The organism is Catellatospora aurea, from assembly GCF_042663325.1.
Classification (GTDB): domain Bacteria; phylum Actinomycetota; class Actinomycetes; order Mycobacteriales; family Micromonosporaceae; genus Catellatospora; species Catellatospora aurea.
On record NZ_JBHTAC010000030.1, the window covers coordinates 1 to 55973 of the forward strand.

The window sequence follows — 55973 nt, forward strand, 5'->3', positions numbered from 1 at the left end:
GCGGCTGGTTCAACGGCTACGTGATCAACAAGGAGTCGTTCGAGGACCTCAACGAGACGTCGAAGCTGATGTTCAAGGCGGCGTCGGTCGACAAGCTCGGCGAGTTCGTCCTTATCCACCCGGAGATCGTGAACAAGAAGCCCTAGCGGTATCCGGTGACGTCGGCCGGCTTGCCCGGGTCCTGGACCTCCACCAGGTACCGCCAGCAGTCCGGCCGGCTGCCGTCGAGGTCGGTGAACCCGTACTCCCGCGCGAGCTGCCCGCTGGAGACCGACTGGCCGTTCCACCGTGCCACCTGCGGGTCGGCGGCCAGGGCCGCGACGGCACGGCCGGTGTACGCCGGGGACTCCGAGATCGCGAAGTGGGGCTGCGCGGCGACGGCGTCGCGCCAGGTGGCCTCGGTCACGCCGTAGTTCTCCAGCATGATCTCGGAGCGCATCCAGCCGGGGGTCAACGCGACCGCTGTGGCGCCGTACGGCGCGAGTTCCTTGCCCTGGGCGAACGCCATCCGCAGCACGGACATCTTGGCCAGGTCGTAGTAGAAGCCGACCCGGTAGTTGGCGCGGTTGTACTCCTCGGTGCCGTCGGTCATCCCCACCACCAGGCCGCCGGGCTGCCTGATCAGCAGCGGCAGCGCGTGGTGGCTGGTGATGATGTGGGTGTCGACGGCCAGCCGCAGGATGCGCAGGCCGGTCTCCAGGTCGTCCTCCCACAGCTTCTTGTCCCAGCTGAACAGCTTCTCGGCACCCCAGATGGCGTTGACCAGGACGTCGAGGCGGCCCTGCTCGGCGTCGATCCGCTGGACGAGCCGTTCGACCTGCTCCGGCACCAGATGGTCCACCTGCACCGGGATCGCGGTCCCACCGGCGGCGCGGACCAGCTCCGCCGTCTCCTCGATCGTCTCCGGGCGGTCCATCTCCGAGCGGTGCATACCGGTGCTGCGCCCGGTGAGATAAACCGTGGCGCGCTGCGCACCCAACTGCACGGCGACCTGCCGCCCCGCGCTCCGCGTAGCACCCGCGACCAGGGCGATCTTTCCTGCCAACGTGTCGTTCATGGGTCGATCCTGACAGCGAACCCTGACAGGTCCTGTCATGTTTACTGCGACAGTTCGCACAAGCGTGTCAGGTCACCGAGGATCAGTCGGGTCCTCGGCCGCCCGTCCGGCCGCACGACGGGCCTCGTGCTCGGCTATGCGCACCCGCATTCGCTCTATGCCGTCGGTGGTCAGCTCGTGGCCGCTGTCGGCGAGCAGTCGCCGGGTCGCGGCAAGCCGTTCCTGATGGCTCCATTGGTCCTGAGCATCGGTTGTCCCGGCTTGCGAGACGTAGGTTTCCTGTCCGGTCAGCTGTGCAAGCCAGGGCAGGTGGGCTGAGCCGAAGGGTTCGTGTCCGGCGCTGACCGAGGCGAGCAGGTCGTCGGCGGTGCGCCGGGCTTCGGCGATCAGGTCGGCGGGGTAGGCGTACAGGACCTGGTGTTCGGCGAACTCGTCCTCGTCGAGCAGGAGCACCTGGCCGGTGTCGCGGCGGCGGAGCACGTCCAGGTCCAGGTCGACGGCGGTGACCTGATCCGGTGCGGTCCAGGCGGGGCGGTCGGTGACGTCGACGTAGAGCGCGGTCCGGCGCGGTGCGGCGTGGAAGTTCGCGATCCAGCGGCCCTCGTGCGGCACGAGCATCACGTGCGGGTGCTGCGGGAAGCTCGCGGCCCGGCCGGCGCGCCGCCACGGGGTGTGCCGGGTGCCGCCCAGCCACACGCCGTGCTCGTCCTCGCCGAGGCGGCGCAGGGTGGTGTGCCAGTGCACACGGCCGTCGTACTTGCGGAAGGTCACGCGAACGTCGTCGGGCCGCGGGCGCAGGTCCTTCTCCAGCCGGTGCGGGGTGGGCACGCCGTCCTCGACGGGTCGGTAGCCCGCGGAGACGTACAAGCCCAGCGCCTCGGGCTGCCGGTCGCCGGTGCTCAGCCGCAGCCGCGTGTAGCCGAATTCGCGCGCGGCGTCCTCCAGCTCGACCAGCAGCGAACGCCCCACCTGGCGGCCCCGGGCGGCCTCGCGCAGGTACACCCATTTGATCTCACCCGTGTGCTCGTCGAGCCCGCGCAGGCCGCCGCAGCCGACCGGCTCGCCACCGTCGTACACCACTAACCACGCCGCCCCGGGCGCATCCAGCACCGGCAGCTCGTCGGTCACCGCATCCGCGCCGAAGTCCTGCTCGGGGTAGCGGCGGGCCAGTTCGGCCACGAACTCCCGGCGCAGGTCGCGGGAGGCGGCGTCGCCGGTGTGGCGTCGCTCGATCCGGATCTCTCCCGGCATGGTCCCTCGCCTCCTCAGGCGCGAAACGCGCCGTCCCGCCCGTGTCGCAGCTGCGGCATGAACGGTACGGCGCGGTTCGGCGCGTGGTCACTCGGTGGCGCGCACCGCTGCGGTGACGTGGGCGATCGCGCCGGCCAGCGGGATGCGCTCGGTGTGGCCGGTGGCCCGGTCGGTGAACTCGACGGTGCCTTCGGCCAGGCCGCGGGCGGCGACCGTGATCCGGTACGGCACGCCGATCAGCTCGATGTCGCTGAACTTCACCCCGGGCCGCTCCGCCCGGTCGTCGAGCAGCACGTCCATGCGCTGCCCGCGCAGCCCGGCGTACAGCGACTCGGCTGCCGCGACGACGTCGTCGGCGTTGCCGAGCACCGCGATCGCGACCTCGAACGGCGCGACCGGCACCGGCCAGACGATGCCCTTGTCGTCGTGGTGCGTCTCGACGATCGCGGCCAGCGCGCGCTCGACGCCGATGCCGTAGCAGCCCATGACCGGGTTGACCCGCTCGCCGTCGGTGCCGAGCACGGTGACGCCGAGGGTCTCGGTGTAGCGGCCGCCGAGCTTGAAGATGTGCCCGATCTCGACGGTGCGCAGCACGTCCAGGGGCTGCTCGCACCGGGCGCAGGGTTCGCCGGCGACGACTTCGCGCAGGTCGGCCCAGCGGCCCACGGGGATGTCGCGTTCGACGTCGACGCCGCGCAGGTGCACGCCGTCGCGGTTGGCGCCCGTGGTCATGTCGCGGCGGCCGCGCAGGGCGAGGTCGGCCAGGATCGGCAGGCCGGTGACGCCGACGCCGCCGAGGCTGCCCGGCAGCGCACCGAGCGCCTCGCGGATCTCCTCGGGGTGCGCGGGGCGCACGTTCACCGCGGCCAGGGTGTCGATCAGCTTCTGCTCGACCAGGGCGTGGTCACCGCGCATCAGCACGAGGGTGAGCTGGTCGTCGACGACGTACACCAGGGTCTTGACCTGGCGGTCGGCGGTGACGCCGAAGCCGGTGACCAGGTCCTCGATGGTGCGCACGTCCGGGGTGTCGAACGGCTCGGGTGCGCTCGGGCCGTCGCCGTCGGCGACCTGGGGCAGGTGCGAGGTGGCCTTCTCCACGTTCGCGGCGTACCCGCAGGCGCAGTGCACGACGATGTCCTCGCCGGCGGCGGTCGGGCACATGAACTCGATCGAGTCGCTGCCGCCCATGATGCCGCTGGACGCCTCGACCGGGATGGCGGGGATGCCGAGCCGGGCGAAGATCCGCGTGTACGCCTCGTGGTGCAGGTCGAAGGAGCGGTCGAGCCCGGCGTCGTCGACGTCGAAGCTGTAGGAGTCCTTCATGGTGAACTCGCGGACCCGGATCAGGCCGCTCTTGGGCCGGGGCTCGTCGCGGAACTTCGTCTGGAACTGGTACCAGCGCTGGGGCAGGTCGCGGTAGGAGCGCAGCTCCTGGGCGACGGTGGTGAAGATCTCCTCGTGGGTCATGCCCATCGCGACGTCGGCGCCCTTGCGGTCGGTCAGCCGGAACATCTCCGCGCCGATCTTGTCCCAGCGGCCGCTCTTCTGCCAGACCTCGGCCGGCTGCATGGTGGGCAGCAGGAACTCCTGCGCGCCGATGCGCGACATCTCCTCGCGGATCACCTCGATGATCTTCGCGCGGACCCGGACCGCCAGCGGGAGCAGCGAGTAGTGGCCCGCCATCAGCTGCCGGATGTAGCCCGCGCGCAGGAGCAGCCGGTGGCTGACGGCGTCTGCCCCCGCCGGGTCCTGGCGGAGGGTCGGGACGTAGAGCTCTGACCAGCGCATGACACGTACACCTGCACTCTCTGCCTGTCGGACCGGCGGCGTGCCCGCCGGGCGATCCGCCGATCCTATGAGCAGGGGGTACGCCGCACGAGCCGTTTACGGCGTGGCGCGGTCCTGCATCTCCCAGGCGTGGTCGAGCACGTGCCAGGCGATCCGGCGCGCCGCGTAGGCGTGCGGCCAGCCGCCGCGCGGCGGAGCGGTGCCGTCGGTCGGGCTGCCCAGCACCTCCAGGACCTCGGCGCGCAGCGCCGCAGTGTCGCCGGGCGCGAGCTGCCGGACCCCGATCCGGCGGGCGTACGACACCTCCGCGGCGAGCACGTGCTCGACCATCCGGTCCCGGTCCCGCCCGCCGCCGCGTGGACCTTTGCGCAGCTCGGCGGGGGTGGCGGCGACGACGTCGGCGAAGACGTCCCAGGCGGCCCGCACGAGGGCGGCCTGCCGCTGCGCGGTGTCGTGGTCGCGTGGGGCGAAGTCGGCGGTCGCCGGCCGCTCCGGTGCGCCGAAGTCGGTGGTCGAGCCGCCGCGCACGCGTTCCACGACGCGTACGTCACCGGGCTCGAAAGGGATCTTCGCCCGCTCGGCGACCACCGCGTAGCGCTCGGCGTAGGAGGTCAGCGCCGCGAGGGCGCGTTCCGCGTCGCGCCCGGAGCGGCACCAGCCGGGCCACTCCAGGGCGCACGCGAAGATCCGTTTTGAGCCGAGTTCCAGGTATATGGAGGCCACATGGACATACTGACATGCCTGAACGGCTAGGCCAGGATGTCGTACCGTACGGTCGTCACTCCGCTGCTCAGATTGGCGATTTCGGCGAAGGCGGCCCGGGACAGGTCCAGGCAGCGCCCGGTGATGTAGGGGCCGCGGTCGTTGATGCGCACCACGACGGATTTGCCGTTGGCGGTGTTGGTGACCCGGACCCGGGTGTTGAACTTCAGCGACTTGTGCGCCGCGGTCAGCGCGTCCGGGTCGAAGGTCTCGCCGTTGGCGGTGCCCTGCGGTTCGTCGTAGTAGGACGCCTTGCAGGTGCCGGAGTCGAGCACCGTGGCGGTCTCGGTCGGCGAGGCGGGAGCGTTGCGGTTGCCGCGGGACGGGCGCTGCGGGGCTTCGCGGCGGGCGTCGGTGACCTTCGGTGACGGCGACGGTGTCGCGGCGGTCTCTCCGGCGGCGGCGGTGGGATCGTTCTGCTGGGGTTCGGCGGCCACTTCGGCGGCGATCAGACCGCCTCCGACCAGGACGGCCGTGGCGACGGTGGCGGTGGCGAACGGGGCGAGCCTGCGGCGGGGCTTTCGGGGCAGTGAATGTCGGCCGGGCAAGGTGCTGACCTTCCGTAGGCAACAGGACGGGCGCCGGTCGCCACGTTCACGCGAACCGGGGCCGAAGCCGACCGTATCGAGGCGTACGCATGGCATGTCAAAAGGATCGAGCATATTGGGCGCTTTTGCCCCACAAGGTTCGCCCGATCGAACGACACCGCCCCCGTTGCCCGGAGGCCGCGGGGGCGGTGTCGCCGAGCGACGGTCACGACCGGATCGGCCGCTCCGTCCACTTGCTCTCATCCCCGTGCGCGCCGTCGACGATCCGCACCGCCCTGGCGTAGGCCAGCAGCGTGTCCCGCCCCACCGGCGCGCTGACCTCCACCATGAATCCATTCAGGCCGTGCAGCAACACCGTGCCGTCGCCGACCACCGCGGGATGCCCATCCACCTGTTCGTTCACCGAACCCGGCTTGTCCGCGGGGGTCTCCGCCGAGTCCACGATCACGGTCGTCTCCACGTCCGGCGGGAACAGCAGCGGGTCGGTGTTGTCCGCCCGGCCGAACACCAGACCGGGCCGGACGAACGGGGTGCCGTCGCCGCGGGTGCCCCGGTAGACGGTGGTCCCGGTCAGCCGCGAGCACTCCGGGATGCCCGGGACCGTGAACGGCATGGTGACCGCCGTCCCGTGGCCGATCACGAGCTGCTCGGCAGCCTGCGCCGCCATGACGCGCAGCGCGGCCATGGCCTCGGCCGACGGCTGCCGGCTGGACTCCTGCGCACCGTCGGCGGCCGCCACGAAAGCCCAGCCGCCGTCGGCCCACTGCCAGCCCAGCCGCGCCGCGTCCCGGCCGTACATGCCCTGCCGTCCGGGCAGCCACGACGCAGGCCTGCCGCCGACCTGGCCGGCGCTCTCGGCCCCGGTCAGGTCGACCGGTTCGAACGCGGTGGCGTCGTGGTTGCCGAACACGGGCTTGCCGCCCGCGGCGTACACGGTCACCTCAACGGTGAACCGCTCGGCCGCGTCGTACATGAGGACGGACTGCCAGTACCGAGCCGTCCGGAAAAGCTGCGGGTACAGGCCGGACACGCCGCTGACGTCAACCCAGTGCCGCAGGACGTCGAACTCGGCCGGTGCCGTCCCGGCCGGGCGCGGCGAGGTCGAGACCGACGGCGACGGCTCGGGGCTCGGGCACGGCGGCGGGGGAGGTCCGATCGTGACCTCCGGGCTCGCCCCCAGGTTCGCCGGGCCGTTCGCGGCGGAGAACCAGAACGGCACCGCCGCTCCGCCCGCCAGCAGCAGCGCCAGCGCGCCGGCCAGGCCCGCGCTCCGCATCCGGCGCTGGCGCCGACCCGTGCGCACGGCCCGCGCCACGTCCACGCCCGAGGGCGGCAGCGGGTCCTCCCGGAACGCGCCCAGCACTTCCTCGTCCCTCAACGGTCTGCTCCCTTCGCTGTGGTCGCCGTGGCGGGATGCTCGCCGAGCAGCCGCCGCAGGGTGGCCAGGCCGTCGGAGGTCTGGCTCTTCACCGTCCCCGGCGAGACCTGGAGGATCTCCGCGACCTCCTCGACCGAGCGGTCGGCGAGGAAGCGGAGCACCACCGCGGCACGTTGCCGCGGCGGCATCTGGCCGAGTGCCACCCGCAGCACCATCCGGGTGTCCACGTCCGTGGGGGAGGCGACCTGCTCGCTGCCCGCGTCGGAGGACAGGCTCACCCGGCTCCAGGCGAGCCTGCGGTCGTCGAGGAAGGTCCGCACCAGGATCGTGTGCAGGTACGCGTCGAGGTTGCGGGCCTGGCTCGCCTGCCGCCATTTCACGTAGAGCCTGGTGATGGCCTGCTGCACCAGGTCGTCGCCCCGATGCGGGTCGCCTGCCAGTTGCGCGGCGATCCGCCGCAACGCGGGCAGCCGGGCGGTCACGTACGCGACGTACTCCCGTTCTTGTTCCCCGTTCATCTAACCTCCGGTTGTCGCACTCACCCGGTCGACGGGCACGGCGACGGCTCCGGTTGGGCGGAGGGTGAGACTAAGCGAAGGGGCCGGGTCAGCCGCCGCGGCGCTCGCGGGCGCGGGCGGCGATCTGCTTGGACAGCACGGACAGGCCGGTGGCGATGACGACGGTGTTGAACAGCATCTGCACGGTCACCAGACCGCGAGCGACCTGGCCCTGCGCGTGCACGTCGCCGAAACCGACCGTGGCCAGCGTGGACACCGCGAAGTACAGCGCGTCGAGGCGGGTCGCCAAGTCCACGAACTGGCCTGGCGCGTGGGCCGCGACGAGGTAGTCGGCGAGCGCGAAGAACAGCACCCCGCCGACCAGGGCGGTGAGCAGGCCGGTCAGCGGGGCCTCGGCGACGTCGAGCTGGCGGCGGACCTGGTGCAGGATGAGCAGCACGGCGAGGATCAGCCCGGCGAACGTCAGCAGGACGCGGATGGCCAGTCTCGCGGGGCTGTCACCCATGTCGGTCGGTACGACGAAGTACAGGACCAGCAGCAGCACACTGTTGATCAGCGCCCGGAGAATCGGGCGTCGCCGTATAGCCGACATGCCGGTATTGTCGCCCATGGCGTGCCACGGTCCGGCCCGCCCCGCCAGGCGCGGGCGGTCAGCCTGCGGCGACCCGGAAGCCGATGTTGCCCGCCGAGCTGTCGGGTGTGTTGGAGGAGCGGGCCGCGATGCGGTAGCGGTTGCAGTACGACTCGTGGCACATGTGCGAGCCGCCGCGCATCACCCGCGCCGCGCCGTCGGCCGGTCCGGTCGGGTCGACCCGTGGGCCGGTGACGTGGAAGTCGACGCTGAACCAGTCCGCGCACCACTCCCACACGTTGCCCGCGACGTTGTACAGGCCGTATCCGTTGGGCCGATAAGACTTCACCGGCGCGGTGCCCAGGTGCCCGTCGGCGGCGGTGTTGCGGGCCGGGAACTCGCCCTGCCAGATGTTGCACAGGTGCCGCCCGCCCGGGGGTCAGCATTTCGTGATTGTGGAACTTGTGAACGCCCCGTCACGCGCGGGTCGCGGTCAGCGCTGCCGGGCGGAGGCGTCGATCTCCGCGTTGGCCTGCGCGACCTTGTCCGCGATCACCGCGCCGACGACGCCGAGCACGACGAGGTAGGCGCCGTGCAGCAGCGGGCTGGGCAGCGACAGCGCGGACAGGACGCTCCCGCCGGTTTCGAACGGCTGGCGGTCGAGGTGGAGCACGCCCTCGTCGTCGGTCATCGCGCTGGTCACGTACCAGCGCAGGGCCAGGTTCATGGCGATGTTGACGACCAGGCCGAGCACGGGGACCAGCACCGGCTGGCGCAGTTTCAGCAGCCAGGCCGCGACTCCCGCGGCGACCAGCGCGACGACGGGCACCACCAGGTCGTGCGCGGCGTCGAAGCCGGCCGCGTCGTCGCCGAGCAGGATGCCCACCAGGCCGGCGGCCAGGAAGGCGGCCAGACCGACGAGCGCACCGCGGCCAAGGACCCGAAGCATGGCGTACGCACCTTCCTGATGATCAACGACGGGGGTCATCATCCGCCCGGTCGGCCGGTTCGGCAAGGGCGTGCGGCTCACTCGGACTGGGTGGCCATTCGGGCCCGGAGGAACACGAGTTCGGCCTCGGTGCCGATGGCTTTGCGGTCCTGCGGATGGTCGACGTACCAGCGGATGGCGTCGGCGACGAACCAAGGGTCGGCGTCCCAGCCGAGGGGGATCTGCGGGTTCTTGGCGAACACCGGTGGCACGAGGTCGGGCTGGTCGACGGGCAGGGCGAGGTTCTGCTCGTTGCGGCGGGGGCGCAGCGGGGTGCCGCGCCGCAGCGCGGCCCAGGGCGTGACCGCGGAGCGCAGCCGGCGCACCCGCACACCGTCGGGCCACAGTTCCAGGCGGGGCAGGTCGCACCAGGACAGCAACGCGCCGCCGACCGCGACCAGCGCGATCGGGATGTCAACGAGGATGTCGAACAGGCTCAGCTCGGCCCAGGTCTCGCCGGGACCTGGACCCACCAGGACCCCGGCGATCATGACCCAGGCGAGGTGGATGCCGAGCCACTGCCGCGACGAGGCGGTGAACGCGCCCGCCCGGACGTCGAAGGTGGTCCGCTCCCCGCTCGGCCGCAGCACCAGGAGCAGTAGCAACGCGATCGCCGCCGCGAACTCGGCCCCTTGGATCAGGATGCCGATCGACACCAGCCGGTCCGGGAAGTGGTGGGCGGCCGCCTGCCAGCCGGCCGTGAGCACGACGGTCAGCGCGATCAGGCCACGGGTGCGGGCGAGCCGGGAGGCGAACATGGCTCGGCATCGTACGTGCCGGACGCACCACCCGGGGAACCCGTGTGCTCCGGGCTCACACCTGGGCGTTCGTGTGCCCGGCCGCACGGGCCAGGGTGAGCACCTCCTCGACGCTCCACTGGTCGTCGGCGTGCTCGCCGTACTTGGCGGCCAGCACGGTGCCGTCCGGCCCGATGAGGAAGTCCCCGGGTAGGCCGAGGCGGCCGCCGGTCGGGCTGGTCGCGGGCAGGTGGGCTTTGCGCTGCGGCAGGAGCCAGAGGGCGACCGCGATGCCGCGCACGATTCCCGGCCAGGCGCGCGGGTTGAGCAGCGAGCGTGCCCCGGCTTCGACGCCGAAGGCCCGGTACCAGTGCTTCTCGCCGTCGGCGATGCAGGGGAAGGGCAGGTCGGTGACGTGTTCGAGTAGTTCGTCGGCTCCGGAGTGGAAGAACACGATCTCGCGGACGCCCGCTTCGGCGAGCCGGTCCGTGGCGCGGACGAACGAGCGCAGGTGCAGGTGGCAGATCGGGCAGCCGGCGAAGCGCCGGAACTGCAGGTGCACGATGCGGCCGGGGTGGGGGAAGCGGATCGGTTCGCCGGTGACGGCGGTGAGCTCGGCGGAGGGTGCCCGATCGCCGGGTACGAGCTTGGCCATGAGTACGCCTTTCGTAGGAGTACAACGTACGCCTACGACGCTATAAGCGTATCTTGTACGCTGTCAAGCCGTGCCCCGCAAGCGATCGCTGACCACCGACCAGCTCGCCGCCGCCGCCCTGGCCGTGGTCGACCGCGACGGCCTCGCCGTGCTGACGATGCGCACCGTGGCGCAGGAACTGAACATGGGCACGATGTCGCTCTACCGGTACGTCACCGACCGGGAGCAGCTCGAACGGCTGGTCGTGGAGCTGGTGCTCGGCGGCGTCGACTTCACCGTGCCCGACCTGCCCACCTGGCAGGAACGTATCGCCGAGCTGTGCGAGCGCATCCGGCTGGCGGTGCAGGCGCACCCGGCCATGGTGCCGCTGCTGCTGGTGCACCGGCACGCCTCCCCGGGCGTACGCCGCAGCGGAGAAGCCATGCTGAGCGTTCTGGCCGGGGCGGGCTTCGCCGGCGAGCGGCGCGTCATCGCGTTCCGCGCGCTGGTGAGCTACCTGATCGGCGCGCTGCAGGCCGAAGGGCTGGGGCCGCTGTCCGGGGCCGGCACCGACGTGCTGGCCACACTCGGCGAGCAGTACCCGTACCTGGCGGAGACGGCAGTGTCGGCGCGCGGCGTGACTCCGCAGCGCGAGTTCGGCGAAGGGCTGGCGCTGCTGCTACGCGGCCTCACGCCCTGATCCCGCGGTCGCGACGAGCGTCTTCCCGGTGGCGCGCTGGACCTGTCAGGCGGCTGCGCCGCCGTCGGCGAGCAGGCCGTCCAGCAGCAGATGCAGTCCGCCGTCGAGGGCGTCCTTGCCCTGGCGGACCGGGTCGTAGTCGGCCGTGGACGATGATCCGGCCAGGGCCGTCGAGCGCGGGAAGCGCTGGGCGAAGTCGGGTGCCAGGCGGCTGAGCACGGCGGAGCGTTCAGTCCACCAATCCTGGTCGGAGGTTCCGGTGGCGGCCGCGGCGGCCCGTGCCTCGGTGGCCGTCTGTGCGGCGCCCCGCACGAGGTGGAACAGCGCGCTGACGGCGGGGCGCAGCCTGTCCGAGGGCAGGTCGGCGGCGTGCAGGACCTCCAGCAGCGATTCGAGGACCGCCTGCTCGTGCGGGCCGAGCACCGGCCGGGCGTAGGACACCTGCAGCAGCCACGGGTGGCGCAGGTAGCGGTCCCACAGGTCGTCGGCCCAGGCCCGCACCGCGGCTCGCGGGCCGCCGTCGAGCGGGTACCGCTGCGGCCAGTCGGCGTGGGCGTGGTCGTACATGAGGTCGACGAGTTCGCGCTTGCTCGGCACGTAGGTGTAGAGCGCCATCGCCGAGGTGCCCAGCCGCTCGCCGACGGCGCGCATGGACAGCCGGTCCATGCCGTCGGTGTCGGCGATCGCGATGGCGGCGTCGAGGATCGCGTCGACGGTGAGGCCCTGCTTCGGGCCGGGGGCGGCACGGCGTACGCGGGGCACGTCGGAGCCGGTGGGGGAGTGCGCCCGCCACAGCAGCGCCATGGTCCGCGCAGGGTCGCCCTGGCCGCCGTACAACGTCATGTGGCATCTCCGTACACCGTAAGCTAATGTCTTCGCCAAAGAATACTTTACGGCATAAGGAGATGCTGATGGCGAGCGTACGACTGCACGACGGCAGCATGATCGGGTTCGAGGCGCACGGCGACGGGCCCGTCCTGCTGCTGCCCGTCGACCCGGTCCCGCTGAAGGGCCCGAAGGCCGAGGCCATGCGCGCCTGGGGCGCCGACCCCGCGCTCGGCCAGTCGCTGATCAACGGACTGCGCGACCGCTTCCGGGTCGTCGCCTTCGACTACGAAGGCCACGTCATGGCACACCCGAAACCCGAGACGCTCACCCCGGCCAACGCCGCCCGCGACCTGCTGGCCGTCGCCGACGCGGCCGGCGCCGACCGGTTCGCCTTCTACGGCTACTCCTGGCTCGGGCTGCTCGGCCAGCAGCTCGCACTGCACACCGACCGGCTTTCCGCCCTGGTCATGGGCGGCTACCCACCGGTCGGCGGCCCGTACGCGGCGATGCTCGCGGTGACCACCGCCGCGCACGCGGCGTCCCTGGCGGCCGTGCAGCACCCGCCGACGCCGACCGAGACCGTGCCCGGCGACTGGTCGACCGTCTCGGTCGTCACCACCGTCGACCAGACCCGCCAGTTCGTGACGCTGTACGAGTCGCTGCGCGACTTCGACGACCGCGCCGCCCAGCCGTTGTTGACCTGCCCGCGGCTGTGCGTCGTCGGCTCCGCCGACACCATGGAGTACGGCGAGCAGTGGGGCGGCGTCACCGTCGACATCGCCGGACCCGTGCGACGCGAGCGGGCCGCACTCGAAGCGCTCGGCTGGGACGTCGCCGTCCTCGACGGACTGGACCACATGCAGGCCATGCAGGCCGCAGCCGTGCTGCCGGTGCTGCGCCCCTGGCTGGAGTCCCGCCGGTGACCCGGATCAGCTCGCCTTCGCCCGCCGCGGCCGCCCCGCCAGCAGGCACAGCACCGCGGTCGCCAGATACAGCACGGTGACCGCGAGCCAGCTCTGCCGGTGCTCGGTCAGCTCGCTGGGCAGCATCGGATGTGCCAGCCCGTCCGGCTCCTCGACCACGGTCACCGACTCGCCCATCCGGTAGGCCGCCTCGTCGACGGTGAGCTCGCCGCCGAGGGCCCGACCGGAGTGGGCGGCCAGCGCATAGTGGTAGCGGCCGGTCGGCCCGCTGCTCTCCCGCAACGACACGACCTGCGCGTCCACCAGGCCGCCGCGCAGCTGAAGCAGGCTCGGCCCGGTCTCGCGCAACATGATCACGACGAACAGGAAACCGATCACCGCGGCCACCGCCGTCCACACGGGACGGAAGCCGGTCACCGTGAACCAGCCCGCGGCCAGACCCGCGGCCAGGATCAGCCCGACGGCCAGCCCCCGGTGCTCGGCGGGCAGCAGCGCCGTGCCCGCCAGGCCTGCCACCAGCGCGGCCACGGTGATGACGAGGAACAGCCGCAGGCCGCGGAGCTGCCGAGGGTGCAGCGCGCGGAAGGGGTTTCGCATGGCGTAGAGAGTAAGGCCCTTCGTGACGGACTCTGCCCTGGCCGGACGTGCAGTCTTCGACCTGCCGATACGCGAAAGAGGGCTCCCCGTGGACGGGGAGCCCTCTTTCAGCAGGCGGTCACAGCTCAGGCGATGTGCTCGCGGCGGCGGCGCGTCATCACCAGCACCACCGCACCCAGGCCGACCAGCGCGACACCGGCCAGCGCGATGCCCGCCAGCGGTGCGCCGGTGCGCGGCAGGGTGCCGGTCTCCGCAGACGGGCTCGCCGAGACCGAAGGCGTGTCACTGTGCGACGTGCCGGGCTGCGGCGATTCGCTGACCTGCGGCGACGGCGAGGTGCCGGTCTCGGCCGAGGGCGACGTGCCGACCTCCGGCGAGGAGCTCGGCTCGGGGGACTGCTCGGGCTCCGGGCTCGTCTCCGGGGAGGCCGACGCCTCCGGCGACGGGCTGGTCTCGGGCGACGGCGACTCCTCCGGCTGCGGCGTGACGTCGGCCGACGGGCTGGCCTCCGGCGACGCCGAAGCGCTCACCTCAGGCGACGGCGACAGGCTCACCTCGGGCGAGGCCGACGGGGAGACGCTCGCCTCGGGCGACGCCGACGGCGAGACGCTCGGCTCCGGCCTCGGGGAGGCGGACGGGCTCGGCGCGGGCGGCGGGGTGTCCTTGCCGGCGCAGGTGTGCGTCACGACCAGTTTGAGCTTGTCGGCGTCCTTGTCCTTGCCGTTCGTCTTGACGGTCAGCTTGGCCTGCGCGGTCACCAGCTCCCAGCCGTGCGGCACGACGACCCAGGCCAGGTGCGGGTTCGCGGCGTTGGCGAAGCCGTCCGGGTAGGCGTCGGCGTCGCCGGTGCGGATGAAGGTCTCGATCTCGGAGTCGCCGTCGTCGAACGTCGCCTTCACACCGACGACCTTGTCGAACTCGTTCGACGGCGCGTTGAAGACCCAGCCGTCCTTGCTGTCACCGATGTCACCGACCTCGGCGCAGTTGCGGGTGAAGTCCTCGGCCTCGCTGCCCTGGTGCGACTCCTGCAACACGACGTTGTACGGAGCGTCTGGCTTGTCATCGGCCAGCGCCGGGATGGCGGCGAAACCGATGGTGCCGGTGGCGAGCACCGCGCCCGCGATGATCGCGATGCGCCCGCGCTTGTTCATTGTCGCTCCGATTCTGATCAGCAGTGTGCACGGTGATCCTGCCCGGTGGGCGGTCCCGGCAGATCACGTCCGCGGTCCGTCCTGGCGGCCCGTCGAGACGCCATGTCCGACCGTTCGGCCAGCTCAGGTGACATTCGGATCAACCGCCGGTTGACCCGGGCTCGTACTATCCGCGCATGCGGCGGGAGGAGATCGACACCGTACGGGTGCTCTGGCAGGAAATGCCCGGCGAATTCACGGCCACGCTGGCGTTCGCGGTGGGCGCCCGCGACGAGGACGTCGATCAGCTGGGCATCACCCACCTGGTCACCCGGCACCTGCTGGTGAGCCTGCTCGCGGAGCCCGATGAGACGGCGGGACTGCTGGAGACGTCGTTCACCCTGTCCGGTGAGCCGACCCGGGTCGCCGAAGACCTCACCGACCTCGCCGCGCTCGTCGCGAACCCCGATCTCGGCGGCCTCGTGTTGACCGCACGGCAGCTCGACGCCGCCGACCGGGCGATCGAGCTCGACCTCGACGTCGACGACGCTGTGCGCGACCCGTGGGCGTCGCTGCTGGCGCGCCGGCTCGGCCCGACCGGCCCCGGCCTGCTGCGCTGGCCCGCCGTCGACGCGCACCGGTTCACCGCCGACGAGGTCCGCGCCCACCTGGCCCGCTGGTTCTCCGCGGGCAACGCCGTGCTCACCTGCACCGGCCCGCCCCCGGCCGGGCTGCGCCTGCGGCTGCCGGCCGGGCCGCGCGCCGCCCATACGACGAGCCCGTCGGGCGGCCCGGCCGGACCGGCCTGGTACGCCGACGAGGTCGTCGCGCCCGCCATCGCCGTGACCGCCACCTCGGGCCCGCAGGCGTTCCTGCTGCTGCGGGTGCTCGGCACCCGAGCCGAGGCGCTGCTGGAACGGGCCGTGGTGAAGGCCTGGTCCACCGAATGGTCGACCCCTGCCGGCGGCGACCGGCTGGAACTGGGCCTGAGCCTGCACCTGCGCGGCAAGAACCGGCAGCGCGACAGCGCCGTGGCCGCCCGCGTCCTGTGGCAGGAGCTGCTGCGGCTGGCCGCCGAGGAACCCGCGCTCGCCGAGCTGGCAGCGGTCGTCACCCGCTACACCCGGTCCCCGGCCGAGGACCCGCGACTGCGAGCCGGGCTGGAACGCCTCGGCGTGCTCGCCGCCGCCGAGCAGGCGCACGCCCAGGCTCCGCTGGCCGACGCCGGGCACCGGGAGCTGTTCGCCGTGTACGACGAGTTCGGCGAGGCCGAGGCGGCCGCCGCGGCCCGGCTCGGCCCGGCGGACGTACGGGCGGCCGCCGCGTCGTGGCTGTCCTCGGCGCTGCTGGTCGTCCCGGTCGGGGTCGACATCGCGCTCGACGGGATGACCCGGACCGGCTGCCCGGCCGGCTCGTTCACCCCGCAGGGTGAGCTGCTGCGACCGTCGCTGGCCCGGCGGCTGCGCGGGGCCAAGGACTCACTCGTGCTGGGCGACGACGGGTGCCACCACGTCGCCGCCGACGGCACGGTGCACAGCTTCCCGATGGGCGACGTCATGCTCGTGCAGCGGCGGGGCGAGACCCTGCTCGGCAACATCCGGCACGGCTGCCTGGTCGACGTCAGCGGCTTCACCGGCGTCGACAAGCTGGTCACCCGGGTGCCGCCGCGCCGCCACCGGATCGCGCACGACTGAGCGAAGCCGCAGGTCAGAGGCCGTACATGATTTGACACCGCTCGTACGATCATGCCCGTGACCTCGACGAACATCACCTGGCTGCACCGTGCCTCGGTGGCGGTGGCCGCAGCGTGCGCCGCGCTGGCGGTCTGGAGCTGGCTGCCCGCGAACACGGGCGACGACACGTTGGCCCACGTGTCGTTCCTGCTCGTCTTCCCGGTCGTCCTGCCGGGCATGATCGTGTCGATGCGCCGTATGCCGAACCGGAACAGCCCGCTCGCCATGTGGCATTACCTTCGGTGGTTCCTGAGCGGGGCACCGCGCTGGGCGGTGGCGCTGTGGGCGCTGGCGCTTGCCGGTGCGCTTCTCACCCCGCTGACAGTTGTCGGCCAGAGCATCCATCCGGCCGCTTTCGCCCGCGCCTTCACCATGATGGCCCTCTACTTCGCCGTCACCGCGGTGCTCATCTACCGCGCGCTCGCCCGGGAACAGCGCGCCTGACGATGCCCCCGTGCCGGTGCCGCGGCGTGGTCCGGGACAGCGCGACGGCCCGCCGCATGGCAGCCTGGCGCGATGACGCCGGACGGGGTGACGCCGCGCCGCAGCAGAATGCGGGCCGCGGCGGGTGGTGTGATGTGGCTTCTCGCCGTGCTCGCGGTGGGCGCGGCCTTGGCGATCACCCGTGATCCGGGGCTGTGGGTCGTCCTGCTCGATCACGGCAGCACGATCTCCTTCGTGCTCATCTGCCTTTCGGGGCTGCTGCTGGCCGTGGCCGGGCCGGTGTTCGGCGTCCGCTCGGTCCGGGCGCGAGGGCTCGGTTACGTGGCGGCCGCCGTCGTGACCCTGTGCGCCACCGGCACCTGGGTCGTCAGCGGGGAACTCGACACCTTGAGCTTGCGCGGCGTGCCCGCGCGGACCGTCGCGGTCTCCGCGGACGGCAGGTTCGAGGTGGTCAGCCGAGATGCCTTCTCCGGCCGCCCCTATCTGTGGCTGCGGTCGCGAGCGGGCCTGTTCAGCCGGGAGGCGCGGGAGGACATCGACTGCTTCGTCGAGTCCGACGGCAGTTCCTACGACTTCGTTGATCTGGTCGAGTTCACCGGCCCGCATCAGTTGAGGCTCCGGTGGCGGGACGGCCAGACCGGCACCGTCGACTTCGACGGCCCGACACTCATCGTCACGGGCAGGCAGGGCAACTGTGCGGGACCGGGGCCGGCTCCAGGGCGGTGACGGCGCCGCGACCTGCGCGGGCTCACCGTGGGTCCACAGTGTTCACCCGTGAGTCATCGAGGCGGGTTTACCTCTTCGTGACCGGCCAGTAGGGTCATCCTCCTAACCCCGGGAGGATATCGATGCGTCGCACTATGCGCGCCGCTGTTGTGCTTGCCGTGCTGGCCGGATTCACCGCGGCGTCACCCGCCGCCCTGGCCGCGCCGAGCGACCTGCTCATCTCCGAGTACGTCGAGGGCAGCTCCAACAACAAGGCATTGGAGTTCTACAACGGCACCGGCTCGGCCGTGGACCTGGCCGCCGGGCAGTACGTCGTGCAGTTCTACTTCAACGGCGCCACCACCGCCGGCGGCACCATCGCACTGACCGGCACGGTCGCCGACGGTGACGTGTTCGTGCTGGCCCACGCCAGCGCCAACGCCGCGATCCTGGCGCAGGCCGACCAGACCAGCTCCGCCAGCTTCTACAACGGCGACGACGCGATCGTGCTGCGCAAGGGCGGCGCGAGCGGAACGGTCGTGGACTCGCTCGGCCAGGTCGGCACCGACCCCGGCACCGAGTGGGGCACCGGCCTTGCCAGCACGGCCGACAACACGATCCGCCGCGACGCGGCCGTGTCGCTCGGCGACACCGAGCCCGGCGACGCGTTCGACCCGGCGACCGGCTGGGTCGGCTACGCGACCGACACCGTCGACGGCCTCGGCGCGCACAGCGCAGGCGGCGGACCCGTCGACGCCCCCGCGACCCTGACCTGCGGCGGCGCGCTCACCGTGGCCCAGGGGCAGGCGGGTGTCCGCGCGGTCACCGCGACCGACGCCGACGACACGATCGTCGACCTCGCCGTCACGAACATCGTCCCCGCCCCGGCGGCGGGCACGATCACGCGCACCGCGTTCACCCCGGCCGACGCCGTCGGCGGCACCGCGAGCGCGTCCGTCACCGCCGACGCGGACCTGCCGTTCGGGTCGTACGCCGTGACGATGACCGCGACCGACACCGACGGCACCACCTCGACCTGCGGGTTCACCGTCACCGTGAACCGGGTGCTGAGCGTCGGCGAGGTGCAGGGCCCGACCACCGACGCCGAGAACGGCGTGCAGGACCGCTCGCCGCTGGCCCCGGCTTCCGGCACGGGCACCAGCAGCGCGCTGTACGACGTGCGCGGCGTGATCACCCAGCGCACCCTGGCCCGCACCTCGGCCGGAGCCGCGCAGTACGGTTTCTACCTGCAGTCGCGCACCGGCGCGACCGACGGCGACCCGACCAGCTCCGACGGCATCTTCGTGTTCATGGGCGGCTTCACGTCGCTGATCGGCGGCTACGTGCCGACCGTCGGCGACGAGGTCGTGGTGCGCGCGCGGGTCTCGGAGTACTTCTTCATGACCCAGCTGTCCTCGGCGTCGCTGGTCCGCGTGATCGAGTCCGGGGTCACCGACACCGCCGTCACCGACGCCACCCCGCCGCAGGACCTCGCCGCGGCGAACCGGTTCTGGGAGCGCCACGAGGGCGAGCAGCTGCGGGTGCGTGCGGGCAGTGTCGCGGCCAGCGGCCGGGACGTGTTCGCCTCGACCGCCGACTCCGAGGTGTACGTCCTCGACGTCGACGACCCGCTGCTGGACCGCACCGACCCGCTGACGCGGCGGGTGTACCGCGACGCGCACCCGATGGACAACGACACCGCGCACGTCTTCGACGACGGCAACGGCACCCGGATCATGCTGGGCACCACCGGCGTCAAGTGGACCGCGCAGGACACGGCGGCGCTGCTGCCGCCCGCGCACACGTTCGACGTGCTGGCCGCGGACGCGGTCGGCGGTCTGAACTTCTCCTTCGACAAGTACGGCATCCAGGTCGCCTCCGCCGACTTCGGCGCGGGCGCGGACCCGTCGGCCAACAACGCTCCCGCCCCGATCAACCGGGACCGTGAGCTGGCCGTGGCGACGTACAACGTGGAGAACCTGTACGACTTCCGCGACGACCCGTTTGACGGCTGCGACTACCTGGGCAACTCCGGCTGCCCGGGGGTGTCGCCGCCGTTCGACTACGTGCCGCTCAACGAGGCCGACTACCAGGCGCACCTGGGCGCGTTGGCGTCGCAGATCGCGAACGACCTGCACGGCCCCGACCTGCTGCTCGTGCAGGAGGCCGAGGACCAGGACATCTGCACCGTCACCGGCGGCGCGCTGGTCTGCGGCGACGTGAACAACGCCGACGGCAAGCCGGACACGCTGCAGGAGCTGGCTCTCGCCGGCGCGGCGGCGGGCGGCCCGGCCTACGACGCGGCGTACGACCGTGACGGCGCGGACGCCCGGGGCATCGTCGCCGGGTTCCTGTACCGCACGGACCGGCTCACCTTGGCGGCCCCGTCGGCGGTGCTGACGGCGACGCCGGGCGTGCAGTTCCGGTCGGCGGCGCTGGGCTACAACGCCGACGTGCAGAACCCGAAGTCGCTCAACGCGGTGCTGCCGTCGGATGCGGACACGTCCACCGGTGTGGACGGGTCGAACGTGTTCACCCGTGCCCCGCAGGTGGCCCGGTTCACCGTCGCGGCGCAGCCGGGCGGCGCGGACGTCTACGAGCTGTGGGCGGTGTCGAACCACTACTCCTCGACCCCGCAGGCGCGGGTCGGACAGCGCACCGAGCAGGCCCGTTACGGCGCGGCGATCGTCGCCGCGATCGAGGCGGCGTCCCCGCACGCCCGGGTGGTGTACGGCGGCGACCTGAACGTGTTCCCGCGGCCGGACGACCCGATCGCCATGTCCGACAGCGACACCCCGTCGGACCAGCTCAAGCCGCTGTACGACCTGGGTCTGCACAACCTGTGGGCCGACCTGGCCGCGCAGGTCCCCGGCAGCGCCTACTCGTACGTGTTCCAGGGCCAGGCGCAGACGCTGGACCACCTGTTCGTCAACGACGAGCTCTACGGTGACCTGGTGAAGATCCGGGCGGCGCACATCAACGCCGACTGGGCCGCCGACCACGACGGCGACGGCGCACGCGGGGCCAGCGACCACGACCCGCAGGTGGCCGTGTTCCGCACCCGCGCCTCGCTGCGGGTCTCGGACGCGACCGCCGCCGAGGGCCAGCCGCTGGCGTTCACGGTGACGCTGTCCCGGCCGCTGTCCCAGGATCTGAGCGTATGCGCCGCGACGGTGCCCGACACTGCCAAACTCCTGCTGGACTTCACGCCGTACCTGGGTTGCCGAACCATCCCGGCCGGCCAGGTGTCGGTGGTGTTCCCGGTCGAGACCAGGACGGACAAGGTGACCGAGCCCGCTGAGAAGCTGTGGCTGGGCGTCGTGGCCGATCCGCGGGTCGTCGACCTGGCCGACATCACCGGCCAGGGCACGATCACAGGCTAGCGGTGGGGCACGTGGGGCCGGGTGCGCGAGGGCGCCCCGGCCCCACGTCGTATCCGGGCCTCGACGCGGCGGGTCCGCGCTGGGCACGGGTCGGACAGAATCGACGGCGCGCCTTACGATCGCGCCCATGCGCAAGCTGATCGCGGGTTCGCTGGCGGGTTCCGGGCTGTTCCTGCTCATGGTGGTGGACACGCTGCTCCCGGGCGGGCCGCGCATCCCGATCGGCGTGGTGTTCGTGCCGTTCGCCCTGACCTTCGCCTGCTTCATCGGGGTGATGAAGGCGGTCAACGGCAGCTACTTCGGGCAGCTGCCGATGGCGAAGTTCTGGCCGCTGCTGCGGGCGCTGCCGGCGGCGGTCAAGGTCGGCGGGGCACTGCTGCTGGTCCTGACGGCGGCCAACTACTTCCTGTCGACCACCGGCGTGACCGACGAGGCAGACTTCCAGCGCGGATTCGCCGGCAACGGCGTGTGGATCAGCGCCGGCGCGGCGATGCTGGCGTACGGCGCGATGCGGCTCGATCGGATCCCCGCCGACGCGCGGCCGGCGCCGTCCGCGTGGTCGGTGCGGTGGTGGACGATCGGCACGATGGGCGTCGGCGCGGCGCTGGCCGCGGCCGTGCTGCTGCTGCCGCAGGTGCACGACACGCGCGAGGTCCATGAGGAACTGCGCACGCGCTTCGAGGCCCGCGGCTGGGTGTCGCACCTGGTGGCCGCGGACACCTCGCACAACTCCTTCCGCGTCTACCTGGACAGCGCAGACTCGGCGTTGCAGGCCGAGGCCTGCACGTCGCTGCGGGCGTACGCGACGGAGCTCGGCCGATCCGCCGAGCTGTACCTGTTCGACGGCGTGCACAAGGCGAGCCGGCTGCGCTCCTGCTGACGACGGGCGACGCCCGGCCGCGATCCGGGCCGGGCGTCGGAAGCCGCTTCCGTCAGCGGAGTCCGGCGAGCGCGGCCTCGGCGTTCTCCCTGGTGACACCGCATCGGGTGAGCAGGTCGACGGTGTCGCCTTCGGCGAGGTCGAGGATGCCGAGCAGCAGGTGCTCGGTGCCGATGTGCTCGTCGCCGAGGCGCAGGGCCTCGCGGTGGGTCAGTTCGAGGGCCTTCTTGCCCTGGGGCGCGAACGGCACCGGTCCGGTGCCGGGTGTGCCGGTGGCGGGGAAGCGTTCGGCCAGTGCGGCGCTGACCGCCGCCACGGTGCCGGTGGCCTCGACGGCGCGGGTGCCGGGGCTGGCGGGGTTGCCGAGCATGGCCGACAGCAGGTGCTGCGGCCCGATGTGGTCGTGCCCGGCGGTGATCGCCGCCTGCTGGGCGAGCACCAGGGTCTGGCGGGCGGCGTCGTCGTAGCGGGCGAAGGTCTTCAGATCCGACTCGGTGGCCTCGGACTCCTTGGGCACGAAGCGTTTCTGGGCGGCCTGCTTGGTGACGCCCATGCTCTGGCCGATGTCGGTCCAGGACGCGCCGGAGTGCCGGGCGCGGTCGACGAAGTGGCCGATGAGATGGTCGGCGAGTTCGCCGAGGTGCTGGCCCAGCACGACGGCATCGCTGAGTTGCTGCAGCGTGTCGCCGTCGGGGTGGCGCTTCTTGATGACGTCGATGAGGTCGTCGAGTCGAGGTGTCTCAGCCATGCCGTCAACCCTAGGTTGACGCGAGAGGGATCGTCAACCCATGGTTGACGTAGGCCGTTCGGCCGATCTTGTGGTGGGTGGACAACCGTCATACGGTTTGGCGTCCGCGCCCGCTCCGCAGGGGAGATCCGATGACCGAGCCCGCCCGCCGGCCGCTGCGTCCCGCCCTGCTGTACGCGCTCGTCGGTGTCGCGGCGCTGCTGGTGCTGCTCACGGGTGCCGGCGGCGGCTACGTGGTGTGGGCCTTGACCAAAGCCGGAAGCCCCGCCGCCGACCCGGTGCCTGTCGCCGCGGCCGAGGTGTCGCCGAGCCCGACCGGGGGCCCCTCGCCGAGTCCGACCCCGAGCGTCGTGCCGAGCCCGACCGCCAAACCCACGCCGAGCCCGACCAAGACGCCCGGGGCCAAGCCGAGCACCAAGACCAGCCCCAAGCCCACCGCGAAAATCAAAGCCCTGTCGCTGGAGGCCGCACCCAGTGGCGCGAAGTTCGTCGCCACGATCACCGCGACCGTGACCGGCACGGGGCCGGTCCGCATCCGGGTCGACTTCGTCTACCCCACGGGCGGCGTGGGCAGCGGCGACATCCCCCGCTACGTCACCGTCACCGGCACCGGCGCCCAGTCGGTGCAGACCGTCCGGACCAGCGTCGACGTCAAGACGGTCTGCGCACACCAGGACACCCCGCTCGGCCGCGGTATCACCGTCAGCGTTCAGGTCCCGCCATATGGCGACTTCCACCGCGTCGAGTTCGCCAACTGCCCGTGACCTGCCCCGTCCGCCACTGACGCCGCCGGAGCGGACACGCCGGTCAGCACAGGCATCCGGTGGTCGGTGTGCGCCATGCTTGGCGCAGGCTCGTTCCGGGTAGGGCAGGGCCGACGACCGAAGGATGTGGGCAATGCCGGAGATGCACGTGTCGCTCGACAGCGACGACCTCAACGCGGTGGAGCGCAAGCTCCAGGTGCCCTTGGAGGCGCAGCTGACCTCCGCGCTGGAACAGGCCGCCAACCGCGTCGCCGACCAGTACGACGGTCAGAGCGAGGACGAGGTCGCCGCCTGGATCCTCCGGGAGACCAGGGAAGGCCTGCACCCCGACATCGCCGAGGGCTTCCAACCCGACGACGACAAGCTGCGCGAGGTGGCACGGGCCGTCATGCGCGGCGAGCGCTTCTCCTGAGGCGGCCGACGCGATACCACGCCGTACGACCGCGCGGGTTGGCTGATGCGGTCGTGCGGCGGTGATGTCGGGTCCGCGGCAACGACCTCAGGTCAGTCGGCGTGCGGTGCGGACTTGTCGAATGCGAGCAAAAGATCTCGATCGCGGTGATAGCCGCGCTCAGTGATTATCTTGAGTGCCTCACGCGCGTCTTCAAGATCCTTGGCGGTTGCCTCGGCATGAAGCGCACGAAGGTCGGCCAGATCCTGCGGCCGAGTCTCATCGTCGCGTGCCAGAACCTTGAGGGCGATCAGGTGGCCGGCAGTTGCGACCGGCAGCGACAGGCCGGGCAGGATCTCCAGCAACTCCGCAGCCGCGGCGATCTCCGGTTCGATGCCCGAACTTGCGAACAAGAGGTCGACGACTACGTCGTCCTCGGCAGTGACCTTGCGGGTCAGCCGCACCGTTGCCAATCGTCCCGTCGTGTCCTGCTCAACGGAAGCGAACAGGCGGTAGCCGCCTCCTATCAGCGAACGTACGAGCTGCTCCGCGTCGGCGTCCGTATGGACGGCCACGGCGATATCGATGTCACGGGTGAATCGCGGTTCGGCGCGAGCGGAAACAGCGAATCCACCGACCAGCGCCCAGCGCAGGTTCCGCCCGTTCAGGTCGGACGCCACCTGGCGAAACGCGTCGCTTAGGACGTTCATGCGAACCTGTCGGACGCGTGCCCGACCGCATCGCCGACAGGCGCAGCAGGCCTTGCCACTCGCCACGCTCGGACGAGGGCCTCGATCTCGGCGTCGGTCGCCGTAGGGCGCTGGCGCCTGAGGCGTGTCCGCTGCATCTGCTCGCCGACCTCGTACATGTCCAGGGCGAGGCGGAGTCTCCTCACCGCGGCGTTCTCTGACATGGGATTGAGTCTAAGGGCCGGACAGGTCGGTCCGGCCCTTGCGCTCGCTACTCACCGCCGCCAGCGCAGCGGGCCAGGGTGCAGGGTCCACAGCAGCCGTCGCCACCAGGAGCGGCGTGCCTTCAGCTCGTCGATGTACGCCACCGCCCGGCTCCGCGCAGCTTCCGCTTCGGTGTCACCGGCCGTGCCCGGCCCGAACACGGTCTGGTTGACCGCGACGGCCAGCTCGTCCAGGGTCGGCGCGGCCAGGCGCACGTCGTGCTTGCCGCGTACCGGTGCGGCGGCCTCGGCAGCGTGCGCGGCGACCTCAGCGGCGCTCAGGTGTTCCGGGGCGCGCCGCCCGGCCAGCCGCAGCGCGTCGCCGACCTCCAGCCACGCACCTTCGATGCGGGAGTCGGGGCTGCCCTCGTCGAGCCTGCGCCGCCGCAGCGCACCTCGGGCGACGAGCACGAACACCACGAATCCGGCGAGCAGCAGCATCAGGAGCCCGCCGCCGCCCGCGCCGGCGACCAGGGCCACGTTCGCGCCGCCCGCCGCCGAGCCGCTGGCCGAAGGGGCGGTGCTGGGCGCGTCGGCGGTCGGTTCCAGCGTCGGGATGGGCTCGTCCGACGGCGGCGGCTGCGAGGTCTCCGGCTGCGGCTTGAACTCGTCTTCCAGGGGTTTGGTCTCGGTGTTCGGCTCGGGCAGCGGGTGGAACGGCACCCAGCCCAGGTCGGTGAAGTAGATCTCCGGCCAGGCGAGGGCGTCCCCGGCGGTGACGGCGTGGTTGCCGGCGCGGGCGGTGAAGCCGACCACGACCCGGCTGGGCAGGTTCAGCAGCCGGGCCAGCACCGCGAACGAGGCCGCGAACTGCTCCGAGGTGCCCTTGCCCGCCCCGGTGCCGGGCGGTCCGAACAGGAAGAAGTCCAGGTTCGGGTACGCGTGCCCGCTGGGCGCCTGCGGGTCGAGTCTGTAGTGCTCGGACAGGAACTGCTCGATCGCCAGCGCCCGCTGGTACGGGGCGCCGTTGTCCGCGCCGAGCTGCTGCGCCAGCCGGCTGATGTTGTCCGGCACGTTCGGGCCCAGGGTGATGTAGCGGGTCATGCCGGAGGGCACGTCGGCGACGGGCAGCAGGTTCACGTCGGGTTCGCTGTGCAGCGACGTGACGGTGTACGTCATGCCCGTGCTCAGCCCTTCCGGGCGCAGCATGGTGCCGGTGGACTGGTCGTAGGCCGTGCGTATGCCGTCGACGTGGCTGGGGGTGGCGGCGGCGGGCAGCAGTTTGCCGGTGAGCCCGGCGATGGTGATGCGCTGCTGCACGGGCTTGCCGGCGACCTCGCCGGGCGGGCGGGGCAGGCTGCGCCCGGCCGGGCGGTAGGTCGCCCCGACCTTCCACGTCACGCCGTCGTAGTCGGACAGCACCGCCAGCCGGATCCGGGTGTCGGCGGCGACGTCGGCGTCGAGCAGTTTCTCCTGCGGCTGCAGCGCCCAGCCGGACAACCTGATCAGCGGGTTCTCGTCGAGGGCGTCGAGGTCCGGCGGGTCGATGAGGCTGCGCGGGTCGAACGGCTTGGCGGTGACCTGCGACGCGACCGGCGGGGCGGCCCCGGCGACCAGGGCCAGGATCAGCGCGAACCCGGTGCCGCCGGCGAGTGCGGCCCGCAGCCGCAGCGCCTTGCGGGTGGCCGGGTCGAGGCCGGTTTCGGGGGTGCGGACGCGGCCGGTGAACGCCAGCGCCGCGATCGCCAGGGCCGCGAAAGCCAGAGCCGGCCAGGGGGTACGCGGCGCGGCCGGCCCGACCAGCCACAGCGCCCCGGCGAACAGCAGCACCGGCGGGGTCAGCCCGACCAGGGTGCGCCGGGCGCGGACGGTCAGTTCCATCGCCATGAGCCCGGCCAGCCAGGTCGCGATGACCGGCACCGCGACGGTGTCGGGCTGCGGCTCGACCGGCACCAGCACGGCGAGCAGCCGGGGGATGCCGTCGCGCAGCGCCTCGGTGGCGATCGTCGGCAGGTCCCCGCTGATGCCCGCGCGCTGCGCGGACAGGTTCAGCGCGAACGCCAGGTATCCGGCCAGGCCCAGCACCGACAGCGGCGCGACCGACCAGGCCCGCAGCCGGGTCAGGGCGAGGCTGATCGCCACCGATCCGGCGGCCGCGCCCGCGATGAGCACGGTGAACAGGGTGCCGTTGTAGATGCGGTCGGCGACCAGGCCGGACAGCACCAGCATCGCCGTGATCAGTGCCGGCGGCAGGAGGATGCGCAGGCCGTGGGCTACCATCGGGTCACTCCGTCCCATACCGCGGCGAAGTCCTCGCCGTCCTCGGCGCGTAGCAGCAGCACTCCGGCGGGCTGCGGTTCGGCGGCCAGCCTGGGCCCGAGCACGCCGACGGCGACCGACGGGAACGGGCCCTTGAGCCCGGAGACCAGCGCTAGGTCGGCCAGCCCGGCGGTGCCGGTGAGGTAGATCAGGGTGTCGCCGGGGCGGTGCTGGCGCAGCCGGTTGGTCGCGGTGACCAGCAGCTCCTCGCCGCCGGGCGCCGGTTCGGCCTCGGCGAGCAGGTCCAGCAGTCCCCGGGCCGCGCCGCGGATCCGCCCGCCGCCCGCCGCGGGGCCGCTGACCAGGTGCAGCGTCACGGGCAGGTCCTCGCGGGTCGCGGCGGCGACGATGGACGCGGCGGCCTCGCAGGCGCTCTCGAACGACGCCGACCCGGCCGCGTCACGGTCGGCCCAGGAGACGGCCCGGTCGTCGAGCAACACCACGAGCTGCGGCAGGCTGGTGTCGAGGTGCTCGCGGACCATAAGCTCGCCGACCTTGGCGCTGGTGCGCCAGTGCACGTGGCGCAGCTCGTCGCCGATGACGTACTCGCGCAGGGTGTCGAAGGTGATCGCGCCGTGCGGGACCCGGTCGAGGCGGCCGTCGAGGCTGCGCGAGATGCCCGCGGGCACGGCCTGGATCAGGTGGCTCTTCGGGTAGACCCAGATCCGTGCGGTGTCGCCGTGGCTGCGCGACACCGACACCAGGCCGAGCGGGTCGCGGCGGGTGACCTGCAGCGGGCCGACGTCGACGACGCCGCGGCGGTCGGTGGGCACCGGGTAGGACACGTCGGTGTCGCGGCCGGGGCGCAGCCGCAACAGCGGCACCGGGACGGTCGCGCCTTCCTGCCCTGCTCGCCCGCACTTGTCGTGGGCGACGAGCGTGGCGGCGCCGAAGCGGCCGGTGTTGCGTACGGTCAGCGTGACGGTGCTGCCCTCGCCACGCGCGACCCGGTCGGGGTCCACGGACCGGGTCACCGACAGCCGCGGCCGCAGCGCCGCGTGCGCGAACGCGTGTAGTTGCGCGATGACGGCGGTCGCGCCGAGCACCGCCAGTTCCGGGTAGCCGTAGGTGAAACCGGTGGCCAGCAGCGCCACGCCGCCGACGGTCAGGCCCGCCCCCCGCAGCGTGACGATCATCCGGCGTGCCGCGCCGCGGGAGCCGGGCCCGGCTCGCCGGTCGGGGACTCCTGGCCGGGCAGCGGCACGGGGACCGCCTCGACCGCGTCGCGCAGCACCTCGGTCGCGGTGACCCCGCGCAGCTGCGCGTCGGGGGTCAGCAGCACCCGGTGCGCGAACACCGGCTCGATCAGCACCTTCAGGTCCTCGGGCAGCACGTAGCCGCGGCCCTCGGTCAGCGCGTACGCGCTGGCGGCGCGGGTCAGCGCGATCACGCCGCGGGGGCTGACGCCGACCCGCACGTGCTTGTGCTCGCGGGTCGCCGCGGCCAGCCGCACCGCGTACGCGTACAGCGGGTCGGCGATGTGCACCCGGTGCGCCAGCGCGACGGCCTCGCCGATCGTCTTGGTGTCGGTGACCGGGGTGATCGCGTCGGGGGAGCGCAGCGTGTGCCCGCGCAGCACCTCGATCTCGACGGCCTCGTCGGGGTAGCCGACCGACAGTTTCATCAGGAACCGGTCCAGCTGCGCCTCGGGCAGCCGGTAGGTGCCGTCCATCTCGACCGGGTTCTGCGTCGCGACGACCATGAACGGCCGCGGCACCGCGTGGCGTACGCCGTCGACGGTGACGTAGCGCTCCTCCATGACCTCCAGCAGCGCCGACTGCGTCTTCGGCGAGGCGCGGTTGATCTCGTCGGCGATGACGATGTTGGCGAAGATCGGCCCCGGGTGGAACTCGAAGCCGCGGCTGGCCTGGTTGAAGATGGTCACGCCGCTGACGTCGGAGGGCAGCAGGTCCGGCGTGAACTGGATGCGCCGCCACGCGCCCTGCACCGACGCCGCGATCGCCCGCGCCAGGGTCGTCTTGCCGGTGCCCGGCACGTCCTCCAGCAGCACGTGGCCCTGGGCGAACATGGCGACCAGCCCGAGCCGGACCACCTCCGGCTTGCCGAGCACCACGGTCGAGATCGCGCCGGCCAGTTTCTCGGTCAGGTCGGCGAACGCGCGCACCTGGCCGGCGGACAGCGGTGGAAGGGGCTGGTTCATGGCGAGGGTAGGTCCTTTGTGCTCGAAAGAGGGGCCAAGACGGAGAATCCCCGGCACGGGCCGTGGCGGCTCGTGCCGGGGAAGCTCAGCGGATCAGCATTGCGGCACGTCGTTGTAGTCGTCGCCGTCGTCGAGGTTGAGCCAGATGAACGGGACGTAGCGCTGGTTGCCGCGGTAGGTGATCTGGATCCACTTGTCGCTGCGCTTGTTGCTGTTCTCCCCGGCCGCGAACAGTTCGGCGTCGCCGCTCTGGTTGCCCGCGGTGCCCTGCTTCCAGCAGAACGCCTTGAACGTGTCGCCGTGCTGGGCGTCACCGACGGCCTCGTTGGACTGCTGGCGGGAGTTGCTGTAGATGCCGATGCCGTTGGAGCAGCCCACACACCGGATCGTGCCGTTGAGCCGCTTGGTGCGCACCGTCACCGGGTTCGAGGTCGCGGTCGCGCCGGTCGCGTTGCGCACCGACACCGTGATCGTGAACGCGCTGTCGGTGGCGACCTCGTTGACCGCGTACCCGCTCGCGCCGGTGTTGCAGCCGACCGCCCGGGCCGCGCCGTTGATGGTCACCGTGCAGGTCGCGGTGCCGCCGCCGTCGTCGTAGGCGAAGTTCACCGTGAAGCCCTTGTACGTCGCGCTGCCGGCCGACACGTTCGACACCTTCGCGTCGGTGATGGTCTTCGCGCTGGTGGTGTCCTTCGCCCCGGTGCCGGCCTCGTTGACCGCCGCCACGTCGACCGACACGATCTCGCCGTCGCCGAACCCGTTCAGGGTCGCGTTGGTGCCGTTGACCGTCTGCGTGTTGCCGCCCGCGGTCACCTTGTAGCCGGTGATCGGGCGGCCGTTGTCGGCCGGCACCGCCCACGTCACGCGGATGGTGCCCTTGGCGGTGCCGACCGTGGCCGCGGACAGGTTGCGCACCTGCGCGGGCTTGTTGAACGGCACCACCGAACCCGACGGCTGCGACACCTGCGAACCCGCGCCCTTGTCGTTGACCGCCACGACGGTGAACGCGTACTGCGTGCCGTACTCCAGCTCGCCGTCCTTGACGACCAGCCTCACCGCGCCGGACGTGGTGCCGATCAGGGCGCCGCTGCCCGCGTTGATCGCGGTGACCTCGTACCGCGTGATCTTGCGGCCCTGGCCGTTGGCGGCGGTCCAGGTCACCTCGACGGTGCCGTCGGGCTTCTCGACCGCCTTCACGCCCGTCGGGGCGTCGGGCACGTCACCGGTCGGCATCACCGGGTTGCTCTTGCGGGTCGGGCCGGCGCCCTTGCCGTTGACCGCGTGCACCGTGAACGTGTACGTCTTGCCGTTGGTCAGTTTGTCGATGACCAGCGAGCGGTTGCGCGCCCCGACCGTCCAGGTCCGCCCGTCGCCCTCCACCACGTACTTGGTGATCTTCGAACCGTTCTCGGCGGCCTTGCCCCAGCTCAGGCGTACCTGCGAGTCGCCCGACGCGGCGGTGACGTTGCGCGGCGCGCCCGGCTTGCCGATCTGCGGCTTCGGCGGGGGCGGCGGCGTCACCGGCGGCGGGTCGCCGCCCACGACGTCGTCGTTGAACTTGTCGACGACCCGGACCTGGTGCTTGTCGTTGACCACCCGCGCGGTCGCGGAGTCGGGGGCGTTGATGAACAGCTGGTTCTCGCGCACCTCCAGCTCCAGCCGGAAGCCGGGCTTGCCCGCCTCGATCGTGTTGACCAGCTTGCCCTCACGGTCGATCGCGTACACCTTGCCCGCGGTGTCGTCGGCCACGTAGAACCAGCCCGACCATGCCACCGCGGGCCGCACCGCCCCGCCCGCGCCCGGCACCGTGAACTCGTGCACCTGCTCACCGGAGATGACATACACCTTGCGGCCGTCGACGACCGTCACCGCGATGTCCTTGCCGCTGGAGCGTTCCGGCAGCTCACCGCCCGCGGCACCGGCGATCTCGACCTTCTTCAGGGTATCGCCGCGCAGCAGCGTCAGCGAGCCGTTGGTCTGGTCCAGCACCGCGACACCGTCGTCGAGCGCCGACAGGGCCAGGTCGTGGAACGCCTCGGCGACCGGCTCGGTGCGCACCAGCGACGGTCCGCTGCCGCCGGTGCCGCCCGACGGCGGCGTCAGCGGCGCGGGCGTGATCGCCGAAACGGTGCCCTGGCTGGGCACGGCCAGCCAGAGCCGGCCGGTGCCGTCGAAGTGGCCGCCGGTGATGCCCGGCGGGTAGCGCAGCGGCTCGCCGATCGGCTGCAGCGTCGCGGGGTCCAGCTGGCGCACCACGCCCTGCACCGGGTCGATGACGAACGCGGCGTTGTTGTGCAGCGCCACCGACACACCCAGGCCCGCCTGCGACTCCTGCGACGCGGTGATCTGCAGCGTCGCCGGGTCGAGGGCGCTGATGCGCCCGGTGTGCTGGTCGCGCACGATCAGATACCGGTCGGACTGGCTGACCTGCACGTAGTGGCCCTGCGAGGCGACCAGCGCCTGCGAGCGGGTGTCCACCTTGCCGGTCAGGCCGTTGACCCGGGCGATCTCGCCGCGGGTGAGGCTCCACAGCCATGAGCTGCTGTCGAACCCGGCCGAGACCTGGTCGTTGGCGCTGAGCCCGAACCAGGTCAGGCCCATGGCGGCGAGCATCGCCAGCACCGTGACGATGGTGACGACGCCACCTTTGGTCCGTGCCTTGCGTGTGATCGCGCCCGGTGACAGATCCGCCACGGATCGCCCCTCCCCATGACGCGGGGTGTGCCGAGCCCACCCCGCTCGCCGACTGGCGTCCTCCCCAGAAGCCGACGCCATCCTAGGCGCTGCAGGTCAACCGTGAAAGTCGAGTGAGGACGCTCATGGTGTCAGGCTGGGCGACGGCGTCGTCGCCCCTGCGGTGCCGGTGCAGGCGGGCTTGGATCGCAGCAGCTCATCGCCGCTGTAGATGCTCATGATGACGAAGCAGTAGTCCCAGGTCGGGTTCAGGCCGGTGACGGTGTATCGCGTCTCACCGTTGCCGGGCTTGCCCATCGTCGCCACTTCCTCGCCTTCGGGGGCGCCGAGCAGCACCTGCGCGGCGTAGCCGTCGGACGGGTCGAACCAGGTGATGGTGATGTCGCCGTTGGCGGCGCGGGTGACGAAGACGTCGCTGGCGGCCACGGCTTCGACGGTCGGGCCGGGCTGCGGCTGCTCGCCGTCCTGATTCGTCAGCATCACCACGACCAGGGTCGCCACGGCGGCGAGCACGGCGACGATGGCGGCGGCGACCGCGGCGATGACCGGGCCGCGGCTGCGGCGCTGCGGGGCCGCTGGTGGCGGTGCGGGCGGCGCGAATACGGTCGGCGTCGGCACGTGCTGAGGCTGCTGCGGCAGGTGGCGCGGTGCCGTCTGCGGCGGCGGCGCGACCGGGATCGCGGGTGTCCGGCCGTCGGCGGCGCGGGCCTGCTCCGGCGGCAGGTCGCGGCGCGGCTGGTCCTGGTACGGCGGCGCGACGTGCGGCTGCTGCTGCCCCTGCTGCGGCATCCGCTGCTGGAACTGCTGCGGGTGCCCGGCGTCCTGCCGCGGCGGGACGCTCGGCGGGGTCGGCACGATGGGCATGGCTCGGGTCGCGGACTGGTCGCGGCGCGGCGGCATGGTCAGGCCGTAGGGCGCGGTCCGGTCGTCCTCGGGCGCGGGCTCGGTGTCCGCGGCGCGGGTGACGGGCCGCGCAGGCGGGGTCCGGTCGTTGGCCGGGTTCGGCGCTACGGGGTCCGGTGGCGTGACCGCCGGAGCCGGGTCGTTTTGCGCCGTGCTCGGGGTGCGTGGCGGCATGACCACCGCGGTGCGGTCGTCGGGCGCGGGGGCCGGTGCCGTCTGCGGTGTCGAGGCAGGCAGCGGCCAGGCCGGGGGTGCGGTCTGCGAAGCCTGGTCCACGGGCGTGACCTGCGGCGGCGTGGCCGGGACGGACTGGGACACGTAGGTGGTCGGCCGGGACGGCGGCGGCAGCAGCGCGGTGCTGTCCTCGGGCGGCTGCGGTGCCGGCGGCGGCGCGGGGGTCACCGGCGGCGGGGCGACCGGCGCGGGGGCGTCGGGGCCGAGCCAGGCGCGGGCGACCTGGACCTGCTGGTCGAAGCCGGGCGTGAGCGGGCCGTGCGTGGCCACCTTGGTGTACTGGCGGCGGGCCTCGTGCCGGTTGCCCAGCTCGTCGGCGATCTGCGCGAGGTCGAACGACATCGACAGCAGCAGCGGGTGTTCCTCGCCGAAGCGGTAGCCGCCGTTGTACAGCGCGTTCTCCAGCACCCGGCGGGCAGCGCCCAGGTCGCCGGACTGCCGGTGCATGGTGGCGAGCAGGTGGCCGGTGGTCAGGACCTCGGGGTGGTCCTCGCCGGCGGCCATGATCGCCGCTTCGAGGGACTGCTCCAGCAGCGTCCGGGCACTGTTCAGGTCGCCCCGGTCGCGGCGGGCGAGGGCCTCGGTTCGGATGTCGCTAAGCGAGGTCGGTGACGGCACGGCTCACATCCTGCCCATACCCACCGACTCCTCGCCACCCGCAGCGGCGAAGATCAAGACGATCTTGCGTGAACTGTTGCCGGTATGCCCGGAACGAGTGTGTCGTCCCTACACGCCACGCAAGATCGCGCGTCAGCGGCGGCCGCGGGGGGTGGTGTGTTTGAAGTGCACGAAGAGGCGGCCGAAGTTTTTGGAGTCCTTCTCCACGCGGTGGTAGAGGGCTTTGACCTCTTTTTGTTCGAGGAAGCGCAGGACGGTCTTCTTCAGGGCGCCGGAGCCTTTGCCGGGGATGATCTCGATCATCGGGGCCTTCTTGGCGATCGCCTCGGCCATGATGTCGTTGAGGGCCCGCTCGATGTCGCGGCCCTTGTTGTATATGTCGTGCAGGTCCAGTACGAGCTTCATCGAGGACGAGCCTACCCGATTCGGGCTGGGCTCCGAGCGGCTCGGCGGTGCCGGGGTCAGGCGCGGTCGCGGATCAGCGACAGCAGGTGGGCGTGGGTTTCGGGGTCGGCGGCTGCCAGCAGGCCACGGCCGGTGGGGCCGAGTGGGGCGCCGTCGATGCCGGTGAGCACGCAGCCGGCGGCCCGGCACAGGGCGATGCCGGCGGCGAAGTGCAGGTTGGTGGACAGGTCGCCGCCGTCGGTGACGTAGGCGGCGCGTTTGCCGGCCGCGACCCAGGCCACGGCGAGGGTGGTGGACACGACCCGGGGGCGGAAGTGTTCGACGAAGCCGGGGTGGGCCAGTAGGTCCACGGCGCGGAAGCCGGGTGCGTTCGGGAAGGGCGCGTCGAGGTTGACGTCGACCAGGCGGGTTGCCGAGGTGGGGGTCAGCGGGGTGTCGGAGCCGTTGTGGCGTAGCCGGGCGGTGTGGCCGTCGGTGATGAAGACTTCGCCGGTGAACGGGTCGGCGACGGCGGCGGGGCCGTCGCGCAGAGCCACGTTGACGGCGACGAGCATGTTGCCGACGGCGTAGTTGAGGGTGCCGCACAGGGGGTCCACCAGCCACTGGCGGGTGCCGTCGGGGGTGCCGGTCTGCCCGCTCTCCTCGCCGTGGACGGCGTCGTGGGGGCGGGCGGTGCGGATGACGTCGAGGATCGCCTGCTCGGCTGCCACGTCGGCGGCGGTGGCGAAGTCGCCGCCGCCCTTGTCGATCCGGGCCAGGTGTCGGCCGTACAGATCACGGACGATGTCCGCGCCGGCCTGTGCCGCCGTGGCGGCGACCTCGGCGTCGTCGCCGGGCGCGTACGAGTCGATCACGCCGCACAGGGTAGCGGGCCGCGCCTGCGGAGCCTGCGACGGGCACGAGCCGTAACATCGTGTGATAGCTAGATTGACATATTGCAATGACCTTGAATCTGGTGTTCTGCTGTGAGCCTCCTTTACCCCCGCTTGGAGGCAGACATGCGGCGACGGTTCACCGTCTTCGTATCCACCTTGGCGCTGGCCGGCACCATGGTCCTGACCGGACCGGCCGACGGCGCACCGGTCGGACCCGAGGTCAGCACCTCGGGCCACTACACCGTCCAGGGCATCAAGACCCTCGCCCAGCGCAACGCGATCGCCGCCACGGGCGCGGCCATCGACGGCTTCGACCACGGCATCCTCGACATCACCGCCACCCCTGGTGAGGCTGCCAAGATCAAGGCTCTCGGCTTCACGGTCACCCGGGTCCTCGCCGCGACCCAGGACGATCACGCGCAGCCGCTGGCGTTCCCGCCGGCCGACTCCAACTACCACGACTACAGCGAGATGATGGCCGTCATCAACTCGCTGGCCTCGTCGTACCCGTCGATCTTCCGGGTGACGACGATCGGCAACTCCTACGAGGGCCGCAACATGCCCCTGATCAAGATCTCGGACAACGTCGCCACCGACGAGAACGAGGTCGAGGTCCTGTTCAACCACCACCAGCACGCCCGTGAGCACCTCACGGTCGAGATGGCCATCTACCTGATGAACCTGTTCACCAGCGGCTACGGCTCCGACTCGGCGATCACGAACATCGTGAACAGCCGCGAGATCTGGATCGTGCCGGACATGAACCCCGACGGCGGCGAGTACGACATCGCCACCGGCAGCTACCGCTCGTGGCGCAAGAACCGCCAGCCCAACAGCGGTTCGTCCAACGTCGGCACCGACCTCAACCGCAACTGGTCCTACCAGTGGGGCTGCTGCGGCGGATCGAGCGGCTCGACCAGCAGCGAGACGTACCGCGGCCCGTCGGCGTTCTCCGCGCCGGAGTCGACGAACCTGCGCAACTTCGTCAACAGCCGGGTCGTCGGCGGCGTCCAGCAGATCAAGGCCAACATCGACTTCCACACGTACTCGCAGCTCATCCTGTGGCCGTTCGGCTACACGACGGCCAACAACCCCTCGGGCATGAGCGCCGACGAGTACAACACGTTCGCCACGCTGGGCCAGCAGATGGCCGCGACCAACAGCTACACCCCGGAGCAGTCCAGCGACCTGTACGTCGCCGACGGCACGTCCATCGACTGGATGTGGGGCACGTACCGGATCTGGGCGTACACCTTCGAGATGTACCCGGGCAGCTCCGGCAGCGGCGGTGGCTTCTACCCGCCCGACGAGGTCATCACCGCGCAGACGACCCGTAACCGGGCCGCGGTGCTGATGCTGCTGCAGCAGGCCGACTGCCCGTACCGGGTGATCGGCAAGGAGGCGACCTACTGCGGCGGCGGTGGCGGCACCACGGTCTGGTCCGACACGTTCGAGACCGCGACCGGCTGGACCGTCAACCCGAACAGCACCGACACGGCCACGGTCGGCCAGTGGGCGCGCGGTGCGGCGCAGGCGACCAACTCCAGCGGCGCCAAGCAGCTGACCCCGTTCGCGGGCAGCAACGACCTGGCCACCGGCCTGTCGGCGGGCACCGCGGCGGGCGACTTCGACCTCGACGGCGGCACCAGCTCGATCCAGTCGCCCGCGATCACGCTGCCGGCCACCGGCACGCTGAACGCGAGCTGGCAGTGGTACCTGGCGCACGGGTCGAACTCCTCCAGCGCCGACTTCCTGCGGATCTCGGTCGTGCACAGCGGCGGCACCACGGTGCTGGCCACCATCGCGGGCGCGGCCAGCAACCGCAACGGCGCGTGGGGCAGCGGTTCGGCGAACCTGACCGCGTACGCGGGCCAGAGCGTGCGCTTCCTGGTCGAGGCGGCGGACGCGAGCACGGCCAGCCTCGTCGAGGCGGGCCTGGACAACCTCACGGTGACGCAGTCGTGACGGGCTCCCCGGCCCGCTGAGGCCGGGGACCACGCGCGTACGCAGGGCGGTCTCACTGTCCGTGCCGGTTCGGCGACCGGTGCGGCAGGCGGGGCTGCCCTGTCGCGTCCGGTGCCGCATCTGGCTGGGAATATTGCGCGTGCAAACGCTCCCATTCATCCACATAGGACTCTACCTGCGGCGGAGCAAAGGTAAACAGTGAGTGCTCGGCGATGACAGCGAGTAGATCCATTCTGTAGGGTGCCTTCTCGTGCCGATAGCCGACGAGTTCTACTTGATGACGCATGACGATGTCAGCGGCGACTCCCGGCTGCACGCCAAAGCCGTCGGATTCGGTCTGGCAGCCGCGCTGCTGGCCGAACTGTGCCTGCTGGACCTGGTGCGTCCCGCCGCCGAGGGGGTGGCGGTGCGCAACGCGCCGCCGCCGCCGGACGCGCTGGCCGCCCGGGTGCACGGGCAGCTGCTGGCAGAGCCGACCCTGCACCCGGTGCGGGACTGGCTCGCCTACCTCGGGCTCAGTGCCGAGTCCGACATCGCCGTCAGGATGACCGCCGCGGGGGCGCTCCAACTGGTCGAGACGCGCCGGCTGCTCAGCGTGCAGCGCCGATACATGCCCGTGTCCGTCAACGATGCGGCCTGGCCCACTGCCCGGCTCATCGGGCGGCTGCGCCGGCAGGAGGACATGTCCGTCGAGGACCGCATCCTGGCCGGGCTCGCCTTCGCGACCGGGCTGAGCACCACCTTCGCCTGGGACGACGTCCGCGGACGCAGCCTGGCCTCGCTCATCGCGGTGCTCGACGAACCCCTGCGGGTGCTCATCGCCGAGACCGAGCTCGCCGTCAGCAAAGCCGTGGCGAAGCTCACCTGAACCAACACCCCCCCCCCCCCCCCCCCCCCCCCCCCCCCCCCCCCCCCCTCACCCCCCACCCCCTCAAGGAGCAACACCGTGTCCGCACCCCCTAGCTCCGCGCTGTCGTCGGCGCTGGCCGCCGACCGGCTCGGTTCGGCGTCCGTGGCGTCGTTCGCGCTGACCGCCGCTGCGCCGCTCATGGTCATCGGCGGCGTCATCGTCGCCGGCTGGGCCAACGTCCAGGTCATCGGCTTCCCGCTCGGCATCCTGCTGATCGGTGCCGCGCTGGCGCTGTTCACGTTCGGCTACGTCGCGATGTCGCGGCACATCCGCAACGCCGGCGCCTTCTACTCCTACATCTCCCAGGGCCTGGGCCGCACCGCCGGTGTGGCCGCCGCGCTGTCCGCGGTGCTCGGCTACAACCTGCTGCAGGTCGGCCTGTACGGCATCTTCGGCGCGGCCGGCTCCGGCCTGCTCGGCGCGATGTTCGACGTGAACGTCGAGTGGTGGGTGCTGGCCCTGGTGGCGTGGCTGTTCGTCACGGTGCTCGGCCTGTCCCGCGTCGAGATCAACAGCAAGCTGCTGCTGGTCGTGCTCGTCGCCGAGCTCGCCATCGTGCTGCTGTACGACATCGTGTTCATCGCCAACCCGGCCGACGGCGTCAGCTTCGCCGCGTTCTCGCCGGACAACCTGTTCATCGGCGGCGCGCTGGGCGCGGTGCTGACGGTGACCGTGACCGCGTTCGTCGGGTTCGAGGCCCCGCCGGTGTTCGCCGAGGAGTCGCGCGACTCCCGCAAGACGATCGCCCTGGCGTCGTTCGGCGGCCTGGGCGTCATGGTGTTCGTGTACGCGCTGACCGCGTGGGCGCTGACCGTGGCCACCGGCCCGGACAACATCGTGGCCCAGAGCCAGGAGCACGCCGCCCAGGCCGACCTGATGTTCGTGCTGGCCGGCGAGCACCTGGGCGCGTTCTTCGCCGACGCCGGCAACGTGCTGCTGGTGACCAGCGCCTTCGCGGCGATGCTGTCCTACCACAACACCGTGGCCCGCTACACGTTCTCGCTGGCCCGTGAGGGCGTGCTGCCGCGTTCGCTGGCCCGCACCGGCGCGCGTTCGGGCGCCCCGGTCGGCGCCTCGATCCTGCAGTCCGTGATCGGCCTGGCCGTCATCCTGGTGTACGCGATCGCGCAGCTGGACCCGTTCACCCACCTGTTCTTCTGGCTGGGCATGACCGGCGGCTTCGGCGTGCTGCTGCTGCTCGCGGGCACCAGCGTCGCTGTGGTGCTGTACTTCGCCAAGGACAAGCGCGGCGAGAGCCTGTGGACCCGGGTCATCGCGCCGGTGCTGTCGGCGCTGTTCCTGATCTGGGCGGTGCAGCAGACGGTCCGCGACTACGGCACCATGCTCGGCACCGGTGACGAGCACGCGGCCCGGTGGATCCTGCCGGGGCTGTACCTGCTGGTCGCGGTCGTCGGTGTGATCTGGGCGCTGGTGCTGCGGGCGACCAAGCCGGCGCTGTACGAGGCGATCGGCAAGGGCGTCGAGGGCGGCAAGACCCAGGTCTCGTCGGCGGAGGCCCCTAAGGTCGGCGTATGACCGGCTCGGACGCGGTGTCGACGGCTGCGGCCGTGGACACCGCGGCCGCGGGTCGCCTGATCTCGGCGTCGTTCCAGGAGCTGGCCGTGGCGCACTGGCTGCTCGACGATCCGGTCGAGCGCGAGCGCATCATGGCCGGGCAGTTCGGCTGGTTCGCCGAGCACGCCCTGTCCTACGGGGCCGTGGACGTGGCCGGTGACGACGCGGTCGCGGTGTGGTTCGACAACACCGTCGACGCGCCGTGGATCGACGGCTACGACGAGCGCCTGGTCGAGCTGGCGGGGCCGCACGCGGCCCGGTTCGCGCTGCTGGACGAGGTGTTCGGCGAGCACCACCCGCACGACCGCCCGCACTGGCACCTGGCGCTGCTGGCCGTGCGGCCGGGGCACCGGGGCACCGGGCTGGGCAGCGAGCTGCTCGGGCGGCGGCTGGCGCAGCTGGACGCCGAGGGTGTGCCGGCCTACCTGGAGGCGTCGAGCACGGGTTCGCGGGATCTGTACCTGCGGCACGGGTTCACGATGCTGGGCGAGGCCTACCACCTGCCCGGCGACGGGCCGGCGCTGTACCCGATGTGGCGTGAGCCCCAGGGCTGAGCACGGGATCGTCGGCGGGGGCGGTGACCATACGGTCGCCGCCCCCGCTTTCTGCGTGCGGGCTCAGGTCGAGGCGTGCAGGTTGCGGGCGGTGGCGGAGGTCGGCACGGTCGCCGGGTCGGGGTAGGTGCGCAGCAGCCGGTCGGCGGTGCCGGCGGTGGTGACGGTGAACCAGTAGTGCTCGTTCTTGTAGTGGTGCAGCCGGTGGTTGCGCCACACTGCCCGGTAGGGCCTGCTGCGGGGGCGGTAGTCGCTGTGGATGGCGTAGTGGGTCCACTCGTAGAGCAGCCCGACGGCGGCGACGCTCAGGATGAAGGTGAGGGCTTCGCCGAGCCGCGGGAACGCCAGCAGCGCGACGGTGGTGTAGGCGGCGATGACGAGGCTCAGCGAGCGCCACGGGATGAACACCAGCGGGACGTCGCGCGGGTCGGCGTGGTGGCGGCGGTGGTCGCGGGCCAGTTCGGTGTCGACGGTCAGCCCGGCGAACGTGCGGGGCCGCCAGTGCAGGACGAACACGTGCACGACCCATTCCAGGACGGGGAACGCCGCCACCAGCAGCGCCGGTGCGCGCAGGTCGGCCAGGGCCCAGCCGCCTTCGGCGATACGCCAGGCCAGGGCGGCGGCCAGCACGAACAGGATCATCCACGGACTGGGGTGCCGCCAGAACCGGCGGAAGATCTGGCCCAGGGTCACGGCGGTGCGGGCGGGGCCGGTGGCCGCGGCCTCGTCGGCGGCGAGCCGGTCGCGGGCGGCGCGCTCGGCGGCGGACTTGTCGGCGGGGCTCATCTGCGGTCTCCTTCCAGCAGGTCGAGGGCGTCCAGCAGGGCCCGGGTGGCGTGGCCGAGCAGGTCGTGGGCCAGGCGGCGGGCGGTGTCGGCGTCGCCTGCGGTGATCGCGTCGGCGAGGGCCCGGTAGTGCTCGACGCGGTCGACCTCGCCTGCCATGACGGTCGACAGGGCGTGCAGGGCGGGTTCGTAGGCGGCGCGCAGGCTGTTGAACATGAGCCGGAACGCGACGGAGTCGGCCGCGTCGACGACCAGTTCCCAGAAGGCCAGGGCCTGGCGCTGGCGGCCGACGGGGTCGGTGTCGGTCTCGATGGCGGTGACGGCGGCGTGCAGGGCGGCGGCGTGGCCGTGGCGAAGCGCTGCGAGCCCGGCGACGACGGGGCCGATGGCCAGGCGCGCTTCGAGGATGCTGCGGGCGACGGCGAGGTCGAGGTCGCCGCCGGGCAGCAGCAGGTGGGGCAGGACGTCGAGGCCGCCGGTGCGGCGGACGTCGCTGACGGTGGTCGCGCCGCCCTGGCGGACGGTGACCAGGCCGGCGTGGGCCATCCGCTGCAGTGCCTCGCGTACGGCGGGGCGGCTGACGCCGAGCGCCTCGGCCAGCGCGCGTTCGCTGGGCAGCGCCTGGCCGGGGGTGAGCGAGCCGGAGACGATCTGGCCGAGCACGCGGTCGTAGACCTCGTCCGGCAGTGACCTTCGTTCGATCTTCGCGAATGTCATGCGTCCACCATCGACCACATCGGTCGGGTGGTCAAGTGGTCTGACCAGTTGTATTCGTGAGCCCGCATTCATGCATGGACGAGTGCGGGTCGGTGTTGTTTACTGTCTCGTGTTTTCAGCCGCGCGGGGTGGGAGCGGTACGGTACGTCCTTTGTGGACACTGACCCCTCGGAGGCGGGGCATGACCGAGCCCTTCACGGGCCGCGCGCAGGCGTCGGCGGCCAGGGACTTCGCGGCGCAACTGCGCTGGTGGCGTGGCGTACGCGGGTATTCGCAGGGCCGGCTGGCACAGCGTATGCCGCACAGCGAGGCGATGATCGCCAAAGTCGAGTCCGGCGAGCGCTGGCCGACCGAGGACCTGGCGCGCCGCTGCGACGAGGTGCTGCAGACCGGCGGCCTGCTGTCGGGCATCTACCCGGCGGTGCGGGCCGAGCAGCAGGCCAGCGACGGCCGGCGGCGGCGGCGCAAGGAGACCGGGGACGGGTCGGTCGACGACGCGCGGCGGCTGCTGTCGATGGTGCTGGCCGATACGAATCTGTCGGCGACTCACCCGTTCGTCCGGGATGCGCTGGCCGCATTGGACGGTCCGGACAACTAGCTGGTGGGAGTACCTGTCCGGGCCTCACATCTACCCGGCGGGTCGGCGGTGCTCGCCAATGAGACGTTGGCGTGTGCGTCGCGCCACGCTACGTCGAACATCCGATGACTACTGGAGGCTCGGTAATGTCCGTGCTCACGCCTTCCGAGGCGGCCACGGGGGACGCGGCCAACCCGGCCGGTGACCCCGAGATCAGCAAGTTCGGCTACACGCCGCAGCTGCGCCGCTCGCTCACCTTCACCGACCTGCTGTTCTACGGCCTGATCTACATGGTGCCGATCGCCCCGTTCGCGATCTTCGGCTCGGTGTACGCGGCCTCGCAGGGCATGGTGGCGCTGGCGTACGTCGCCGGCCTGGTCGTGATGCTGTTCACCGCCTCGTCGTATGCGCAGATGGTCAAGGCGTTCCCGATCGCCGGCTCGGTCTACAACTACGCGGGCCGCGGCATCGCCGCACCGGTCGGCTTCATCGCCGGCTGGGCCATCATGCTCGACTACTTCCTGGTCCCGGGCCTGCTCTACCTGGTCGCGTCGGTCACCATCGAGGCGGCGGTGCCGTCGGTGTCGGCGTGGATCTGGCTGGTCGGCTTCGTCGCCATCAACGCCGTGATCAACTACTTCGGGATCCGGCTCACCGCCGTCGCCATCAACATCATGATCGCCGGTGAGCTCATCGTCCTGGGCATCTTCCTGGTCATGGGCATCGTCGGCCTGGCCGACGGGCGCGGCAACGGCGACTGGACCAGCGCGTTCTTCAACTCCGACAACTTCAGCTTCGGCATCGTGCTCGGCTCGGTGTCGGTGGCCGCGCTCAGCTTCCTGGGCTTCGACGGCATCTCGATGCTGGCCGAGGAGAGCAAGGGCGGCGCCCGCCAGGTCGGCCGGGCCATGGCCGTGGTGCTGCTGCTCGCGGGCCTGATCTTCATCGCCCAGACCTGGGTTGCGTCGCTGTTCGTCACCGACCCGGCCGGTCTGATCAACGGCGACGCCGCCACCGTCGGCAACGCGTTCTACGCCGCCGCCGAGGCCGCCGCGGGCGCGCCGTGGCTGGCCACGCTGTGCCTGGTCGCCACCGCGATCGCGTGGGGCCTGCCCGACTCGATGGTCGCCCAGACCGCCCTGTCGCGCCTGCTGTTCGCGATGGCCCGCGACAAGCAGCTGCCGAAGTTCCTGGCCAAGGTGTCCAGCAAGCACGCCTCGCCGGTCAACGCGGTCCTGTTCACCGCCGGCGTCTCGCTGGCCATCTCCGGCACCGCGCTGTACTACCTCACCGAGCAGGGCGAGGACACCATCACGCTGATTGCCACGATGGTGAACTTCGGCGCGATGGTCGCCTGGCTGGCCCTGCACGCCGCGGTGATCTGGCACTACATCGTGCGCAACGGCAGCCGCAACTGGCTGCTGCACCTGGTCGTGCCGCTGGTCGGCGCGGGCCTGCTGATCGCCGTGCTGATCAACATGAAGCTCTACACCCAGCTCACCGGCTTCATCTGGATCGGCCTTGGCCTGGTCGTGCTCGGCGTGCTGTTCGCGATGGGCCGCGCCCCGAAGCTGTCCGGCGTCGGCGGCAGTGACGACAAGGCGGCGGACGTCGCGTGAGCGAGTACATCGAGTTCAACCCGACTCCGGAGCAGCTGGCGTACACCTTCGGGCCCAACCCGCCGGTGGCCAAGGTCCGCCCCGGGGACGTGCTCAAGATCCGCACCGAGGACTGCTTCGGCGGCGTGGTGCGCGGATTCGGCGACCTGCCCTCGCAGGTCTGCCGGTTCCCGTACCTCAACCCGGTCACCGGCCCCTTCTTCGTCGAAGGGGCCGAGCCGGGCGACACCCTGGCGCTGCACTTCGTGTCCATCACTCCGGCCCGCGACTGGGCCGTGTCCAGCACCTTCCCGCACTTCGGGGCGCTGACGTCGACGTCGCACACCGCGACGCTGCAGCCGCCGCTGGAGGAGCGGGTCTGGGTGTACGACATCGACCTCGCCGCGGGCGTCGCCCGCTACAGCGCCCGCAACTCGGACTTCACGGTGGACCTGCCGCTGGACCCGATGCACGGCACCGTCGGCGTCGCGCCGGGCGCCTTCGAGGCCCGGATGACGATCACGCCCGACGCCCACGGCGGCAACATGGACACCCCCGAACTGCGCGCCGGGGTGACCGCCTACTTCGGCGTCAACGTCGAAGGGGCGCTGTTCGCCGTCGGTGACGGCCACGCCCGCCAAGGCCAGGGCGAGGTGTCCGGCGTCGCGGTCGAGGCCGCGATGGAGACCGTGCTCGTCGTGGACCTGATCAAGGGAGTCGGCACGCCGTGGCCGCGGCTGGAGTCCGACACGCACCTCATGGCGACCGGCTCGGCCCGGCCGCTGGAGGACGCGTTCCGGATCAGCCAGCACGACCTGGTCACCTGGGTCTCCGAGCTGACCGGGCTCGATCTGCTCGACTCGCTGCAGCTGGTCAGCCAGGCCGGGGAGGCGCCCGTCGGCAACGTCTGCGACACCAACTACACCATGGTCGCCAAGGTGGCCAAGGCGTACCTGGGCCGCGCGGGCGCGTACGACGGGGTCCACGACCGGCTCAAGGCGCTGGGCGCGGCGTACCGCTAACGAAACGACAGAACAGGCGGCGTGGCCGGAGCGATGCTCCGGCCACGCCGCTTTTCCGGGGTCCATTGGGGGGAATCGATGCCAGAGCTGGCGCTCGCGGACGAGCTGTTCGTGATGGGACACGACGAGTACAGCGGCAAGCCCAAGCTCAACCACGACGTGCTGTCGGTCGGCCTGGCCGCGGCCGCGCTCGGCGAGCTGATGATCGCCGAAACCGTCACCGTCGACGGCGGCCGCCTCACCGGCTGGACCGCCAAGCAGAACGGCGACCCCGTCGTCGACCAGATCGTCGCGCAACTGCAGCAGGTCGGCCCCGGGCACCGCGTGCACCAGTGGGTTGAGCATCTGCGCGCCGACATCAAGGAACTGGTCGGCTACCGGCTCGTCGGGCACGGCGTGGTCCGGCGCGAGACCAGCCGCTCGTTCACCGGCCGGACGCAGGTCCGCTTCCCGGCGACCGACCCGACCGAGGCCACCCGCTCGATGGTGCGGCTGGGCTTCCTGCTCACCAGGCCCGGCGACTTCGACCCGCAGTCGGCGCTGCTGGCCTGCATCGCCAACGCCGTCGACCTGACCATCGTCGCGCCGACCCTGTCCACCGCCACGATGCGCCAGCGCCTGGCCGAGCTGCCCGGCCGGCTCGTGCCCGGCTACCGGGACCTGCTCGCCGCCGTCGACTCCGCCGTGGCCGCGGTCGCCCTGCAGGCCCACGGCTGACCGCATGGGTCTGGCGCGGAAGATCGACGACTCGTATGCTCCGGACGTGCCGGTGCCCCGACCCCGCTTCCTCGCCGCGCGGCTGCTCGTCGCCGCGCAGCTGGCGAGTGTCGCGCTGTACACCCTCGGCGCGGGGCTGCCGTACCTGTTCCTGTTCACCTTCCAGGGCACGGACCACTGCTCGGAGGTCACCGGCTGCCAGGCCCCCGGTGACGCGCTGCCGGGGCCGCTGGTGTGGGCGGCCCTGCCCGCGCTGCTCATCACGATCGTCGGGCCGCCGCTGGCGGTGCTGTCGCTGCTGATGTCGTTCACGTCCCTGGCCCGGTACCGCCGCCAGATGCCCGACGGGCTGCGGCGGTGGATGTACATCGCGGGCGGGCTCACCGTCGCGTTCGTGACCTTCACCGTGCTGCCGCCGGGCCGCCTGCTGCTGAACTGGGTGCTGGACTGATGACCGACCGACTCTGGCGCGCGCAACTGGCCCTGGTGTGGGCGTTCGGGCTGGCCGTGTTCGTCTTCCTGTTCGACCTGATCGGCGGCGTGCACGGCGGCAACAGCAACAGCGTCTACGACATGGTCTACGCGCCGCTGCCCGAAGGAATGTCGGTCCGCGGCTCGATATTGCAGCCGTTCGGCCTGCTCACACTGCTCGCCATGGCGGTGGTGTGGCTCGCGCCGCTGTTCGCGGTGCTGCTGGCCTGGCGTGGCCGGCGGGCGCTGCGGGGCGAAGGCGAGCAGTCGCTGCGCGACCGGATCCAGGCCGGGACCATCGCCGCGTACGTCATCGTCGCGCTCTACCTGACCCCGGTCGGCTGGACCCTGGTCTACGGGCTGACCCGCTGGACCGCCATGAACATCTGGGGCGAGGGCCCGGACGCCGCCAACCTGGTGGGATAGCCAGGTGAAGATGGATGATGGACCTAGTCCCGCACTCCTTGCGGGTTGTCGGCCTGTTTCCCCGAACGTGACTGCTGATCTGCAGCCGTGCCATTGCCCTGCCGCTGCCGGTCACTTCGCCTCGTACGGACGGCGATCGTCAGCGCTACGCCGAATAACGCGCCGCCCCAGAACAGTGCCCCCGTGCGGTTGGCGGACCGATTCGTACGGACAGGTTGAGTGATCCGGCCATCGGATTCGGCCTTAGGAGTCGCTGCTGACGAAGTTGCGGCGGGCATCGCTGCGTCTGCGCCTTTGGGTTCCTTCGTTGAGCTGGCATACATCGTGAAAGTCGACATGGCGAGGATCAAGGCGCATACGGCCTGAGTGACGATGGCGGTCACAGCCAGACGTGCACCACCCGTCGTCGGTTCGGGTGTCTCGACCGTGAAGAAGGTCGTGAGAGAGTAGTAGAGGCAGTTCAGCAAGTCCGGGATTGTTCCCGTGAACGTCGTTCCCGAAACCTGGAACGACGCGAAATCGCCCCCGTGGGAGGCCGCGAAGTACAGGATGAATGCACCAGACCCCAGCGAATAGATGATCGCACCCGCGAGGGTCTTGATCTCCGAGATGTACGGAACCGACGCACTTGCCGCGTCGTGATAGCGACTGGCCTGGTGAAAAGCGAGGCCGTACGAGCCCATCGCCGCGTAGGAGACGCATGCCTCGGCGTACAGCGCAACGAGCTGCCCGACGATTAGAGCTGCTGCGGCCGTCGCCAGCGCAACCAGCGTGTTGTCGGCGTATCGCGTGAGCGCAGGGGAGCTCGCTGTGTACAGCAGGGCCATGCTCGCTACCCCGATGGAGACGAAGTCGAAACACATGAAACGAGCGAGCCGCAGGCTCTTCGCCATCAGGGGAGGCTTCGCGCTGGCATAACGCTGGAGGCGGTACTCCAAAATTCCCAGCGGCCGAACTGTTCTGGCATTCGTGCGGTCGAGCAGATCCCAGTAGACGGCCTCGGAAAAGTCGTCTGAGTGAGCGCGCAAGAGTCGAGAGAACTCCCGCCCATGCCTGGCAATCCACCGAATCGCTAATAATGTTGCCATCAGCTTGAGTGCCTGGGCCGTGACGATGGCAACACCAGCGGCGTTGGCCACGGAATGGAAACTCACGGCGCTCCGCACCTCCTTGTGGGCCAGAACTCGGCCAGCATCGTATATAGGCGCGACAAGCGTTCGACCGACCTGCGGTAAAGATCGCATCGCCGAATCAAGAGGAGGTGGCGGACTGACACGATGTTGGGAAGGGCCCGGACGCCGCCAACCTTGGCTGACGACTGCGAATCAGGCCTTCGTCACGCAGATGACGCTCAGATAGGGCCCCATCCAGGCGCCGGAGTAGCCACCGCCGTCGAGGATCAGTTCCATGACGCCGATCTCCTTGTCGTCGGCGTCGAAGTACCACTGCAGGCCGACCTTGCCCGGGTCGCCGTTCTGGCCGCCGCCGACCCCGGTCATGTACGAGTGGTTGTCCTCATACCAGCCGCCGCAGGGCTCCTGTTCGATCCGGTCGGCGTAGACGGGCTGGCCGCCCGGGCCGACCGGGTTGCCGTAGCCGTGCTGCTCGCCGTGGAACAACACGTTCGGCGGGGTCGTGGCGCACACGACGACGGCGCTGACGCTCCACGTCGCTGCGGTGCCGAACGGCAGCTCGCTGGCGATCGCCCGAGCCGAGTTCGGGATCTGCGGGAACGACGCCCAGGGGGTGTTGAAGATGCCGAACCCGACGTCGTCGAAGCGCACCGCGCGGGCGTCGGTGTTGATCTGCGCGCCCATGCCCACCCGGGTCAGCCCGGCCGGGCACTGCGCGATGGCGGCCTTGGTCGTCGTGCTGCTCGTGACCGTCGTGGCGCGCACGTAGGTCAGGTCCGGGTAGGCCGGCCCGCAGGCCACGGTGACCCGCAGCTGCCACGTCCCCGCGTATCCGTAGAGCAGATCGGACCGCTCGACGGCTCTGACGAAGAAGCCGCTCTCGGTGGCGTTGTGCACGGGCTCGGTTCGCTGGATGAGCACCTGGTTGGTGGCGCCGAGAATCTGCGCGCCGCCGCCGTACGGCCGGTAGCCCACCGGGCAGGCCGCGCTGAACTCCACGACGCTGGCCGACGCGGGACGGCTGTACACGGTGCGGTAGACGATGCCGGGGTTGTAGGGGTCGGTGTCCGATCCCGGGGGAGGCGGTGCCGCCTGTGCGGATGCCGATGCGGCCGCCAGCAGCGCGGTCGCCACCAGCGCCGTCAATGTCCGGCGGATCGTGCTGCGCGATACCGAACCCATCTCCGCCTCCTCGGCGTCGCGACGGGACCCGACCCGCCGGTGTCGCCAGGTTAGGGCCGCCGCCGCGCCGCCGACCCCATCGTGTCGATGATCTGTCCAGCCGCTCGCTCCGGAAGGTTCAGGCGTGCGCGTACTCCAGGCCGCGGGCGGCCCGCCACCGCACCCGCGGGTGCGGGTCGGTGCGGGCGGCGAGGCATCGGTCGCGGTGGCCGGGCACGCCGAGGCGGTACAGCAACTCCAGGCAGATCTCCCTGAGCGGTGCATGGTCGGAACCGAGACCTTCGCGGGCCATGCCGGTGAGGGTGGAGGCCAATCGTGGATCGCGGGCGGTGAACGCCAGCAGGCCGGCCATCGCGGTTCCCTGGACCCCGTGATGGTCGTCCGACAGCGCTGCCACAAGGACCGCGACCGACCGGCCGGACGCCGGCAGCCGGCGCAGCCCGGTCAGTGCGGCGACCCTGACCGCGGCGTCCTGATGGCGGGCGGCTGAGACCAGGACCGACTGGGCTGTCACGGGATCCAGTTGAGCGAGCGCGCGGACGGCCGCCTCGCGGGTCGCATGGTCGCCGTCGGTGAGGAGTGCCGCCAGAGCTTCGGATCCGCGAGCGGCGGGGAGGCGGCCGAGTCCGCGGGCGGCCCTCGTCCGCACCGTCGGGTCGGTATCGTGTGCGGCGGTGATGACGGCCTCGGCGATCGCTTCGACCTGGACGGGGTCGAGCATCGGGCGGGCGGCGAGCGTGCCGAGCCCGGTCACGGCGGCTCGCCGTGCGGGCGGGTCCGTATGGCGCGCCTGCATCAGCAGCTGGGTCAGCTGATGTGTCAACACGTGACCGAGGATGTCATCAGCGTGCACGGCGGCGCTCGCCTGCCGCCGCTTCCGGTGCCCGCGCCACTTCGGACTCGACATCGGACCTGGCTGCGCAGAGGATGTTCGGGTGTCCGTGACTGTCTTAGAAAGAGGCGTGCACCTATGAGTTCTTCGGCGCTGCATCAGATCTCCCCGCAGCCTGACGCCGCCCACCCGCTGGCCCGCCTCAGTGCCGAGGAGATGCGCCAGGCCCGATCGGTGCTCAGCGCGGCCGGGCTGGTGGGGGAGTCGACCCGGTTCACGTATGTGGGGCTGGAGGAGCCGGCCAAGGGCGAGGTGCTCGACACCGGTGGCGCGGTGGTGCCGCGGCGGGCCCGGGTGATCCTGCTGGACGTCGCGACCGGCGTGGCGACCGACACGGTGGTGTCGCTGTCCAAGGGCGAGGTCGACAGCCGGCGGAAGCTGGACCCGGTCCGCGACGGGCAGCCGGCGATCATGCTGGAGGAGTACATCGCCGCCGACGAGATCGTCAAGGCCGACGAGGGCTGGCGGGCGGCGATGGCCCGGCGCGGCATCACCGACCTGGACCTGGTGTGCCCGTGCCCGCTGTCGGCAGGTGCGGCGACCAAGCCGGACGAGCAGGGCCGGCGCATGGTGCGGGTGCTGTCGTTCGTACGCCACCGCGAGGCCGACCACCCGTGGGCGCACCCGGTCGACGGCGTGGTCGCGTACGTGGACCTGACCGAGCGCCGGGTGATCGAGCTGATCGACGACGTGCTGCTGCCGGTGCCGTCGACCGAGCACAACCACGACGACCCGCAGTACGTCGGCCCGCTGCGCACGACGCTGAAGCCGATCGAGATCACGCAGCCGGAGGGGCCGAGTTTCACCGTCGACGACGACGTGGTGAGCTGGGAGGGCTGGCAGTTCCGGATCGGGTTCGACGCCCGGGAGGGACTGACCCTGCACCAGCTGTCGCTCAACGGCCGCGACATCGTCTACCGGGCCAGTGTCGCCGAGATGGTCGTGCCGTACGCGGACCCCTCACCCGCCCGCTGGTGGCAGAACTACTTCGACGCGGGCGAGTACAGCCTGGGCGCGCAGGTCAACGCGTTGCAGCTGGGCTGCGACTGCCTCGGTGAGATCCACTACTTCGACGCGGTGGTCGCCGACGACCTGGGCGAGCCGCAGACGCGCCCGAACGCGATCTGCATGCACGAGGAGGACTTCGGGGTGCTGTGGAAGCACACCGACCTGTTCACCGGCTCGTCGGAGACGCGGCGGCAGCGGCGGCTGGTGATCTCGTTCTTCGTCACGGTCGGCAACTACGACTACGGCTTCTACTGGTACCTGTACCTGGACGGCACGATCGAGCTGGAGTGCAAGGCGACCGGTGTCATGTTCACCTCGTCGTACGTGCCGGGCAGCCCGTACGCCGACGAGGTCGCGCCGGGGCTGGGCGGGCCGTACCACCAGCACATGTGGTGCGCGCGGCTGGACATGACCGTCGACGGTGTCGCGAACACGGTCAACGAGGTGCAGTTGCAGCGGCTGCCGGTCGGGCCGGACAACCCGCACGGCAACGCGTTCACCAAGCAGGTGACGCCGCTTGCGCGCGAGTCGCAGGCGGCGCGGATGGCCGAGCCGGCCAGCGCCCGCGCCTGGCACGTGGTGAACCCGGGCAAACTCAACCGGCTGGGCCAGCCGGTCGGCTACGCGCTGTTCCCGCAGGGTCAGCCGGTGCTGGCCGCGGACCCGTCGGCGTCGATCTCGCAGCGGGCGGCGTTCGCGACGCACCACCTGTGGGTGACGGCGTACGACCCGGCCGAGCGTTACCCGTCGGGTGACCTGCCGAACCAGCACGCCGGCGGGGCGGGGCTGCCCGCGTGGACGGCCCGGGACCGGGACCTGACGGCGACGGATGTGGTGCTGTGGCACACGTTCGGCCTGACGCACTTCCCGCGTACCGAGGACTGGCCGGTCATGCCGGTGGACCGGGCCGGGTTCACGCTCAAGCCGGTCGGTTTCTTCGACCGCAACCCGACCCTGGACGTGCCCGCCTCGACGGCGTCGCACTGCGCGCCCACGGCCGAGGGCGACGGCTGCTGCTCCTGAGCTGGACGAGAGCAGGGGCGGACGCCGTCGCGTCCGCCCCTGCCGCACAGCTGTGGCCCCCCGTGGGGCGCGGCTCATTCGGCCGGGCCGCCCTTGCCGATCCGGTCGTACACGGCGGGCTGCGACGAGCGCAGCACCAGGCCCCAGGCCGCGCCGAGCACGACGGCGACACCGACCAGGCCGGGCAGGATGTAGCGCAGCGGCGAGTCCGCCTCGGCGCCCAGCATCGCGTCGGAGTTGACGATCGTCATGACGGTGATCGCGCCGAGGGCGAGGGTGGCCAGGACCGGGGCGATGGTGCGCTGCCAGAGCGTCTCTGCGCCGCGGTGGCGGTTGAGGTACGCGAGCACGGCGACCGACGTGCCGACCATCAGCACCAGCAGGCCGACGGCGGAGACGTAGGACAGCCAGGTGAACAGCTCCAGCACCGGGTCGCGGTCGAGCGCGGCGAACACGGCCACGACGACGACGGCCAGGATGGTCTGCAGCAGCGAGCCGACGAACGGCGCGGAGGTGCGCCGGCCGGTGCGGGCCAGCGAGGCGGGCAGCACCTTCTCGCGTCCGGCGGCGAACAGGTACCGGGCGACGGTGTTGTGGAACGACAGCAGTGCCGCGAACACGCTGGTGAGCAGGAGCAGGTTCGCGATGTTGGCGACGGTGTCGCCGAAGTGCGCGCCCATCAGCGAGAACGGCAGGCCCGCGGCGGGGTCCTGGGCCTGGGCGACGACGTTGTCGGGGCCCGCGCCGACGGTCAGCGCCCACGCCGACAGCGCGTACAGCACGCCGGTGATGGCGATGGCCGTGTACAGGGCGCGGGCCACCGTGCGGCGGGGGTCCTTGGCCTCCTCGGCGTAGTCGCCGGCGCTTTCGAAGCCCGCGAACGCGGCCACGGTGAAGGCGAGCACGCCGCCGATGGCGGGGCCGAACAGGTTGCCCGGGTCGAGGCCGTCGAAGGTGATCGAGCCGCCGGCGGGGTTGGCGAACGAGCCGATGTCGAACAGGACGACCGCGGCGACCTCGGCGATGAGCAGCACGGCGAGGACCTTGGCGTTGAGGTCGACGCGCAGCAGGCCCAGGATCGCGACCAGGGCGAGCGCGGCCAGTGCCCATACCCACCAGTGCCACGCCGGGCCGCCGTTGGCCTCGACGAATCCGCCGAGCGCGGCGCCGAACAGGCCGTAGAGGCCGATCTGGATGGCGTTGTAGGCCAGCAGGGCCACGAACGAGGCGCCGACCCCCAGCGCCCCGCCGAGCCCCTGCGACACGTACGCGTAGAACACGCCGGCGTTGACGACGTGGCGGCTCATCGCGGCGTAGCCGACGGCGAACAGCGCGAGCGCGGCGGCGACGATCGGGAACGCCAGCGGCACCCCGACCGAGCCGGTGACGGCGAACGTGGCGACGACGCCGCCGGCGAGCACGGTCATCGGCGCGCTGGCGGAGACGGTGAAGAAGACCAGTGAGCTGGTGCTGAGCCGGCGGCGGGCGAGGCCGAGGTCGGCGGGGGCGAGCATGGGCGGTAAGGGGGAGGACGCGCCCGAGGGGATTGCAGATCCCCGTGTCTGTTCAGAGGTGGTCATGGGTCCTCTAGTCCTGGGTTCGGGGTGAACGGTCGGTGCATAGTAATGCGTGCAGGTACATGGCTCAATGTGCGTTACACATTGTTAATGAAGTATGTCACCCTCGATGCGTAGGCTGTTGAACGGATCGGCGTACTCCACTAGCCTTTCCAATTTGCACAGACGAAGGCATGCGCTGTGGCATGCCAGGACACCCTCCGGCGCGCAGTGAACATCATCTAGGACCCTCATGTCGACTCTCCCCGTCTCCGACCGGTTCGCCGTGGCCGACGAGCTCTTCCTCATCGGCCACCATGAGTACACCGGCAAGAAGCACGCGGGGGACGAGCAGTTCGGTCTCGGCCTGGCCGCCGCCGTGCTGATCGAGCTCGGCTGGCAGCGCGCGATCGCCCTGGACGAGGGCGCGGTCGTCGTGCGCACCACGCCCACGTTCACCGGCGACCCGGTCCTCGACCACGTGCTCGGCAAGGTCGCCGCGCAGGAACCCGTCACGCACCCGGCCGCGTCGTGGATCGACTACCTGCGCGAGGACCTGTACGCGCTGGTCGCCGAGCGGCTCAAGCGCCAGGCGGTGATCGAGGAGGTGCAGCGCGGCATGCTCGGCCGGCAGAGTCGCCTGGTCGCGGTCAACCCGTTCGTGGCCGCCCGGCCGCGCTCGCTGATGCTCGGTGTGCTGCGCGACCCGCCGGGCCGCCGCCAGCCGCCCGCCAACCCGCACTACGCGGTGCTGGCGGGCCTGGTCGCGGCGATGGAGATGTGGGAGGCGATCCCGACGGTCAGCCCGGACGAGGCGGCCTACAACGCGGCGCTGCTGCTCGACCGGATGCACCCGGCCGAGCAGGCGATCATCAAGGGCGTCACCACGACGAAGGCCGCCCTGGCCCGTCGGGTGCGTCGCTGACGGCGGCCGCCGTCAGGCTGCGCTCGGCGTCGGCGAGCAGTCCAGATACCACTCGCCGAAGGCGGCCGGCTGCCCGAGCTCGTTCTCCACGAAGAGCATGTCGTCCCGGTCGCAGCTGCCGTCGTGCCAGACGGTCCCGGCGGCGGGCCCGCTCACCGCGAGCCGGATCGGCGGCCGGGCGACACACGGCGGAATTCGGTCAATACCTTCGTTCCACGGTTGTACGATTTGCCCGGTTGGCCCGGCTACCGCCCCGGGGCCGGGCCGACCTTTCGCGATCGGGTTCGCGAAGCACGTGCCCTCAGCCATGCCGGCCGACGTGCGCGGCTGAGGGCACCGCTCAGCCCGTCCGGGAGAAGCGGGCTGGGGTGGCCGGTCCGGTGGGACGCCACCACCGGACCGGCCGCAAGAGCTGATCGTGCGCGGTCAAGCGGTGCGGTCAGCACGCCCGCGGCGGTGGCGCATCGCCCTGCCGTGTGCTTCGGCGAGGTGACGCTGGGAGTATGCCTTGTAATACCACGGGTACTCATAGACCCGATGGTCGGCGGACTCGAACAGGTCGGCCGCCTGCTCCCACATTCCGGCTTCGCAGAGTGCGAATGCGAGAAGGCTGCGATCGTGCAGCGCCAGGGCGTGGGTGTGCGGGCCCTCGGACTGCCAGCGGCGCAGCACAGCGGCCAGGTCGTCGCGCACGTCCGACCGCTTCCAGAAGGTGGCGGCCTGCTCGTTCTCCACCAGCGCGTATTCGATGTGCGCCTGAATGATCTGCACCACCAGCGGGGAGCCGGCAGGCGCGCTGTCGGTGACGTCGCGGGCGAACGCGTACATCTGCTCATGCGAGCCCTGCCATTTGGCGCACAGATACTGCAGGGCGGCGTTGTGCCCCAGCCGATCGTGGGGTGCGCACGCGCGGAGGCCGTCCCACCGGCGGGTGAACTCGGTGAGTCCTTCCTGCTGTCCGACGGCGAGCCACAGTGCGGCCACCCAGGCGACCGGCTCGTCCGGGTCGGCGGCCAGCGCGCGGGCGGACGCCTGCTCGGCCTCGCCGAGGATGCGATGGAACTGCCGGAACGCCTCCGCGGGGGTGTACCTGGCAAACCTGCCGCCACGGGCCAGCCAGGCACGCTGCACGAGCGTCCAGCTCTGCAGCGTCAGTGCCTCGGGCGCATCAGGCTCGTCGGCGAGCCACTTGTCGAGCCAGCGGCCGTCGGCGGCCGCAGCGGCGGCGAAGGTGTTGAACTGAGTGCCTCGCCGATCGGCGTCGAGCTCCTGGCGGAGCAGGCGGGCGACGGGCCGCCAATCGCCGCCGGCGTCGGCCAGGTCCCGCACGGCGGCGAGTTCGGCGTCATCCATGGCGAGATCGGTGACGGTGGTGACCTGCGGTCGCCGTGACAGAAGACGATCGAGGAGGGACATGGCCAGAGGTTAGAGCAAGATCCTGCCGTGGTGGGCCCGCCCGCCCGACCGGCCGATACGCAGGCTTGCACTAATGCGTGGAAGGGCCGGCCGATGCCGCGAGCGCGCGGCTGCGCCGGTCCCACCACCAGGCGAAGTAGCGGGCGGACAGCCCGTGGATCAGGATGCTCAGGCTGATCACGACGACGACCACGTCGGCGACCCAGTCCGCGTCCAGGCCCGACAGCTGCTCCAGGGCGATGATGCCCAGCACCATGCTGTCGAGCCCGCGCGGCCCCCAGAACCCCAGCGCCCAGCGCTCGCGCCACGGCACGTGGCTGCCCAGCAGCGACAGCGCCACCGGCACCATCCTGATCAGGGTCAGCGACAGGAACGCGTACACGAACACCCGCCAGTCCAGGCCGTCCATGAACGCGGGCACGACCAGCGACCCGAACACGAACCACACCGCCGCCGACAGCACCATCGCGGTGTCCGACACGGTCTGCAGCGCCGCGTGCGGCATGTGCGGGGCGGTCGCGCGGGCGGCCAGCCCGGCCACGAACGCGGCGACGAACCCGTTGCCGTGCAGCACCTCGCCCATCGCGAACGCGGTGATCGCGAGCGCGAGCAGGCCGACCCGGTCGGCCTCCGGGGTGCTCCAGCCGCGCTCGCGGGCCATCGAGAGCATCCTGGCTCCGCCGAATCCGACGATCAGGCCCGCGACCAGCGCGATGAGCAGTTCCAGCAGGACGCTCTCCAGGTCCGTGCTGGCGACGGCCCCGGCGAGCAGCAGCAGGACCAGCGGTGCGGCGAGGCCGTCGTCGAGGCCGCTGACGACGGTGATGGTATGGCGCATGCCGGAGGGCAGGCGCCGGTCGTGCAGCAGCGGCAGGATCGGGGTGGAGTCGGTGGCGGCGAGCACGGCGGCGCAGATGGCGCAGACCCACCAGCCGGCGCCGGGCAGCAGCGGGACGCCGGCG

Annotated in this window: 54 protein-coding genes and 1 pseudogene (1 of these 55 running past the window's edge); 21 read left to right on the plus strand and 34 right to left on the minus strand. The window is 71.5% G+C overall.

The window, feature by feature from the left end:
* Positions 1-142: 142 nt before the first annotated feature.
* From ACFQO7_RS24990 to ACFQO7_RS25045, 12 genes and pseudogenes are all read right to left on the minus strand, one after another.
* The gene (locus ACFQO7_RS24990) at positions 143-1057 is read right to left on the minus strand and encodes an SDR family oxidoreductase (protein WP_376808646.1); all 915 of its coding nucleotides are present in this window, start codon (positions 1055-1057) and stop codon (positions 143-145) included.
* Positions 1058-1129: 72 nt separating this feature from the next.
* On the minus strand, positions 1130-2308 hold the full coding sequence (locus tag ACFQO7_RS24995) for a GNAT family N-acetyltransferase (RefSeq protein ID WP_376808647.1): 1179 nt from the start codon (positions 2306-2308) through the stop codon (positions 1130-1132).
* An 87-nt stretch (positions 2309-2395) separates the two neighbouring features.
* Complete coding sequence (locus tag ACFQO7_RS25000; protein ID WP_376808648.1) at positions 2396-4096, minus strand: proline--tRNA ligase; 1701 nt, start codon at positions 4094-4096, stop codon at positions 2396-2398.
* A gap of 96 nt (positions 4097-4192) precedes the next feature.
* Positions 4193-4819 (minus strand): hypothetical protein, encoded by a 627-nt coding sequence (locus ACFQO7_RS25005; protein WP_376808649.1) that lies wholly within the window; start codon positions 4817-4819, stop codon positions 4193-4195.
* Positions 4820-4845: 26 nt separating this feature from the next.
* Positions 4846-5406 carry a septal ring lytic transglycosylase RlpA family protein gene (locus ACFQO7_RS25010; RefSeq protein WP_239167468.1) on the minus strand — a complete coding sequence of 187 codons (561 nt, stop codon included), beginning with the start codon at positions 5404-5406 and terminating at the stop codon, positions 4846-4848.
* Positions 5407-5611: 205 nt separating this feature from the next.
* On the minus strand, positions 5612-6784 hold the full coding sequence (locus tag ACFQO7_RS25015; RefSeq protein ID WP_376808650.1) for a hypothetical protein: 1173 nt from the start codon (positions 6782-6784) through the stop codon (positions 5612-5614).
* Positions 6781-7302 carry a SigE family RNA polymerase sigma factor gene (locus tag ACFQO7_RS25020; protein ID WP_376808651.1) on the minus strand — a complete coding sequence of 174 codons (522 nt, stop codon included), beginning with the start codon at positions 7300-7302 and terminating at the stop codon, positions 6781-6783. The genes ACFQO7_RS25015 and ACFQO7_RS25020 overlap by 4 nt, the downstream gene beginning before the upstream one ends.
* An 88-nt stretch (positions 7303-7390) precedes the next feature.
* Entirely contained in the window at positions 7391-7894 is a 504-nt protein-coding gene (locus ACFQO7_RS25025; RefSeq protein ID WP_376808652.1) for a potassium channel family protein, read from the minus strand.
* A 58-nt stretch (positions 7895-7952) separates the two neighbouring features.
* Positions 7953-8309, minus strand: a pseudogene (locus ACFQO7_RS25030) (formylglycine-generating enzyme family protein); the annotation flags it as partial.
* Positions 8310-8366: 57 nt separating this feature from the next.
* Positions 8367-8822, minus strand: coding sequence for a hypothetical protein (locus tag ACFQO7_RS25035; protein ID WP_376808653.1), 456 nt, complete (start codon positions 8820-8822; stop codon positions 8367-8369).
* A 77-nt stretch (positions 8823-8899) separates the two neighbouring features.
* A complete protein-coding gene (locus ACFQO7_RS25040) occupies positions 8900-9619 on the minus strand; it encodes a hypothetical protein (RefSeq protein WP_376808654.1) in 720 nt (239 codons plus the stop codon).
* Positions 9620-9674: 55 nt separating this feature from the next.
* A complete protein-coding gene (locus ACFQO7_RS25045) occupies positions 9675-10253 on the minus strand; it encodes a peroxiredoxin-like family protein (RefSeq protein ID WP_376808655.1) in 579 nt (192 codons plus the stop codon).
* A 70-nt stretch (positions 10254-10323) separates the two neighbouring features.
* Here ACFQO7_RS25045 and ACFQO7_RS25050 point away from each other — a divergent pair, with 70 nt between their 5' ends.
* A complete protein-coding gene (locus ACFQO7_RS25050; protein WP_376808656.1) occupies positions 10324-10932 on the plus strand; it encodes a TetR/AcrR family transcriptional regulator C-terminal domain-containing protein in 609 nt (202 codons plus the stop codon).
* A 45-nt stretch (positions 10933-10977) separates the two neighbouring features.
* On the opposite strand, the gene ACFQO7_RS25055 is transcribed toward ACFQO7_RS25050, so the two are convergent.
* Positions 10978-11775, minus strand: coding sequence for a TetR/AcrR family transcriptional regulator (locus ACFQO7_RS25055; protein ID WP_376808657.1), 798 nt, complete (start codon positions 11773-11775; stop codon positions 10978-10980).
* A 68-nt stretch (positions 11776-11843) separates the two neighbouring features.
* On the opposite strand from ACFQO7_RS25055, the gene ACFQO7_RS25060 reads away from it, so the two are divergent.
* A complete protein-coding gene (locus tag ACFQO7_RS25060) occupies positions 11844-12683 on the plus strand; it encodes an alpha/beta fold hydrolase (RefSeq protein ID WP_376808658.1) in 840 nt (279 codons plus the stop codon).
* A 6-nt stretch (positions 12684-12689) separates the two neighbouring features.
* On the opposite strand, the gene ACFQO7_RS25065 is transcribed toward ACFQO7_RS25060, so the two are convergent.
* Both ACFQO7_RS25065 and ACFQO7_RS25070 read right to left on the minus strand, forming a co-directional pair.
* Complete coding sequence (locus tag ACFQO7_RS25065; protein ID WP_376808659.1) at positions 12690-13280, minus strand: hypothetical protein; 591 nt, start codon at positions 13278-13280, stop codon at positions 12690-12692.
* Positions 13281-13405: 125 nt separating this feature from the next.
* Entirely contained in the window at positions 13406-14431 is a 1026-nt protein-coding gene (locus ACFQO7_RS25070; protein ID WP_376808660.1) for an LPXTG cell wall anchor domain-containing protein, read from the minus strand.
* Positions 14432-14607: 176 nt separating this feature from the next.
* Between ACFQO7_RS25070 and ACFQO7_RS25075 the strand changes: the two genes are divergently transcribed.
* The 5 genes from ACFQO7_RS25075 (at position 14608) to ACFQO7_RS25095 (ending at position 21555) form a co-directional block, all read left to right on the plus strand.
* On the plus strand, positions 14608-16104 hold the full coding sequence (locus ACFQO7_RS25075) for a peptidase M16 family protein (protein WP_376808661.1): 1497 nt from the start codon (positions 14608-14610) through the stop codon (positions 16102-16104).
* Between the two features lie 57 nt (positions 16105-16161).
* The gene (locus tag ACFQO7_RS25080; protein ID WP_376808662.1) at positions 16162-16587 is read left to right on the plus strand and encodes a hypothetical protein; all 426 of its coding nucleotides are present in this window, start codon (positions 16162-16164) and stop codon (positions 16585-16587) included.
* Between the two features lie 72 nt (positions 16588-16659).
* A complete protein-coding gene (locus ACFQO7_RS25085) occupies positions 16660-17313 on the plus strand; it encodes a hypothetical protein (protein WP_376808663.1) in 654 nt (217 codons plus the stop codon).
* Positions 17314-17447: 134 nt separating this feature from the next.
* Positions 17448-20675 (plus strand): lamin tail domain-containing protein, encoded by a 3228-nt coding sequence (locus ACFQO7_RS25090; RefSeq protein ID WP_376808718.1) that lies wholly within the window; start codon positions 17448-17450, stop codon positions 20673-20675.
* Between the two features lie 127 nt (positions 20676-20802).
* Positions 20803-21555, plus strand: a complete 753-nt coding sequence (locus tag ACFQO7_RS25095; protein ID WP_376808664.1) for a hypothetical protein — start codon at positions 20803-20805, stop codon at positions 21553-21555.
* A 52-nt stretch (positions 21556-21607) separates the two neighbouring features.
* On the opposite strand, the gene ACFQO7_RS25100 is transcribed toward ACFQO7_RS25095, so the two are convergent.
* The gene (locus ACFQO7_RS25100; RefSeq protein ID WP_376808665.1) at positions 21608-22303 is read right to left on the minus strand and encodes a Clp protease N-terminal domain-containing protein; all 696 of its coding nucleotides are present in this window, start codon (positions 22301-22303) and stop codon (positions 21608-21610) included.
* 131 nt (positions 22304-22434) lie between these two features.
* On the opposite strand from ACFQO7_RS25100, the gene ACFQO7_RS25105 reads away from it, so the two are divergent.
* The gene (locus ACFQO7_RS25105) at positions 22435-23067 is read left to right on the plus strand and encodes a hypothetical protein (RefSeq protein WP_376808666.1); all 633 of its coding nucleotides are present in this window, start codon (positions 22435-22437) and stop codon (positions 23065-23067) included.
* A 133-nt stretch (positions 23068-23200) separates the two neighbouring features.
* A complete protein-coding gene (locus ACFQO7_RS25110) occupies positions 23201-23479 on the plus strand; it encodes a hypothetical protein (protein ID WP_360524468.1) in 279 nt (92 codons plus the stop codon).
* Between the two features lie 92 nt (positions 23480-23571).
* On the opposite strand, the gene ACFQO7_RS25115 is transcribed toward ACFQO7_RS25110, so the two are convergent.
* From ACFQO7_RS25115 to ACFQO7_RS25155, 9 genes are all read right to left on the minus strand, one after another.
* Complete coding sequence (locus tag ACFQO7_RS25115; RefSeq protein ID WP_376808667.1) at positions 23572-24168, minus strand: nucleotidyl transferase AbiEii/AbiGii toxin family protein; 597 nt, start codon at positions 24166-24168, stop codon at positions 23572-23574.
* Positions 24165-24371 carry a hypothetical protein gene (locus tag ACFQO7_RS25120; protein ID WP_376808668.1) on the minus strand — a complete coding sequence of 69 codons (207 nt, stop codon included), beginning with the start codon at positions 24369-24371 and terminating at the stop codon, positions 24165-24167. Before ACFQO7_RS25120 ends, ACFQO7_RS25115 begins: the two co-directional genes overlap by 4 nt.
* A gap of 51 nt (positions 24372-24422) precedes the next feature.
* Positions 24423-26630 carry a transglutaminase TgpA family protein gene (locus tag ACFQO7_RS25125; protein ID WP_376808669.1) on the minus strand — a complete coding sequence of 736 codons (2208 nt, stop codon included), beginning with the start codon at positions 26628-26630 and terminating at the stop codon, positions 24423-24425.
* Complete coding sequence (locus tag ACFQO7_RS25130) at positions 26624-27805, minus strand: DUF58 domain-containing protein (RefSeq protein WP_376808670.1); 1182 nt, start codon at positions 27803-27805, stop codon at positions 26624-26626. The genes ACFQO7_RS25125 and ACFQO7_RS25130 overlap by 7 nt, the downstream gene beginning before the upstream one ends.
* A complete protein-coding gene (locus ACFQO7_RS25135) occupies positions 27802-28830 on the minus strand; it encodes an AAA family ATPase (protein ID WP_376808671.1) in 1029 nt (342 codons plus the stop codon). Before ACFQO7_RS25135 ends, ACFQO7_RS25130 begins: the two co-directional genes overlap by 4 nt.
* A gap of 93 nt (positions 28831-28923) precedes the next feature.
* Positions 28924-31524, minus strand: a complete 2601-nt coding sequence (locus ACFQO7_RS25140) for a fibronectin type III domain-containing protein (protein WP_376808672.1) — start codon at positions 31522-31524, stop codon at positions 28924-28926.
* A gap of 123 nt (positions 31525-31647) precedes the next feature.
* A complete protein-coding gene (locus tag ACFQO7_RS25145) occupies positions 31648-33279 on the minus strand; it encodes a tetratricopeptide repeat protein (RefSeq protein WP_376808673.1) in 1632 nt (543 codons plus the stop codon).
* A gap of 132 nt (positions 33280-33411) precedes the next feature.
* Complete coding sequence (locus ACFQO7_RS25150) at positions 33412-33684, minus strand: Smr/MutS family protein (protein ID WP_203693303.1); 273 nt, start codon at positions 33682-33684, stop codon at positions 33412-33414.
* A 56-nt stretch (positions 33685-33740) separates the two neighbouring features.
* Positions 33741-34538, minus strand: a complete 798-nt coding sequence (locus ACFQO7_RS25155) for an inositol monophosphatase family protein (RefSeq protein WP_376808674.1) — start codon at positions 34536-34538, stop codon at positions 33741-33743.
* 144 nt (positions 34539-34682) lie between these two features.
* On the opposite strand from ACFQO7_RS25155, the gene ACFQO7_RS25160 reads away from it, so the two are divergent.
* From ACFQO7_RS25160 to ACFQO7_RS25175, 4 genes are all read left to right on the plus strand, one after another.
* Complete coding sequence (locus ACFQO7_RS25160) at positions 34683-36524, plus strand: M14 family zinc carboxypeptidase (protein WP_376808675.1); 1842 nt, start codon at positions 34683-34685, stop codon at positions 36522-36524.
* 250 nt (positions 36525-36774) lie between these two features.
* A complete protein-coding gene (locus ACFQO7_RS25165; RefSeq protein WP_376808676.1) occupies positions 36775-37392 on the plus strand; it encodes a GPP34 family phosphoprotein in 618 nt (205 codons plus the stop codon).
* 78 nt (positions 37393-37470) lie between these two features.
* A complete protein-coding gene (locus ACFQO7_RS25170) occupies positions 37471-38970 on the plus strand; it encodes an APC family permease (RefSeq protein ID WP_376808677.1) in 1500 nt (499 codons plus the stop codon).
* Positions 38967-39563 (plus strand): GNAT family N-acetyltransferase, encoded by a 597-nt coding sequence (locus ACFQO7_RS25175; RefSeq protein WP_360524501.1) that lies wholly within the window; start codon positions 38967-38969, stop codon positions 39561-39563. Before ACFQO7_RS25170 ends, ACFQO7_RS25175 begins: the two co-directional genes overlap by 4 nt.
* Before the next feature lie 63 nt (positions 39564-39626).
* On the opposite strand, the gene ACFQO7_RS25180 is transcribed toward ACFQO7_RS25175, so the two are convergent.
* Together ACFQO7_RS25180 and ACFQO7_RS25185 are read right to left on the minus strand one after the other, a co-directional pair.
* The gene (locus tag ACFQO7_RS25180; protein WP_376808678.1) at positions 39627-40349 is read right to left on the minus strand and encodes a sterol desaturase family protein; all 723 of its coding nucleotides are present in this window, start codon (positions 40347-40349) and stop codon (positions 39627-39629) included.
* Positions 40346-41065 (minus strand): FadR/GntR family transcriptional regulator, encoded by a 720-nt coding sequence (locus ACFQO7_RS25185; protein ID WP_376808679.1) that lies wholly within the window; start codon positions 41063-41065, stop codon positions 40346-40348. The genes ACFQO7_RS25180 and ACFQO7_RS25185 overlap by 4 nt, the downstream gene beginning before the upstream one ends.
* A 181-nt stretch (positions 41066-41246) precedes the next feature.
* Here ACFQO7_RS25185 and ACFQO7_RS25190 point away from each other — a divergent pair, with 181 nt between their 5' ends.
* From ACFQO7_RS25190 to ACFQO7_RS25215, 6 genes are all read left to right on the plus strand, one after another.
* The gene (locus tag ACFQO7_RS25190) at positions 41247-41663 is read left to right on the plus strand and encodes a helix-turn-helix domain-containing protein (RefSeq protein ID WP_376808680.1); all 417 of its coding nucleotides are present in this window, start codon (positions 41247-41249) and stop codon (positions 41661-41663) included.
* Between the two features lie 131 nt (positions 41664-41794).
* The gene (locus ACFQO7_RS25195) at positions 41795-43261 is read left to right on the plus strand and encodes an APC family permease (protein ID WP_376808681.1); all 1467 of its coding nucleotides are present in this window, start codon (positions 41795-41797) and stop codon (positions 43259-43261) included.
* Positions 43258-44262 (plus strand): acetamidase/formamidase family protein, encoded by a 1005-nt coding sequence (locus ACFQO7_RS25200; protein WP_376808682.1) that lies wholly within the window; start codon positions 43258-43260, stop codon positions 44260-44262. Before ACFQO7_RS25195 ends, ACFQO7_RS25200 begins: the two co-directional genes overlap by 4 nt.
* A gap of 78 nt (positions 44263-44340) precedes the next feature.
* Entirely contained in the window at positions 44341-44979 is a 639-nt protein-coding gene (locus ACFQO7_RS25205) for a GOLPH3/VPS74 family protein (RefSeq protein ID WP_376808683.1), read from the plus strand.
* Positions 44980-44983: 4 nt separating this feature from the next.
* Entirely contained in the window at positions 44984-45430 is a 447-nt protein-coding gene (locus ACFQO7_RS25210; protein WP_376808684.1) for a hypothetical protein, read from the plus strand.
* On the plus strand, positions 45430-45876 hold the full coding sequence (locus ACFQO7_RS25215; protein ID WP_376808685.1) for a hypothetical protein: 447 nt from the start codon (positions 45430-45432) through the stop codon (positions 45874-45876). Before ACFQO7_RS25210 ends, ACFQO7_RS25215 begins: the two co-directional genes overlap by 1 nt.
* A gap of 23 nt (positions 45877-45899) precedes the next feature.
* On the opposite strand, the gene ACFQO7_RS25220 is transcribed toward ACFQO7_RS25215, so the two are convergent.
* From ACFQO7_RS25220 to ACFQO7_RS25230, 3 genes are all read right to left on the minus strand, one after another.
* Positions 45900-47030: a hypothetical protein gene (locus tag ACFQO7_RS25220; protein ID WP_376808686.1), complete on the minus strand. Its 1131-nt coding sequence runs from the start codon at positions 47028-47030 to the stop codon at positions 45900-45902.
* A 171-nt stretch (positions 47031-47201) separates the two neighbouring features.
* Entirely contained in the window at positions 47202-48191 is a 990-nt protein-coding gene (locus tag ACFQO7_RS25225) for a hypothetical protein (protein ID WP_376808687.1), read from the minus strand.
* A 118-nt stretch (positions 48192-48309) separates the two neighbouring features.
* Positions 48310-49017, minus strand: a complete 708-nt coding sequence (locus ACFQO7_RS25230; RefSeq protein ID WP_376808688.1) for a HEAT repeat domain-containing protein — start codon at positions 49015-49017, stop codon at positions 48310-48312.
* 144 nt (positions 49018-49161) lie between these two features.
* Between ACFQO7_RS25230 and ACFQO7_RS25235 the strand changes: the two genes are divergently transcribed.
* Positions 49162-51114: a primary-amine oxidase gene (locus ACFQO7_RS25235; protein ID WP_376808689.1), complete on the plus strand. Its 1953-nt coding sequence runs from the start codon at positions 49162-49164 to the stop codon at positions 51112-51114.
* Between the two features lie 74 nt (positions 51115-51188).
* Here the strand turns inward: ACFQO7_RS25235 and ACFQO7_RS25240 are convergent, their stop codons facing one another.
* On the minus strand, positions 51189-52628 hold the full coding sequence (locus tag ACFQO7_RS25240; RefSeq protein ID WP_376808690.1) for an APC family permease: 1440 nt from the start codon (positions 52626-52628) through the stop codon (positions 51189-51191).
* 295 nt (positions 52629-52923) lie between these two features.
* Here ACFQO7_RS25240 and ACFQO7_RS25245 point away from each other — a divergent pair, with 295 nt between their 5' ends.
* Positions 52924-53595, plus strand: a complete 672-nt coding sequence (locus ACFQO7_RS25245; protein WP_376808691.1) for a GOLPH3/VPS74 family protein — start codon at positions 52924-52926, stop codon at positions 53593-53595.
* Positions 53596-53607: 12 nt separating this feature from the next.
* Here the strand turns inward: ACFQO7_RS25245 and ACFQO7_RS25250 are convergent, their stop codons facing one another.
* The 3 genes from ACFQO7_RS25250 to ACFQO7_RS25260 form a co-directional block, all read right to left on the minus strand.
* Positions 53608-53751 carry a hypothetical protein gene (locus tag ACFQO7_RS25250; RefSeq protein WP_376808692.1) on the minus strand — a complete coding sequence of 48 codons (144 nt, stop codon included), beginning with the start codon at positions 53749-53751 and terminating at the stop codon, positions 53608-53610.
* Positions 53752-54021: 270 nt separating this feature from the next.
* A complete protein-coding gene (locus ACFQO7_RS25255) occupies positions 54022-55011 on the minus strand; it encodes a hypothetical protein (protein ID WP_376808693.1) in 990 nt (329 codons plus the stop codon).
* Between the two features lie 70 nt (positions 55012-55081).
* On the minus strand, positions 55082-55973 hold the 3' portion of the coding sequence (locus ACFQO7_RS25260) for a cation:proton antiporter domain-containing protein (protein WP_376808694.1). The gene runs 311 nt beyond the window's last position; the window shows 892 of its 1203 coding nt (coding positions 312-1203); the start codon falls outside the window, past its right edge — the gene reads right to left on this strand; the stop codon is at positions 55082-55084.

Coding starts and splice junctions, on each gene's coding strand:
- ACFQO7_RS25100 (WP_376808665.1), bottom strand. CDS start 22,303: ATGGCTGAGACACCTCGACTCGACGACCTCATCGACGTCATCAAGAAG.
- ACFQO7_RS25125 (WP_376808669.1), bottom strand. CDS start 26,630: ATGGTAGCCCACGGCCTGCGCATCCTCCTGCCGCCGGCACTGATCACG.
- ACFQO7_RS24990 (WP_376808646.1), bottom strand. CDS start 1,057: ATGAACGACACGTTGGCAGGAAAGATCGCCCTGGTCGCGGGTGCTACG.
- ACFQO7_RS25065 (WP_376808659.1), bottom strand. CDS start 13,280: ATGCGAAACCCCTTCCGCGCGCTGCACCCTCGGCAGCTCCGCGGCCTG.
- ACFQO7_RS25075 (WP_376808661.1), top strand. CDS start 14,608: ATGCGGCGGGAGGAGATCGACACCGTACGGGTGCTCTGGCAGGAAATG.
- ACFQO7_RS24995 (WP_376808647.1), bottom strand. CDS start 2,308: ATGCCGGGAGAGATCCGGATCGAGCGACGCCACACCGGCGACGCCGCC.
- ACFQO7_RS25085 (WP_376808663.1), top strand. CDS start 16,660: ATGACGCCGGACGGGGTGACGCCGCGCCGCAGCAGAATGCGGGCCGCG.
- ACFQO7_RS25090 (WP_376808718.1), top strand. CDS start 17,448: ATGCGCGCCGCTGTTGTGCTTGCCGTGCTGGCCGGATTCACCGCGGCG.
- ACFQO7_RS25215 (WP_376808685.1), top strand. CDS start 45,430: ATGACCGACCGACTCTGGCGCGCGCAACTGGCCCTGGTGTGGGCGTTC.
- ACFQO7_RS25040 (WP_376808654.1), bottom strand. CDS start 9,619: ATGTTCGCCTCCCGGCTCGCCCGCACCCGTGGCCTGATCGCGCTGACC.
- ACFQO7_RS25150 (WP_203693303.1), bottom strand. CDS start 33,684: ATGAAGCTCGTACTGGACCTGCACGACATATACAACAAGGGCCGCGAC.
- ACFQO7_RS25120 (WP_376808668.1), bottom strand. CDS start 24,371: ATGTCAGAGAACGCCGCGGTGAGGAGACTCCGCCTCGCCCTGGACATG.
- ACFQO7_RS25045 (WP_376808655.1), bottom strand. CDS start 10,253: ATGGCCAAGCTCGTACCCGGCGATCGGGCACCCTCCGCCGAGCTCACC.
- ACFQO7_RS25070 (WP_376808660.1), bottom strand. CDS start 14,431: ATGAACAAGCGCGGGCGCATCGCGATCATCGCGGGCGCGGTGCTCGCC.
- ACFQO7_RS25035 (WP_376808653.1), bottom strand. CDS start 8,822: ATGCTTCGGGTCCTTGGCCGCGGTGCGCTCGTCGGTCTGGCCGCCTTC.
- ACFQO7_RS25110 (WP_360524468.1), top strand. CDS start 23,201: ATGCCGGAGATGCACGTGTCGCTCGACAGCGACGACCTCAACGCGGTG.
- ACFQO7_RS25025 (WP_376808652.1), bottom strand. CDS start 7,894: ATGTCGGCTATACGGCGACGCCCGATTCTCCGGGCGCTGATCAACAGT.
- ACFQO7_RS25175 (WP_360524501.1), top strand. CDS start 38,967: ATGACCGGCTCGGACGCGGTGTCGACGGCTGCGGCCGTGGACACCGCG.
- ACFQO7_RS25135 (WP_376808671.1), bottom strand. CDS start 28,830: ATGAACCAGCCCCTTCCACCGCTGTCCGCCGGCCAGGTGCGCGCGTTC.
- ACFQO7_RS25210 (WP_376808684.1), top strand. CDS start 44,984: ATGGGTCTGGCGCGGAAGATCGACGACTCGTATGCTCCGGACGTGCCG.
- ACFQO7_RS25095 (WP_376808664.1), top strand. CDS start 20,803: ATGCGCAAGCTGATCGCGGGTTCGCTGGCGGGTTCCGGGCTGTTCCTG.
- ACFQO7_RS25000 (WP_376808648.1), bottom strand. CDS start 4,096: ATGCGCTGGTCAGAGCTCTACGTCCCGACCCTCCGCCAGGACCCGGCG.
- ACFQO7_RS25055 (WP_376808657.1), bottom strand. CDS start 11,775: ATGACGTTGTACGGCGGCCAGGGCGACCCTGCGCGGACCATGGCGCTG.
- ACFQO7_RS25115 (WP_376808667.1), bottom strand. CDS start 24,168: ATGAACGTCCTAAGCGACGCGTTTCGCCAGGTGGCGTCCGACCTGAAC.
- ACFQO7_RS25225 (WP_376808687.1), bottom strand. CDS start 48,191: ATGGGTTCGGTATCGCGCAGCACGATCCGCCGGACATTGACGGCGCTG.
- ACFQO7_RS25180 (WP_376808678.1), bottom strand. CDS start 40,349: ATGAGCCCCGCCGACAAGTCCGCCGCCGAGCGCGCCGCCCGCGACCGG.
- ACFQO7_RS25060 (WP_376808658.1), top strand. CDS start 11,844: ATGGCGAGCGTACGACTGCACGACGGCAGCATGATCGGGTTCGAGGCG.
- ACFQO7_RS25240 (WP_376808690.1), bottom strand. CDS start 52,628: ATGCTCGCCCCCGCCGACCTCGGCCTCGCCCGCCGCCGGCTCAGCACC.
- ACFQO7_RS25245 (WP_376808691.1), top strand. CDS start 52,924: ATGTCGACTCTCCCCGTCTCCGACCGGTTCGCCGTGGCCGACGAGCTC.
- ACFQO7_RS25160 (WP_376808675.1), top strand. CDS start 34,683: ATGCGGCGACGGTTCACCGTCTTCGTATCCACCTTGGCGCTGGCCGGC.
- ACFQO7_RS25185 (WP_376808679.1), bottom strand. CDS start 41,065: ATGACATTCGCGAAGATCGAACGAAGGTCACTGCCGGACGAGGTCTAC.
- ACFQO7_RS25190 (WP_376808680.1), top strand. CDS start 41,247: ATGACCGAGCCCTTCACGGGCCGCGCGCAGGCGTCGGCGGCCAGGGAC.
- ACFQO7_RS25130 (WP_376808670.1), bottom strand. CDS start 27,805: ATGATCGTCACGCTGCGGGGGGCGGGCCTGACCGTCGGCGGCGTGGCG.
- ACFQO7_RS25255 (WP_376808693.1), bottom strand. CDS start 55,011: ATGTCCCTCCTCGATCGTCTTCTGTCACGGCGACCGCAGGTCACCACC.
- ACFQO7_RS25235 (WP_376808689.1), top strand. CDS start 49,162: ATGAGTTCTTCGGCGCTGCATCAGATCTCCCCGCAGCCTGACGCCGCC.
- ACFQO7_RS25205 (WP_376808683.1), top strand. CDS start 44,341: ATGCCAGAGCTGGCGCTCGCGGACGAGCTGTTCGTGATGGGACACGAC.
- ACFQO7_RS25020 (WP_376808651.1), bottom strand. CDS start 7,302: ATGAACGGGGAACAAGAACGGGAGTACGTCGCGTACGTGACCGCCCGG.
- ACFQO7_RS25105 (WP_376808666.1), top strand. CDS start 22,435: ATGACCGAGCCCGCCCGCCGGCCGCTGCGTCCCGCCCTGCTGTACGCG.